The following is a 55,708-nucleotide window of genomic DNA, read 5'->3' on the forward strand; positions in this document are numbered from 1 at the left end:
GGGGATGCGCGATGGACAAGGCAGACTTGCCTCGGAGCTGGGCGCGGAATGGCGGTCGGGCACGTTGTCGTCGATCTCCAAAGCGACGGACCGCTTGCGCCATCGGTAGAGCGCCTTTCGAAGCGACAGAAGTGTCACGGGCAAATCAGCGTTGATCAGGGATTCAACGATCTTGGCGTGGGGGACTCCCTGTCTGACGAGTCGGTCTATCAACGGAAGTAGCGCGCGAAACCGCGCGCGCTGGTCGGTGGCATTCAACGCGTTTAGCTGCTGAACGATCTCGCCTTTGTTGGCCGCCGGGGCGTGATTCTGTTGCATGGAGAGGCGTTTCCCAGGTTCGGTGAGTTGCGCGGACGCCGGGTTACCGCTCGAGGGCGGCCGAAATTTTCTCCGCACCTGCCTTCTGCCACGCGGTGGCTTCGAGCGCGAGGGATTCCACCTCGCGCACCAGGCCAACTTTGCCGCACGGGTAGCTGATGTCCACCTCTCTGCCTACGAATCGAAGCGGATCGGGTACGCTCATCCTGCCTGCGTCGTGCGAGATGGCAGTGCCGTTCGACACGAGCTGATAAACCTTGCTGCCCTGCACATCAAGAATGGCACCCCGATACGTCGCGCCGACTTCAGCCGGTTTCACTTCGGCCGGTGTCGAACCACGCCACAGAGTTTCGCCAATCACGAGCGTCAAATCCTCGCTGGCGCCGTGTCGCTGCAGCTCATCAATGGCCTCCGCTATAGGCATGATGTCGTAGGTGGTTTGTTCGAAGTCGCTCACGTGGTGCCATAGTTGTGTCTTGAGAAGCGCTTGGCCTTGCGTGTCGACCGCCAGTAAGGTGACCTTCTCGACCGCGTTCTCGTCTAGCGGCGACGGGTTTAAGAAGTCTTTCCGAACCACCGGCGTGGGCACGGTTTCTCGCATGACCGGGTGGTCTTCGAGATTTCGGAAGTCATCGAAAACGCCTGCGTCGATATCGCTTACCGACTTTCCGTCCCATAGCCGTAGCTTCGCTTCGGCTTCGCGCTCGAGCGCAGAGAGATGTTGCTCATAGGAATCGGCGGGGTCTACGTCCATCTGATCGGCTGCGTGGCTGACTTCGCCAGGTTGAGGCGTTGAGGGCACGTGAACGAATCGCTCGCCGGTGCTGACGATGGAGATGTCGACCGGCTTGCGTTCGCCGTCGGCGGAAAGAGCTCGCGGGCCGTTCGAAACGGGCGCGCGATCGGGTTGGGCGGAGCGAAACAACGCTTGGAATTTGGCTTTCAGGTCGGAGATTTTCATGAGATTTCCTCGTGAGGTGAAGGTGCGTAGCGCTCCAGGCTGAGCACCGGCGTGCGGTTGAGTTGACGTGAGCGGTGGCGCCCCTCGTGCTGCAGAACCGGGGTTGAAGGAGGGGGAGCCGCGCCCGTGGGCGGGCGCGGGGGAACCGTTGCGGTTCCCCGGGGGGTCGGAAGCGCGGACGCCGCTAGGCGGCCGGCCAGGGGGGCAGCAGCCCCCGCGCTTTTGGGGCCTTCCGATCCCCACCCGGCGGGATGCCCGCCGGGAAGGGGACGGACCTTTTTCTGGGGTATGCAGGCAGCGCAGCCATGGAGGTCAGCAGCGGTGGCGCGGCATTGGAGGCGTTCGGCAGACAGGTCGTGGCGCTAAGGGCGGGGCGAGGCCAGCGGCCCGCAACGCCCTGGGGGGCTGCCTTTCCCCCGCCTGGCGGCGCATCGCGCCGGCGGAGAGGGGGACTGAAGCTATGGGTTCAGGCCGGCGCCGCAGGCGTCGGGGCGGAGGGAGCGCAGCGATCGGAGGGTAGGCGGATCGGCGTTCGCGATGAGCCAGCGCCTCGCGCGCGACTCTCTCTAAAACCTATAAAACCTATATATACCTATTGGGTACCGTTTTCGGTACTGGCAAAAAGCCGTTTTCGGTACTGGCGAAAGCAGAAACTGGGACGGGCAAAAAGTACTTTTCGGGCTAGGCCCAAAATTGGGACTGGTCCCGATACTGGGCCAGGCTGTGGACAATTTCTAATGGGACGGCACGAGCCCAGCGGCCTGGAACACGCGCGCCTTGAAATGGGGAGGTGGCTCGTTCGGGGCCTGTTCCACGCCCAGCTTCTTGCCCGTGGCCACGATGCCGGTCCAACTGTTCTGCCACGCCGCGCCGGCGGCTTCGCCGGGCTCGCGCTCTCGGAAAACCCAAAGCCGCCACGACTCGAACCAATCGGGCGACGTGCCCAGCTCGCCGGGCCTGGATCTCATGTAGGCGCTGAATGTGGCGGCCATGGCGTCGATCTTCTCGTGCGTCCAGAGCGGCCGCTGTTCCTGCGTCCAGCTTCGCCATCGCTCCGGCAGTGTCCAGGTCACCGGGAGCCTGGTGGCACCGGCGCCGGCACCGCGCGCTTCGGGCTGGCGCCTTCGGCCTTTTTTCCGGGAGGCCTTCGCCGCCTTGCCGGTGGCTGCATACGTCGCGGGAGCGGAATTCCGAGAACTGTCGTGGGTGGGGCTGGAGTCGCCTGCTGAGGTCATGACGCCCTCTCTGGGCAACCCCTCGGACATGCCGTCAATACCGGCTCCATCCCGATCGCCCGGCTGCCGTTGGTCCAACGGTGGCGGGTTGTCGACTGGCGGCGCGGCCGCGGGGGCATCGTCTCCCTCGTCCTGCAGGCCCAAGTCTTGCTGCGCCGCCTGAGCCTCGCCGCCGGCGACAGCACCGGTGGCCGCTAGATCGATCAGCGGGACCGCATTCGGGCACAAGCGATAGATGATGCTGCTGCGATTGTCGCCCGCACGCCGCCCGGTGTCCTGTATCGCGCCCAGTTCGCGAAGCCGACCAAGCGCCTCGATGACCGTCTTGCGATTCAGATGCGTGACCTTGGCCAGGTAGTCGATTGATGCGAAAACGGTCCAATGCTCGGCATCGTACCGGACGAGCTGCGCCAAGTTGAGCAACACGAGCTTGGATGAGGATTTCTGGACGTCGGCCATTCTGGCCCATTTGGATGCTTCGACGCTCATGTTCGTCCCTTGCGTTGCTTCGAGGTTTTGCCGGGTAATGGATGGTGCGGGTACAGCTTGCCGATCACGAGTCAGCCTCCAGAGATTCAGCAATGGAACGACGTGCACGCAGGGGCAGGCCGTGTGCTTCGTAGAACTCGCGGCGGGCCATCAGCCACGCTTTGTAGGGCCAGGCACGGCGCTCGCCCCAGGGGTACGCGTCCTTGATGGCCTGGTGGGTTTGTTCGGCGCTGAGGCCTTCGGCGCGGCAGCGGTCGAAGACGCTTTGCATGATCTTGTAGGCCATGCGGGTGCGTGCTTCCTGCGCGCCGCGTTTGCGGTTCGCTCGGGTCATGGAAGTCTCCGGGTGAAATTGGCGTCGGGGCGGTGTGAATGGTCCGCCGACGGCAGCGCAAGCCCGGACTTGGCCGGGCGCGCTGGGATTACGAAACAGAGAGGACAGAGTGCGCGCTGGCCGCCTTCGCTGGCGCGCTCGCTCGGATGGCGCCTCGAGCTCGGCCGGGACTTCAGGCTTGCTGGGCGGGGTGGCCTTGAAAGACGTCTCGAGCCCAATGCGCGAGGAGCATAAAGTCGGCGTCCACCTTTTGGCGTTGGAATCGGGAGTCCGGGCAGTGAAGATGGAAGACGAGCTCGCCGTTGGCATCGAACATTGCGTCGATGGCCCAATAGTGCTGCAGCTCGCACGCCTGCCCATAATCAAGCAGGATCCTACCCGCGAGGCGCGCGGACCGAGCGACATCCGTACGGAACATAACGAAGGGCGTCCGACGCGTCGGCAGGCGCCACAGCCGATGTCCTTCGCAGCTGCTTACTGATGAGACGACGCCGTCGACGTTGAACGCCGCAACCAGTGCACGGACGCGCGGATCGATGACATCGAGCGCTAGCGCTTCGGTGTGTGGCCGCAACGATCCTTTGAAGAGGCGTGCTTGCATCCTCCGGCGAAAGGCGCTGCGCATATGCTCAAGTACGGCTTGCATGGTTTGTATAGGCCGGAAGCCGATGAACTTGCACGTCACCGTCGGCGGCCGTGTTGAAGTGCAGGCGTAGCAAGGCGTCGGTGGCCTGCTTGTAGCGAGAGCGCACACGCGGCGGCATGGAAAGGTATGCCAAGAAAATGGAAATCGCGCCGGTGATGCCGACAATATTCGTCAGCGTTGCGCTGCCCCATGCGCGTGCGTGCCACTCCGCCGATAGCTCCTGCAGCATAGGTACCGCTTCATTGGGAAAGGCCATTGCAAGAAGTGCCAGTAGCCAGAAGAGAACTAGGGCCAGATGAGCAACATCTTCGCAGCGAGGGCGGCCGACCACTTCGAAGAGGACATAAGTTGCTCGACGGCGACACCGCTATTACGGAGAACGCTGCGCTGAATAGCGGCGTAATGCCTGTCGGCCATTGTCCCGACCGATATCCCGTTCACAGTGACCTTCCAGACGATGGGCCGCGGCTGGGTGACGCGTGCCTTCAGACGGCGGTCGTAACTCACCGCCGTGACGTACATCATGGCGGCGACTACCCCGGCAGATATCCCGAAAACAGGCATCTGCATGCCGCTCGCCATACCAATGACGAAAACAAGCAGCAGACAAAACGCAATAACGGTGAACCGGAACGGAAGTGAAAGATCGAGTTCTTTAATCATGGATTTTACTCGGCTGCGAGCGAAGCGCTCGCCAGGTGAAGAAGAGGGTTGAACCAGGAAGCGACGGTGCAAAGCACCTGTGGCTGCGTCCAGGGCGCCACGTGACCTGCAAACGGGCTACTCGCGCCAGCGAGAGCTACTTACACGCATGAGCCGAACGCAAGTTTTAAACTCACAGCCGCTCTTGCCGCTCGATTGCGTAGATCGCGTCCATCAAGCCATCCACAAGCTGGTGCATGTCGGCAGTGGTAAGTGAGGCGGACGCAGTCGGCGCGCCAGGCATGCCACAGCCATCCATGGCTAGAAGTGCGGTTTGGCCTTTGCCGCACTCGTGCTGGAGCCGTAGAACACCCGGCTGCCCCACCGGCGCTCTGAACGGGATTTCGACGTCTATGCGTTTGTTCATAGCACCCGCCCAGGGTTGAAATACACCTGCGTCAGCTTGTAGTCGGCGAAGTACAGCGAGATATCCAGCGTGGAAAACAGGTAGCGCCGAATGGTGTCGAGATCCATCTGATTGCCGGCCGTGGACTGCTTGACGAGGAGCGCGACGCGTTCAAACGAATCGGGCGCACTGTTGGCGTGCGTGGTCGTGACAGATCCAGGGTGGCCAGTATTCAGAGCGTTCAGGTAGTCCCACGCTTCCGGGCCGCGCAGCTCGGACAGGAATATCCGATCGGGCGAGCTGCGCATGGCGGCCTCGATGCACTCTGTCGCCGACATTCGGCCCGCACCTTTGCCGTAGATCATGTGCACGCGATTGGGATGGTTAGGCAGGAAGAGCTCGTGCACGTCTTCGATGGTCAAGAGGCGTTCGAGGGAGGGCACGCAGTCGATGAGGCTGCGCGCGAACGTCGTCTTTCCTGAGCCGGTCTTGCCCGCGACAATGATGTTGCGGCATTGAAGGACTGCGCGTCGCAGAAACTGCAACATATCCCTCGCTGTCAGAAGGTCGAGCAATTCCTTGTCGTTGTCGGTCAGGTTGTCGAGGTGTCCCGTCAGACCACTCACATTGACCCAGTTGGCGAAGGCCCCTTCTGCGGCCAGCTCGTCCAGCGTCTTCACGACACTGCTGTGCTTGCGAATGTTGATCGAGAGTGCGCCGTCGATCACCGCAGGCGGCTGGGCAACCTGAGCGCGCTCCCCGTCCGGCAGCAGCAGCGACATGATTGGCGTGAAGTTGACGTTGTTGTAGCTGGCCATGGCGCTCACCAACGCTTCCAGAAAGCTGAAGGTCAGCTTCGGATCGTGGCGCTCATGCCATCGCCCTTGAGAGCGCGTAAAGATAACGCCAGGCCGGGTGATGGTGATCTCGCGGACAGCGTCGTCGGCCATGTAGCCAGAGATGGGACGCATCATCTGGCGCAACGCTGTGTCGCGCCCGCCCGAGTCGACGGGCGGTGCACCGGAGGAGTCTTTCATAGGGAATCCAATTAATGCGTCTGGCCCGCCGAGACCCGAAGGTCAGGCAGGCCTAACGGAGGATGCGTTGGAAGCTTCGGTCAGCTTCGCAGCATTGGCAGTGCCGGCGACTGCGCTGCTACCGCGGGACGGACCGGAGCGTGTAAACAGAACTGAAGTCCAGGTCGCGAGCGACATAGATCCCCAACCGGCCTCCCTGGTTGCGGTATAGCGTCGGCGGAATGTTGATGGTGTTATCCAGCACCGTGGTAACCGCGTTGGTAGCCGCGTCGCCCGTCGTGTTGAATTGCACTTGCCCGTTGTCGCTGCTGCCACGTGAGGTAGCCCACGTGCCCAGATCGCTGATCAAGCTGACCAGGATGGCACCGCCGAACCGCTCAGCGAAGTGCGTGTCGATGAAGCCGTCCAGGCCTGCCTCACCCAAGGGGCCGGTGCCAGGCGAATCCAGGTGGATGACAACACCCTTGGGCGTTTCCAGCCGCGACCATACGACGCCCACGCGCGGCTGGCCCTGGGCCAGCACGCCTTGCTGATAGCCGATGAACCGGGATCCTTTGTCGATCAGGACCACGCGACCGCTGGTCGAGCGGATATCGTGAGGCGCGTAGCAGCTCAGCATGCCTGCCTGCGCAGTGACGAGCTTGGTTTCCTGGACGCAGTCGATCATCGAGCCCTGCGTGATCAACATGTCTCGGTTGCCGATCAAACCTGCTCGCGATGCCGAGAGCTTCATAGGGGTGAGTTTGCTGGCCATCGGCCCGCTGTCGACTTCGCGTGCTGGCGGAGGGGAAGAGCTGGACTGCCCGGAAGACTGGCCTTCTTGTCCCTTGGTGCCACGAAGGCCGCTGGCCAAGCGCCGCTGGGTGACTGCGTCTACCGTCACGGCCTGTGCAAGGTCAGGCACTGCGCCCTTCTGCTCCGCCTGCATTGGAGCAGGCACTATAGGCGTAGCCAGAGGCGAATCAGGCATCGGAGGTGGCGGCGGAGGAGGTTCGGGTCTGAGCTTCAGGCCGGGAAGCACGTTCTCGATTCTCGCCTGCACGGCGGGCGCGGCCTCCTCTGCAGCGGGCGAGTTAAATGCGCGCCATCCCGTTACGCCGATAGCCATCAGAGCAATCAGGATCATCAGAAACATGAACGCTTTTGCGCCCTGTTGCATCGGCTTGGCCGTGCCGGACAAATCGGGCCGGCCGCGGCCCTGTATCTGTGCCTGGTGCTCCTCGATCTCCGCCACGGCGTCAATGGTTTGACCGGGTCTTTTTCGCCTTTTGAAGAACTTCATGGCGCTGGCTCCTCACGAAGGACGCGTTCGACTTGCGGGGACACAGTCCCGGTGGCCAAGCTGCGTGCGACAGGCGGGCCATCGTTGTGAACGGCCAGAACCTGGTTGCCAATTCGCAAGTGCCACCGTTTGGCGACGCGATGGAGTACCACGGTTTGTTCGTCTTCCATATGGCGGTTCACAATGACCTCCTGGCCGTCGGCGTCGACGAAGTAAATGGCTGGCAGATCCTGGCCAGGCGCGAAACGAAGCCAGGTCTGCGCACCGTCATCCCAGGCGGCACTGGGTGCCAAGCTGATGTCGCCGCTCATCGAGTAAGCCTGCCAGTTGATGGCGACGTCCGCCGTGGCCAGGTCGCGCTGAACGCGCTCACGCTCTTCCTGGGCGGCCGACTTTGCCTGCTCAAGCTCGGGGTAGCGCAGCACCACGCGAAAGACACCACCGCTCTTTCGGGCCTTTTCATACTTCAGGAGGAACGAGTAGTTGCGCTTGGTCGTGATGTAAAGGAGGTTCGTGTCGGCCTGCTCGACGATAGGTTTGAGCAGGAGGTGCTTGCCGATCTGCTGAAAGTCATACGCGGCCGAATCACCGAAAGCATGAGTCACATAGTCCTCATCGTCGTTCAGCTGGATCTGCGTTGCGACACCCAGCGTCGTGTCGACCTGAATGACGTCTGCGGCGTCATAGTCCGTCCAGCGGATGCGTTGATCCTTGGGCGAAGCTGCAGGGCGGTCAAGCGACCAGGCCGGCGCTGCGACCGCGCATAGCGCGGCCGTCAGCACCGCCAAGGCCAAAGGCCTGAAGCGGATGTTCATCGGGCGTGCCCCATCTCGAGGTTGCTCTCGCGTTGGCGGACCTGGTGGTGCGAGTGCTGATGCTCGACGCCCAGCTCGGCCTGCTTACCATGGTCAGCGTCGCGCACCAGGCCGACGCCTCCGACGGCCTTGAACGGATAGCTGATCGCGAGGGCTTCTTCGTTGCCGGTCATCTCGAAGGAACGATTCAGCGTGTTGCGTGCGTGGACGATGAGGTCGCCTGTCTCGTTGTCACGCTGAATCAGGCAGTTGGGAGTCGTCCCAACGATCGGACCTTTGTACTCGCGACCGTCTTCCGGTTGGCGGATTTGTCGGTCCTGTTCCCCGTACAGTTCCACCGGACGGCGCGTTTCGCGGATCCGCTCTTCGAAGTGCTTGCCGATGCGGTCAGCGGCCATCACAGCGGTAGGCAGGCGCAGGTTCGCATCCTTTTGGAGATGGTCCTTGCACAAGCGGGCGGCGCCGTAAAGGTCGCTCTTTGCATAGCGCTCAATGTCGCGCAGCAGGGCAGTGCGCTGTGCGTTGTCCATGCGGCCCACATCTTCGAGGCGGCGGGCGAGTTCGTTGATTTGTGCTTTTTGCATGACGATTACCTCAGCGTTTCGACAGCGGTCGAGTAGGAAATGACTTGAAAGCCCAACGGGTTGTCACGGATCACGCTTTCCGACATGGGCGTATTGACGAACCGATAAGCGAGGGTGGCGATGAACTGCTCAGAATTCGGCGCCCGATTGGGGCCGATCTCGCTTCGGGTAAAGCGAACCGTGGCGGTCTGGTTGGGGCCGGGGGTGATCGAGCGGACGCTGATCGCCAGGCGCGTGTGCTCGCCATACTTTTTGTCCAGGGCTTCCCGGCCCGTTCTCGAGTCATCCTCGAACTTCGAGTGGTACTGCTTCTGCACGTCAGGGGAGCTGAACAACCCGCAGCGGTCGTACATGTTCTGCAGGGTTCGCCAGTCGTAGCCTTCGCAGGAAAGCACGTACTGAGTGACGAAGTAACGGGCGAGCCGGGGGCCGTAGTCTTCCCGTGCATCACCAACCTGAGATACGTTCTCGACCTCGCCGGTCGCGTCATTGACACGCACAACGTAGGGCGGTTGGGGCGTGTAGCTCAGCAGGAGGGCGGTCAGCGCACCGACAGCGAGTGCCGCCAGCACAAAGAAGGCTGTTGCCACTCGCCAAGCTTTGGCCCTGGACACGCTGAATTCCGTAAGAAGGTCTCGGTCCAGGCCACGGTTGCGATCCAGTTCTTGCTGCAGTGAGAGCTTGGGATCTTCAGAGGACATGACCTTCCTCCCTTTGCCCGACGAGGTGGAAGGGCCGCACGTTTCGTACGGACGTGAAAGGGCGAGCCGCGGCGAGCGCGGCCAATATGGCGTGCTTCATCGATTCTCCGAGGAGATGAGGGGATTTAAATCAGAGGAGGCTGGCTAATGCGCAGCTCAAAGAGAAGGGCACAGCGATTGCTGTGCCCTGTGAGAAACCGGCAGTGGCGCCGTTGATATTGCTTTGACCGCGCTAGCGATCCTGACTCATGTTCCGAACCATCGAACGGGTCATTTCATTATGTTGCTGTTGGGAGTGCCTTTTCTGCCAAGGCGCGCGTCCAACATCGCTCGAGCGTTGGGTAGTCGCTGTGCCCGCTATAAATAGCTGCGTCGGCCATTTGAAGCAGAGATACCAAATCGGCCGCAGAATCCACGTCCAGCTCGCGCGTGCCAAGCTCACCCACTGGAAGGCCGAGATCGGTTGTTCGGCTCCCGTCTGAAGGGACGGAGATAGGGGCACATCCTGGCTCACAAGCGGAGCCCTCGAAAGAGGTTTGCCCAGGGGCGTAATCGGGGCCATCAGTTCTCCCACAAATTGTCTTGAAATCGAGATGATGACTTGCAGTAGGTTTGGATCAATGTTAGCCGATCCTACCCAGGAAAGGAACCGAAATACCCCCCCCTTCTCCGCCCGTAATCTTTGCCGCCACGGTGGAGACCTGTTCAAGCATGTATTTGGAACACATCATGAAAAAGACGATGGCTGTGAGCATGGAAAAGATGTTTATCTGATCCGCTGCTGTGAGGTCTAACAGCCCTTGCTGCAGCATGCCGAACATGCCCATGATGAACATGAATACGACCATAAATAGGCCAGCATAGATTGCATAGAACAAGGCTTGACGCAGCCAGGTAGTAAAGAAATCCCGGGTCACATCGAACAGCAGAGCCAGTATGCAGAGTGGCCCCAACACGACGACTAAGCCCATCCCGACTTTTACGGTGATAAGTACTAGCATGCCGATCGCGCTCATTACGGCAGACATGATCGTAATGATGACCGACACGACGACAAATACGAACGCTTGTGCGATCTTTCTGATGCCGCTGGGTGCGCGCTCCTGCAGCCTCGTGCCGATCTCCGCGCCATTGTTTGCGGCATCGTCCATCATCTCTGAAGGAGTCTTGACGGTGCCGGTAAAGAGCTGTGCGACCGACGTGGGTAAGTCCAGCATCACGGTGACGATCCTTTGCTGATAAAAGCCATTGGCACCGGCTATGCCCACAATGAGCACAATGTTGACGACACGTCGCAAAGCGTGGAGTACCGGGGTTTGAATTGCCCCGGAGCAGATTAGCCACCCGTACCAGATCAGTGAGATCGAAAGGCCGACCGAGACAAACGGCAAGATTTTCGCCGTGACGGATGCGACCATTGGCGTGACGACATTTGTCAGCATCGTGGTTACTGACTGATCGATCCAGTTCGCGATGCCACCGAGACTGACAAGGCTAACCCCGGTGGTGGCCATTACCGCGCTCCCGGAAGCGGCGCCCGAATTGCGCTGAGGCTAAAGGAACTATCGGCGAGCTTCTCGGCCTGCTGTTCCATCAGTGCCTGCTCCGCCTCGATCTGTCGGGTCAGCATATCCGCCCGAGTTTGGTCGGCCTGGATGTTGGCCTGCTCAACCAACAGACGAGCCTGAAGGTCGGCAATAGCCTTCGGATCCTGGGTTTGGTTGATCTGCGCCTGGAGCTGGTCCACCTGTTTGACGCGAGCGGTCATGGCTTTCTGGGTCTGCTCCATCATCGCCTGACTGCGGATAGCGAGTTTATCGGCGCGCGCATCGAGGTTCTTCTTGTCTTGCTCGTAGTTCCCGGTCAGACGTTCCTCGCGCTCAATGCGCTCCACGACGTCTGAGATACCGCCCAGCCCGCCGCTGGACGCCCGCAGGATCTCTCGTGCGTCCGCCGGCAGGGCATTGCGGATCGCCGGGTTGTTCAGGATGTCGCCGAGGTTGCGCGTGCCCGTGAGCGATTCGAGTTGGCGTTTCTGACTTTCGAGCTGACTCTTGAGAACCTGGATCTGCTCGGCGTACTTGGCCAACGTCTCCACATGCTTGATTGCGCGGTCGGCGAGGCTGGCGCCGTCAATCACGGGGATTCCGCTCGCGTGGACAGGGGCCAGCGCGTTGCAGAAAAGGACGGCGGCCAGGCATGCGGTGACCCGTGCGCGCCAGGGGCTGCGCAGGCGGGTATTGCCGTTGTGCTTCTGGGTCATTTTTAGCTCCTTGTCGCCTCTTGGGCGCGTTTGAGGTAGTGGGGCAGCCAGATCGCGGGATCGTCGCCATGGGTGGCGACGGCCGCTTCGGCGATTTCGGCCAGGTCTTCAGAACCGGAGAACACCAGCAGTGCTTCAGGGCAAGAAGAAAGGTCCAGCTCGGCGGTGACGGCAGACTCGTTTTGCTTGACGACGAACTGCCGGCTGAATGGCGGCAGTTCCTTGACCATCTTGAAGACGGCCGGGGACAACTTGAAACCCTCGACATATTCCTCGGCGGTTGCTTTGGGGTTCTCGAGGAACATGGCAGTTGCCGACTGCTGAATGAGCGAGCGCCCCACCGGGTTCTCCAAGATCGCCGCCGGTTCCTGGGTTGCGAACACCAGGACGCCGTTCTTCTTGCGAACGGTGCGGCTGGCGTCCTGCATCGATGCTTGGAAGTACGGCACTTTCAGCGGGTGCTGCACCTCGTCAAAGAACAGGGCGATACGTCGGCCGTCCATCATCTGGTCAGTCCGATAAAGCAAATATGTGATCGCCGCGTCCCGGATCGGCCCTTGTTCGAGAAACTCCGTCAGGTCAAAGCCAAAGAGATCTGTGACTGCGAGGTCAAGCTCGTCCTTCGGGTTGTCGAACAGCCAGCCGTTCTCGCTTCCGGCACACCAGCGCTTGAGGCGGTCCTTCAAGCTGAGCTGGCCATCTGGCGCCGGCGCCGAAGGCAAGAACTGCAGCAGGGTAGAAAGGCACCGGTCCCCCAAGTCGATATGGCTGACCAGGTGGTCGATTGCCTCGGCGATCTGCTTTTGCTCGGAACTGCTGGGCGGCTCGTCGCCCCTGGCGCCCAGTTGCCGCGTCATGCTCGCCATGAATGCGACGTTGGAGGCGGTGGGCGGCAGCTGCAGGTAGTTCCAACCGGTTCTGACGCCCAGGCGCAGCGGGAAATACTTACCGCCCATCGCCATGACCGTGACTTGCATGCCGCGATCCTTGTCGAAGACGACGCCCGTGTAATTGAACTTGCGTGCCTGGGTGATCAGATGCCCTAACAGAACGGTCTTGCCAGCGCCTGACTGCCCGATGATGGACGTGTTGCCAAGGCGACGCTTGCCTGTATCGTCCACGTCCTCCAGCGAGGCGTGAAAGTTCAGGTAATAGGGCGTTCCCCCAGTCGTCTTGAGCATCGTGACGGCCGGACCCCAAGGATTGCCCGCGGGCTTTCCGAAGAGGTAGTTGTGCATGGACGCGAAGCTCAGGAAGTTGAGCGAGGTGATGGGCGCCGGGCGAGGGCGCCACTTCCAGTTGCCTGGGAGCTGCGCGGCCCATGCCGCCAGGGAAGCGCGATCACACAGCTTTCCAATGATCTCCTCATCGGCCAGCGCGCCGCTGATGTTTGCAGCCGCGCGAAGGGCGCTTTCGTTGTCCTCTCCGAACACTTGGATCGTTGCGTGATGATCCCCCATGACGAAGCGGCCGGCGGCCAACTCGTCACGCGCCTTGTGCAGATCCGCGATCTGTGACGACGAGTAGTCGCCCGAGTCTTGCAGCCATTTGATCTGGCGCGATAGGGCTTTCAGACCGTCTGCCTTGGACATTGCCCCGAATGACTGCGACAGGACGAACTCATGAGGCTGATTGAGCAGGCAGTTCAGATGGCCAGCTCTGGTGTTGTTGGGGTATTCACGCAATTCCAACATCACATAGCGGCGTGTCCAGTCGGGCCCGCGCATCTCGCCCAGCTCACCGTGCGTGGAGAAGAACTGCCGGCTGGTCGGCAGGTAGTTGTAGAGCCGGGCATTGACCAGCGGCACGGGCTGCATCTTGCCGTTGAGCAAATAGCCCAGGAACTCCGCGGGCTCCGAGAACCGCGACATCCTGCGCGGAGCCTCCTCATCGCCTATGTCTTGCGGCGACTCGCGTTCGACGATGGACAAGAGATCCGGCGAATAGCGCTTGAGCGAGCCGCGAAGCTTGCGGTTGACGTCATCGAGCTGCTCGATGGCCTGGTTCTGCCAGGCGAGCGCCGCGCGCGCGGTGCGCTTCTCAAAGTTCGAGAGCAATCGCAGCGCGGGATCAATCTGCGCCCGCATCAGCACGGTCAAGTACATCTCGTTGATCATCGGCGGCTTGCCTGCAAAGACCTTGCGGTACGCGGCGTCATGATCTCGCGAGAACTGGTCCGGATAGTCACTCTCGGGGTACTCGAAGACCTTGCGCCGGACCAGGTGCGACCAGATCCCGAATCCAGTCGGAAAGCCACGGAAGACGTTGTTCAGCTCCTCGACCCAGCGATAGTGTTCCTCTTCGCTGTAGCCCTGGAATGTACGGCCGTCGATACGCCACACTGAAAGGTACTCCCAGTCGCGGGTTGCGACGATGGTCGGGGTGACGTGGTGGGAATAGGGAACGTATTCGCTAACCGGTGGCTCATGCGCCGGCAGCGTCACGGTGGATTGTTGTTTCATCGGTCGTGAACTCCGCGCCCGCGTGCCCATGGGCGCCGCGGACTGTAGGGCGTGGGTGTGAGCGAAACTGCTCCCCAAAAGCCCTTGTTTTTGGCGAAGATCTTGGTCTTCAACCAAAGCTCCCAGATCCAGAAGGCCCGGTCATCGTTGCGGCTGACAATGGCCATGATCGGATAGAGCGCAGGGAAGAGCAGCCAGCCCCACAGGGTGAAGGACGCCGCCGTGACGGTCAGGAAGACCAGGGCCGCAAACGCCCGCGTCGGAACTCCACCCGGGACGGTGGCGACGCGGGTGGCTCCCTTGAAAAGAGGGAAGCGGTTGGGCGGCACTTCGGACCCCACCGCAACTGGGGCGGCTGCGGCGGGGGCTTTTGCCTTCTGCTTAGGCGAGGTGGCCATGTTTAGAAGAGCAGCTTGATGATGCCGCCAGCGATCGCGCCGGCAAATACCATACCCACCGCCCACTGATAGGCGGTCTCCTTGCGAATCACGTCGAAGGAGTAAAGGATGCCGATGATGCCCGCAGAGATGAGGCCGATGACCGGGATGATCAGCCAAAGCCAGTCTTTCAGAGCTTGCGTGGCACTGGTGGCCTTCTCGAGCTGAGCCATGGCCAGCTCAGGTTGCAGCATGAGGAGCGCTGCCAGGGTGGCATATGCCAGTGCGGTGAGCATGCGCCAGCTCTTGGACGGCGTTTTGATGTGGGAGGAAGAGGAAGCGACAAACATGTGAAACTCCAATGGGTGTGGCCTTCCGGCCGGTCGGCGGGGAGGCGTTTGTTGAGGCTGATGGGAAAATTCCGGTGTTTAGCGGCTAAACACGTTGAGGGGTACGTGGCTACTGCGTAGGCGGACGTGTGGGCAAGGTCGGTACTGGACGCCCGAATACCGCGTCGGTCTGCGGCGTGAAGGCATCGTTGCGCCGGGTGCCGAACGCATCTCTGCGGGGCGCTTGGAATGCGTCTGGCTTGGATGGCTTGGGTGGCGGTGAACTACCTGCCTTGCGTTCGGCGTGGGCGATGGCGCCGGCGTCCTTCACGATTGCCGGTACGGCCAGGCCCGCGCCTGCGATAACCTTGCCGACATAGCCATTGGTGAAACCTGATGTGAGGTTGCCAGTGTTGTAGCAACTGAATGCCGCATACAGCGCATTCTGTCCAGGCCCATGCAGCTTGGCTGCGCGCTGGTAGCAATTCACGAGTACGCGCTGCGCAGAAGCCAGGTTCACGCAAGGGTCAAAGATGGACTCCGGCGTGACACCCAGCCACTTCCAGTTGCGCACGTTGATCTGGCCGTAGCCGACATCGAAGTCGACCCCCTTGGCCATTAGCTCACGCACCGCTTCTACAGCTTCCTCCTTGGACTTGGGGCGGATGCTTCGATGCGGCTTGGCGTTGACGCCAATGGCAAGCGGATTGAACGCAGACTCGTGCCGCACTACCGCGCTCAGCGTACTGATATGCACGTCAGGCGCGCACTGCCGGGCGAGCGTGGGAAAGTCCATCGTCTAATTCCCCCCGCTTCCAGAGCCGTGTAACCACTCCTCGTGCTGCTTGCGCTCGGCGAGTTCCTTTTCGTACTTGGCGAGTTCGCGGTCATAGTCCTTCGCCTCAACCCAGTAGCCGCGCTCTTCGGGCGTTCCAACGTAGCGAGGCAGATCGTCATCAAATGACGTGTACTCGTGCGAGACATAGGCGTTGCAGTAGCCCGGTCGTTTGTTGCTGATGATGGGGTATCCGTCGTCGCTGGTCCCTCGCCAGGCGCCGAGGCCCGCGTTTAGGGAGCCTGCGTCGCATCGCCCTGCGCCATGGGCGAGCGCATCTGCGAGTGATGCCATTTCCTTGGTTTGGTTGGAGGACGGGCACAGCTTCAAAAAGTCATGGCGAGCATCCAGCGTGTCGGACAGCTTTTTCTTCTTGATGCCGTAGAAGTGCGAGAGGGCCGGGTCGCACTGCCCCGGCCGTACTCCGCTGGAAAGGCAAATGAGCGCTTCGCAGGCCAATTTCTTGTCGCCGGTCAGATAATCGAATTGACCGGGGCTTTGCGCCCACGCCGGAGATGACAGTGCCGGGAGAATCGAAGCAATGATAAGCGCCATCAGGCGCCGCAGGATCTGCATGGTTGGGGTCCTCAGATTAGTGGCAGATGTCGTAGCTACCGACGTCGACGATGTTGCGGCCTTCACGCGTCTCGGTAGTCACGATGCAACCGCTCACGGACGTGATGTTGACTACACGAGTGGCTGGAATGCAGTGGCTTCCATCGCCGCCCGTGTAGCCGTCGCAGCTTCCGTACAGCTCGGCGGTACGATTGCTGTTGGACAGTTTGCAGTATCCGAAAAAGCCGCTTTCACCCCTAACTTCGACCGACTCGCCGGGTTCCGCCAGCTTGCCGTACCAGATGGGATCGTTAGAGTTGCCGCTACCGGCGGTGGTGCCCGACGCGAACAAGCAGTTCAAAGTGGCCGAGGGTCGATGAATCGTGACCCCGTAGCGGGTGCCGTAGTACACCAACATGGCGCGCTGAAGGTTCGGCGTAACGATGGTTGAGTGATTGTCCGACCATCCACTTTGGCCGCCGTTGACCCCCGCTATTAGGGCGTCGACTACCCCAGGAAGGCGCGCCGCCACACATGCGTCTTGCCAGGGCCCCCAGCCCTCGTAGGCGACGTCGGCGTGATTGGCCTGCAAGATGTAAGCCGTTCGGTACCGAGTTCGGCTGCCGGTATAGCCCGCGGGGCAAGTGGCAGATTCGGACTGGGACTGAGCCAGGCGGCAACCACCGTAAGTTGTGTGCCAGGCATAGCCTGAGAAGCAGCCGCCAGGAGGAAGCGGCGCGCCTTGGGTGACCTGGACGTTCATGAGCGTAAGGTCCGTCTTGAGCTGGACGTCGGCCTGCTTGCCATTCGGGTCCGCCGCAGCCGCGGCGTGGGTGGACACCAGCAACGCAGTCAGGGCGAGCGCACGCCGGCCCCAGCACTTGAGAGTGTGGAAATTCATGCTTGCCTCAAAGGTGATGAGTGCGTCCATAGTGGACGCACGTGGGGGACTGCCTAGTTCCTGCAGCCCTGGATGACGGCGGCGCGTGCGTTTGCGCCTGCCGGAGAGATAACTACGCGGTCGCCACTCATTGCCACGGTCTGGCCCACCCGAACATAGCTGGAGCCAGAGTTTTGGAAGCGTCCCGCGAACGTCCCGTTCACGGTTACGGAGCCTGCGGCATTGACCGAACCTGATCCTTGAATGGTCCCTCCGACCGAACCGCCAACGTTAACGTCAGTCCCCGTGACAGTGACGTCTAGGGATTGGATCGACGCATACCTCCACGGCGTCTGACCTGCTGGGCAGGTGAGCGCCGGAACTGCTGCATCGGTCGGCAGGTTGCTGTACACCCCAGTAACCACGTGACCGAAGGGCGTAAACCACACCCCGCCCGTGCAAACCGCGAGCATCTTATTGGCCGTTGAAGCGTAAAGACCTTCGATCGTGCATGCGGCGCCTGGGGCGACCGACGTTTTGAGCAGCAAGCCTTTGTTGCTCTGGATCGTCTCTCCCACTGTCAAGGTGTTATGCAGAGTGACGGGGCGGGTTTCACCATGCCGCACGAACTGGCCGAAGGGTGTGGCGTCCAGGCTTGCAGCGATGACTGCATGCCCTGGCTCTGTGCCGAAGTCAAACCAGGCACGCGGAATGTCCATCAGCGGCCCCCGTACATTTGCGGACCCGCGCGCGTCGTGGCCACCGTAGCCGTCAGCGGCCAGAACCACCTTGCTCAGGAGGGCTTGGTCGAAAACGCTACGGTTGGCGGCAGGCGGTGTGCATCCGGCATTCTGTCGGAGGCTGCGCGCTGCGTTGATGGGATGGCAGGCGTAGACGAAGGCGCTGGTACGGCAATCAGCGCCTGGGCAGGCACCCTGTCGGACCAGAATGAACCGCGCTACGTCTCCCAAGCTCGGGTATCGCGGGATGGTCGCCGGCAGCAGCCCTAGCGCCGTGAGATCGGAGAGCCCGCCCCGCGCCACTTGCGCACCTCCCACGCTGGCCCAGGCTAGAGCTGGAGGCGTGGGATACGAGCCTGCGGGCAGTCCGGTGAGGTCTTCGCCGCGCAGCCAGGCCTCGTGCTTTAACTGCAGATCGACCACCGCGCCCCGGATTTGCATCAGGTAACGGCCGGTCGCTTCAGCGGCGCCTTCGTCTGCTTTGCGTCTGACTTCCTTCGCCGCGAATACAGCCAGCAACATGACGAGCAGTAGGGCGACCGTGACCTCGACGAGAGTAAAGCCTGCCTGTGTGCGCGCGCGGGAGGGCAGCGGTGATTGAAATAATTGCATTGGTTCGCCTCCGTTGAGAGCCCGTCGGGGCGTGCCGGTGGCACGTCCCACACGCAGTCCCAGGGAATCAGCGCGTGGCGAAGACGAAGGTGTTGTTGTCGCCATTGACGCAGAGGTTTTGGGCGGTGACGGCGTTGAACGTCCCCGACTCGCTGTTGGCACCCAAGGTTTTTGCGACCGTGCCGTTCACGCTGATCATCTCGGAAATGCCGTTCAAGGTGGAGGCGAGGACAGGGCAGGCGCGATGGTTGACGTTCGTCAGCGTCAGGGAGAACGCGCTTCCTACCGCGCCGCCACCCAGCGCGGCCGGGGCGATAGTGATCGTCCCGTTCGAGCCCACGCCGGTACCGCCGAGGCGGTGTGCAACCGTGTTCCCGGTCACCTTGAAAACGGTTGAGTCCCTCAGCGACGGCGCCAGGTTCTGCGCGTTGTCGATCGCCGAGTAAGGCGTGGCCGAGTCACCTTCGCTCATGATTCGTGCAGTGGACATGAACCGCTGCAGTTCACCAGCCGCCGCAGGGACACGACCTTGAACAAAGAAGCCCTTTACCGAGGGGAATCCCACGATAGCGAGGATGATGACGATAGTGATGACCACGCCCACCTCGGCCAGCGTCCAACCGCCCTGACGGCGAAGGTCCGCAGATTTGGCGCGTTGGATTGCACGCTGGGTTGCGATGTTGTGCTGTTGCATCTGAATTCCGATTGTTCGAATGAGTTTTCACCACGAGCTTTCGTGGCGGCGAGTTGCTACATTGCGTCGATCATCAAGGCGTTGCGCATGTCCATGATCACGCTTTGATGCCAAAAGAAGAGGCCTGCCATGAAGAGGACGGCGCAAATGAGCGCCGCCCATCGCAGCACCTTTGCGCGGTCTTCAACGCGCTTGAGAATGGTGGTCTCCATGCGTGCGCGGGTCATCTGCAAGCCCGCGTCCAGGCCAAGCGTGTTCGTGAGGTCTTCGAGATACCAGTAGATCTCTCGATCCAGCAGGCCAACGTCAAAAATCTCCGCGCCCTTTTTTGCGTCGTCGAGTCGGTTCTGAATGGCCTGAAGCCGACGGCTAAGCCAGCGGGATGCCCCGGGTAACTGCAGCTCTATCGCTTGACGGATCTGCATGACCTTGCCGGCGCGAGGCTTGACGGCGGTTGCCGCCGTGCTCACGACCGCAATCGCTTGAACGTCCCGGTAAAGCCGATACGGTCCCCACTTGTCGAGCCACCGGCGTAGCGCGTTGTCCATATAGGGAAACGAGAGATAGACACCAACGCCGAGGGCACTCGATACCAACCACAGCCGAATACCTTTGTCCCGAATCCACTGCGCCATGTCGAAGAACGCCTGGGTCGACGGACTAAGCAGCTCAAACCGTATGTCGGGCATGGCGTCCTGCAGCATGGGCGCGGTGAGGTAGGGGACCGCGATCATCACCATGGCCCAGACCAGCAGCAGCATTAGGGCAGCCACCGCCAACGTTCCGACGAGGATTGACCTAAGCTTGGCCGTCACGCGCACGACGGCGGCCATGTCGCGCAGCCCTCCTGCGAAGACTGCTTGCCCTTGGGTTTGCAGCGAAACGAATTCCGCTACCTCTCGCGGTGGGAGCGTCCGGTGAAGCGTCCTGCCAAGCTCGCCCGTCTCCACAATTCGGTGCGCCCAGTAAGCCGACAGGACGCCACGGGCGCTTTTGCCATAGCGCTGGGCGTCTGCCTCAAGAATGCTGAGGAACGTCCGGCGCCCCTGAGTGTCCTCCGTCATGTCCGCCAAGTATTCGTACCAGTCCGCACGGGCACGCGCGAACTTGCTGGCGGCCTGGCCCACCCGCGTGAAGTAGAAGGGAATCTTCATCCCTTTTTCCTTTGGCGCAGAAGTGTTGCGTACGCCGTGAAGTGAGGCTCAATGTCCCGGGGGTCGATCATTCCCTGGCTCATCTTGTAGACGGCGCATTCCATGGTCGACTTTCCTTCCATATCAGGGTCGTCGTAACGGGCGGTGCGCTGGCTGGCGAAGATCGCTCTCAGGCGGATCTCGTCCCCGTTTGCGATGGCTCGAAGTGCATCGGGATCACTAGAGGGCTCGAAAAGTTCTGCTACTGCAGTACGACTTGCGTACCCGAAGAGTTCAGGGATCCCCTTCTTGCGGCAGTGTTCGCACCCGTCCGGGTTACGGATCTTGAGCGGATCGCTGCCGAAGTCGTATAGGGCTTCGATGTCCGCCAAGTACCGTTGCCATGTATCGCGATCTCGATTGATTCCCATCCGATCCTGGGCGCCGTCAAGGAGTGCCACGGCGGGAAGTGCGCAGCTGCACAGCTTTGGCATCAAAGCCTGGTGAACGAGCAGCTTCAAAACGCCAGGGGTTCCCAGCGTGCTGCGCGGTATTCCGATTTCGCTGGAGGCAAAGCGCTGCGGAATGGCAAGCGCACCTCCCACGTGCGTCGTGCAATATAGGTTGCTGCCCGAGAGCACGATGTCCTGAAATGCAGCGCCCGTGAGTACATCGCGAATCTCACCGAGAAAGACGTCACTGGCGGCTGCCCGCTTGAGCGCCATGAGCTTCGATTTCATCGTGTCGCGGTCGGAGCCATCCAATGAGCGCGAAACGCTGGCTTGGAGCACTGCCTCCATGATGAGTTCCACCGGATCCTCGATCGACATCCGCTTGCGGGTCTTCGGCAAGCGCACGATGAGTTGGGCGATGCTCACCGTTTTCCCGGAGCCGGGGATACCGCCCATGACGATGGCGCCGCCCATGCTGCGCATCGCCCGCTCGAACTGGGCGATCTGCGAGGGGAGGTATCCAAGGGCTGACATGTCCACCGTTTGCACCTTGGAGTCCACGTCCAGCAGGCGCAGTGTGATGGACGGCCCCTTGTCCGCAATGAATGAACCCCAGCGAAGCATGTAGCTGCGCTCGTCCACCACCTCGTACAGCCGGCCCTGTTGCTCGTTGGCCATGTCAAGGAATAGGCCGTTCCCGCCGCTGACATCCAGCCATGCAACGCTGGCCATGTCGAGGAGCTGCTGCGTGGGCATCGCCAGATGTTCAGGCGTGGTGTACTGGCCGTCGATGGTGGCGCTGATGCGCGATTTCGCGGCCGTAGTGTCGATGTTCAGATGCAGATCGCTCGCATCGTTGCGAACCGCCCAGGACACAATGTCGTAGAACCCCTGGCGAACCGCCGACTTCTCCTTTTGGCCACGGATCCGGGAGCTTCGCTGCATCACGTCTTCGGCCTGCATCCGCTCTCTGACAAGGGTCAGCAGAATGACCGGGTTGATCGTATATATGTGGACCGGGCCTTTGGCGGCGTCGATGGCGCGCTGTTTGACGGCGCGAAAGATGTCCGTGTCGACTTCGCGCGGTTTGACGAACACGACATAGCGCGGTCCCTCGAGCTCGGCGACGCATGCGGTGACCGCCGATGTCGAGCCGCACCAATCGACCTTGAGCGTCCTGAACGCCGGCTGCATTTGCGTAATGTCTTCGAACGAATCGAGGTGCGGGTAGTCGTCACCGGTGGGCACTGCAGGCATCGATGCATGCATATCCAGCACCGGCATTTCCTCTTGTTCGCGCAGGCTGACATGCAACGTTCGCTTGAGCCGCCGCACCCACTGAAGGAAGCTTGAAATCATGGTGTTCCCCGATTAAGGCAATAGGTGACTACGTCCTGAGACTGGTCAACGAAGCTGGCGCAGGGTTGCGAAACGGCCTGCAGGCGCAGTCCGAGGTCGACGCCGGCAACCGGCTCGGCGTGGCCGCTGCGAAAATGCGCCCGACGGCCCGCCTGGTCGACCATCACCGTCAGCTGCTTGCCGACACCTGTGATGGCGAGAAGCCGAGGCGGGGCAACAACTGGCGTTGCGTTTGGATCGGGTTTGGCGGCCTGCGCGGCAGGCGGGCCAGAAGCGGCAAGGTGCGCGCTTTCGCCTATTCCGGGCTGCGCCTTGCGCTTTTCCTCATCGAGTGCGCGTTGGGCATCGAGCTCCAACAGTTCTTGCACCATCCGAGGAACTGGCTGGCTTAGATTGACGGCATCGACGCCAAAGACGGGAATCTGCGCCGCCACCGATAGCGGCACGGCAATTGCAGCTGCTGCGCAGACGACTATTGCGACGAATCGTTGTCGCTGTCTGCGTTCAGGGCGATTCAACATAGATGGTTCCTTTGAGCGTTGTGTCGAAGGCGCTCGTCGTGAGCCCTGGTGTGGTATCTGGCGAAAAGCGCACGTGCAACTGCGTGACTTCGGTGGCGCGCGGAAGCGCCAAGCCGTACAGGGAGCGCAGCGGCGCGTTGATGACGAGCGCGCGCGTTGCCGGAAGCTTGATCTCCTTGGGCCGGATCACGGGTTGTTCCAACCCGTTGGCAAGCTTGATGTTCGGTACCGAGATCGGCACTTGTCCTGGCGCAGACAGAGAAATGTCCTGCAGCGCTGGGCGCAGTGCCTGCCAGGATGGCTCCCAAACCTGCCGCATCGCGTTTGCGTCGGGGAGTTCCGCCAGCAGCAACGGCTGAGCCGCCAGCCCCGCAGGGACGGTCCAGGAGGCGTTCGCGCTCTCCAGATCGACATGCTCAATCTTCCAGGTGGGAGGTAAGGCCGCGTGCAGGGTGCGATTATCCGCAAGTCGCGTGCGCTCGTACTTCGCTACGCAGCTGCGAACCTTGGGTTGGCAGTCAACCTCGACGAGCTTCCACCGACCGGGCGCGGTCGGCACGGACTCCACTTGTTGCAGCAGCGGAGTGAGCCCCGGCTCGCCAAGTGTTCGCGCGGTCTTTGCCCACGCAGCGATTGCCTTTTTCCACAGCGTTGCTGGGTCAACTTCGGGCTGCGCGGCCAGCATCTCCTGTGCAATTCGTGCTTGCCGCTCCTCCCAGTAGCTCATGCCGATGTCCCAGGCCTCGTACACCAGAAATAGCCCCAGGATGGTCCACCAGAAGGGCGAGACCATCGCGAGACTGAAGCCCGCTCGGCGCAGGGTCGACTGCTGGTTGGTGTGCGCGGCAAGCTGTTGCAAGGAGAAAGGCCGCGACTGCGTGCGGTGGTCCCCGTGCACCTGCGCCTCGCCGTAGCGGGCCAGCGCCTCATCGAGCGCACGCTGTGCCGCCTGCAGATCTGCGAAGACCGCGTCTCCGCCTGCCTGGACCACACCAGCAACGACGACGGCAATCCATACGGATTTGTCGGGCAGGTTGAGCGTCACGATGTGGGTGCCGTGACGGTGCATCTGTGCAAACGCGGAGGCCGCCGAGAATAGGCTGGCGCGCGTCTTTGCGCGACGCTCCTTCCCTTTGGCGATGAGGAGTCCGACGGAAGGGCTGCGGGCATCGCTGTGGACAAAGTGCGTGGCCTTCACCTTGCGTGCCAGCCGCAGCGCTTCTTTCTGCGGATCCTCTCCGAGGACCGTCTGCCATCGGACGCCGAAGACAAGCTGATTCGATGTGCCGGGGATGGCGACGAGCCGATAGCTCAGCCGCCGCGGGGCTTTCTCTCGTCGTGCCACGTCAGAATCCTTCTTCGGGAATGGCCGTGACCAGCACGACCGTGAGCATCTGCTTCTCTTGCGAAGCGTCGGAGCCGCCGGCGAGCATCGGAGCCTTGTCATCCAGGCGCCGCCTGGTAGAGGTGTCGGCCGATTGTTGGTAGCCGCCGATCACGACCTGCTCGCCGGGGCGCACCATCACCTGCTGCACTCGTCCCTGGCCACCGATGTCAGTCTGCTGGACAAATGACTGATCACCACGCGCACCGACCGGCTCCTTTTTCATCTCGATGAGCCGGGTGTCGTCGTAGGCAATGGTCAAGAGCACTTGGCCGTCGTCCTGCGCGTCCGGCACAACCGTAAGGAAAGTGCCGACCGTCTTGTTGTCTTGCGTGACCGTGACGGTGGGGGCTGAGGTGTCCGACGTGCTTTGCGTTTGCTGCAGGTCCTTGATGTAGTCGAAGGAGCGGCGGGTGTCGTACTTGCCTGGGCGGCGGTTTTGCATCAGGAGCGGGATGCTCTTGTGGTCGATGATCGAACCCAATTGCGATAGCGCTGACAGTGCAAGGTTGGTTCCTGCGAACGGGCCGCTGCCCACTGTGGCTCCTACGCTGCCAGCGGCCTTGGCCGCGTCCAGCATTGGAGCGACACCAATTGCTGACGCGGTGTTCTGGCGCCCGAGGCTGTTGAACAGGATGCTCCAGTCCACACTCCCCTGGTTGATCCGATCGCTCTGCACCGTGATTTCTTCGAAGACCAGGCGCACGCGACGAGTCATCTGCCGATTCTCGGCGTCCAGGAATTCGCCGATCCGGTCCTGAGCTTCCTTGGTGTCCGTTACCACGATCGTGTTTGACGCGCCGTCCGCCGCCTTGATCACGCCGGCGCGGCTGAGGAACTGGCTGACCTTGCTGACGACCGCCGCCAGCTCGCGGGCTTCGTCTTTCGCACCAGCGGTGGTTCTGTCTGCAAGCATCGAATTGGTCGACTTGATATCGCGCTGCAGGTTTTCCTCGGCCGCCTGAGTGGGCGTGCGGACCACATAGCTCTTGGTCTCTGTCCGGTAGAAGCGCAGCGCACCGATCTTGTCGTCGTAGCGCCAGTACACGCCCAGGCGCAGTGCGATTGCGTCCAGCACGGAGGCGAGCGGGGCCTGGCCAGCTGGCAGGGGCGCCATCTTTGTGCGCGCTACGCCCGTCGGCAGCGCGGGACCCGCAACACGATCCACTGCCGCGCCGGGGATGAGAGCCGGGACGAGCGTGTCTGCCGTGCTGGCGCTCAGGCTAAGCGGGTTTACCGTGCCGAGATCGCCTGCCAGGCGCGGCAAAAAGTATTCGGCGGGGAGCAGGGCGTCGGCAGTGACCTGCGTCAGGATGCCGGTGGCGATCTGGATCCGGTCGGCCAACGTCTTGAGATCGGCGGAGTTGTTTTCAAAGAGCAGCGTCGTATTGACGTTAGCCCGGAGCGCCGGCGGCAGGGTGACTTCGCGGGCCAACGGCTGCGGTCGGCCGGCGATCCAGGGGAGCTCCACGACTTGACCCTTTGCCCGGTCGATGTCTCCGGCTTTGAGCTTGAAATGGTCCAGCGCGATGGCGCCGTCGGCTTGACGGAGGGCGGCGCGGGATTCGACTCGGTCGGTGGCCTGCAGGGCCGAGCAGCCAGCAAGCGCTGCCAGCATGACCGCCGTCAGTACGGTGCGGTAAGCAATCATTGGATTTCCTGTTCAACGCCACGGCTAGGATTGCGTGGCGGGGGATCGGTTGCAGCTGCGGGTGAAGGGCACCATGCGAAGCACGCGGTTGCCATAGAAGCAGGGGCGGATCGGCGATTCACTCATGGCGACCGCCTGCGATAGCGCCTGGGTGGCCTCTTGGAACGAGTCCGCCTCAAACTCGGCGGGAGCCTGTATCGGAATGTCGAAATTCAGTTCCCACTGATCGGGCCCGAAGGTCCAGCTGGCATCGGCTGCCCAGCGCACGAGCGCTTGGCGGACCGTGCCGTCTTGCGGACTGACCCGCCAAGTCTGTTTAGGCGGCTCCACGACTTGCGGTTCAGCAACGGGCTCGGTCGGAGCAACTTCGACCGTCACGACGGTGCCAGCGGTCGGAGTGACTTGTTGCGGGCTTGCGTTCACGTCAGTAGTAGGCGCCGTGGTTTCATTTGCCGCTACCGGCGTCGGCGTCGACGCAGAGCTGCTGGCGCCAGGCGTTGCATCAGTCGTGACCGGCAGAGGCGCGGTGGCGGCGGGTGCAGTGCTTTCGAGCTTGGGCGGCGCTTCCGGTACGGGGATGGGGGGAATGTCTGCCGAAGCCAGGGCGGTCGGCGATTTACCCGGTAGAACAGTGCGCGGATCCGCCTGGTTGATGAGGATGCGTCCAGAGTCCGGAGGTGTCGGAGGGGCGGGCGGGACAAATCCGCAGGCCGAAAGAAGGCAGGCCGCCGAGACGACGGCCGCCAAGAGGGGTGCTTGCATTGGGGATCCTAAAGAGTTACTTGAAGGTCTGGGGCGTCACGCCCTGCCGTTCAAGTTCATGGTGAACGGCGCGCAGCTCGGCCGGGGAGCTCTGTCGCCTGGTGAGCAGCAACAGTTCGAGGAGGATGGGGAGCAGCGAACCGTCGGACTGTCCGCTCGGGGCGTTATCCAGCAGCGTGAGGCGCAGCTGCGAAACATGTTCGGCGACCTGGTCGTCGACTTCGAGCCGATCCCGCAGGTACGCGGAAAGCGTCATGCCGCGATCCGCAGCTGCTTGCGCGTACCGCCGGCGGGCGTCATCGGATAGCCGGAATGTGATCGGGCGCTCAAGCAGGGAGCGCATGAAGCCTCGCCTCCTCCACCACGATGTGGCCCATGGCCTCAGCAAATGCCTGCTTGAAGGCGTCCCGCCGGATTCTGCGTTCGAGGGGCGAATCGGCTTTGCCTTTGCAATGCTCGATAAATTGCTGGTCGCGGTACTGAGCCGGAGTCATCTCCGGAGCCGTTTCGAACCAAGTGCGAGCTGCTTGGCGTGCGTCGCGCGCCGTGGATGGAAATTCAAATGCGGCGCCGGATGGGTAGGCCGCGGACGACTGAACCATATAGATCCTCTGCGAATGACGTGCGCACCTCGGCCTGCCGCCGTGGGCGACATACGCGGGCTGCGGGTTTAGCTGACTATCCAGCGTGACTGGGGATGTGCCGCGAAGGAGCGGCTAGGGCTGCTGGCGCATGTGTCGGCGCGCCAGAGAGGTGAAAGTCCTGCTAGGTTCGCGCGGCAGCGGGCCTTGACCAAATCTTGACCGCAATCATTAAAAAAGACCGCAAAACCCTGCGAATCACTGATTGAATGTCCAGTGGCTAAAGGGGGGCTATCGTTGCAAGTCTTTGATTGAAAAGACATTCTGACTTGCAGGGATTTGCAGATCGGCGGACTTTTAATCCGTTGGTCGCGAGTTCGAGTCTCGCACAACCCACCACCCCAATTCGCGCAAGCATCAAGTCGAACGCCGCTATTTCGTTAGCGGCGTTTTTCGTTGGTGCCTAATATTGATTGGTGCCAAATATTTGTGTCAAATACAAAACGCCGCTATCGGAATAGCGGCGTTTTGCTTTGCCTGGCGTTCGTGTACGTCTTAGTACCGCCAGGTCATATGGACCGAACCGGCGTTTTCCCGGTTGCCGCCGCCGAACTGGCCGGTGTAGTTCAGGCCGATGGTTGCGTTGCGCGTGAGCGCGGTTTCGACGCCGAGCTCGGCCAGCGCGGCATCGCGCGCGATGGGAGCGCCGGCCACGGTGAAGGCCTGGCCGCCATCGAAGGACATGGTGCTTTCGGGCTGCACGTCGCCAAAGGCGTGGCGCCAGCCCAAAGTGGCCTGCACGCGTCCTTCGGTCTGGCCAATCGTGAAGTTCATCAGCCCGCGCAAGCCCAGCGTGGAGGTGGTTTGCTTGTTGCTGTCGCTCTGCCCGTTCAAGGCGGCCGATCCGCCGGACTCCGAGAAGCTGCGGTTGCGCGTATCGCTCCAGGACAGCCCGGCGAAGGGCTCGATGCTGACGCGCTCGGACATCGGCAGGGCGTAGCCGAGTTCGGCGAACAACTGGGTGGTGCTTGCGCCATAGTCGGCAGTCAGCGTCTGGGACACGCCGGAGACGCTGGCGCGGCGTTCGGTGGAGATGTCGTGCCAGGTGTAGGCCGTGCCGGCCATCACGTTCAGCTTGCCGGGGCCGACCTCGAACACCTTGCCGCCGAACACCGCCGCGCTGTAGCCGGCAATGTCGGCCTGCGACGAACGGTCGTCCACGCGAATCTTGCTGTCGGTGAAGCCCAGGGCGCCACCCAGGCGCCAGCCGCCGCCCAAGGCGTGGTCGACGCCGGCGAAGACGCCGCCGGTGTTTTGGCGCACTTGCGCGGAATCGCCGTTGCCCTTCCAAGTCTGCCAGTTGCCGATGACTTCGGCCCAGGCGGGCTGCGCATTGGAGGAAGGCAGGGCGGACGCCGACGGGGTGCCGCCAAGTTGCGCGGTCGGCGCGCCTGCCCGCATGCCCGCGCCCAGGTTGGCGCGGAGGTAGGCGAGGGGCACCGCGCGTACCGAATTGTTGAGACCGGTCAGGGTGGAGGTGACACTGGCGTGCGCTTCTCCGGACAGGCTGTTGAAGGCGGCGGCCGTGGCGCCTTCGGGCAGCGTCAGGATGTATTCGTGCAGCGGGTTGCCGGCGGGCAGGCTGTCCAGGGCGTTGGCCACGGCGCGCTGGTTGCCGGTTTGCGCCGCGTCGGCGAAGGCGATCGGGCGAGTCGGCGTTTCAGGAACGCTGGGGGTGACCGGCGTGACCGGCGTGACGGGGGTGACCGGGGTAACCGGAGTCACCGGGGTCTCCGGGGTTTCCGGGGTGACGGGCACCTGCTTGCGGCCAAGCTGCATCACGACGTTCTGGCCGTCATAACGCAGGGCTGGATCCAGAAAGGCGTAGTTGGACGAGACGCTGTTGAACTGCCCGTTGACCGTGCCCGCGCTGAGGATGGCGTATTCGCGGCGGGTCTGGAACCCGCCGTCCGGCCCGACATGCACCGCCGAACCCGCCAGGTTTGCCGTGCCGCTGACAACGACACGGCTGCTTGCCGACGATTGGGAATCGGCCGTCACCTGATAGACCGAACCTGGCGAGAACGTCAGGTCGCCCGCGACGTTCAGGGTGGTGCCGGCCGCGCCAGGGGCCAGCGTGGCGCCGTTTTGCAGCGTGGTCGTGCCGACCGTTCCCGAGCCGCGCAGGGATGCGCCGCTGGCGACATTCAGGGTGCCGCCCAGGGCGCCGTTGACCGTCAGGGCGCCGCCCAGCAGATTGGTTTGACCGCTGAAGGCACTGGAATCGCCGGTCAAGGTGGTCGATCCGGCCAGCATGTCGATGGTGCCCTTGCCCGGCGACAGAGAACTGATGCCGGGGGCGAAGACGTAGTTCGAACTGGAGTGGTTGAAGACCAGCTTGCCGGTCCCGTCGCCAAAGCGCACGCCAAGCGCGGCCTGCACGACGCCCGGCGCGGTAGCGGCGTCGCTGGCGGCGGCGCCAATATTCAAGGTGCCCACCGATCCCGCCGCATCGGCGATTCGGACGCGGTTGGCGGTTTCAAGGGTGGCGCCGTTGGACAAGGTGGCGGCGCCCGAGCCTTGATAGCCAACGAGGAAGGCGCTGGAGGTCCTGAGCCGGGTCTGCGGGCCGTCCGCGACGAGGGTGCCTTCGCTGCCTGCGCTGAAGCCGGCGACCACCTGGTAGGCATCGATCATCGCGCCGTCCGTCGCGGCCAAATGGCCCCTCGAACCCGCATACATGCCCAGCGCAATGTAGCTGGTCAGCGAGGAGAGCTGGCTGCCGGCGCCGGAAACCAGCAGTTTGCCGTCGCCGCCCGCGTACATGCCCACATAGGTCTGGGCGCCGGAAGTGGCCGTGGCCCCGCCCTTGATGTCCAGCGTGCCAGTGCTGCGCGAGCCGATCGACATGCTTCTGACTGTCTGCATCGACGAGCCAGCGCCCGTGATTTCGATCGTGCCCGTCGACCCCGCCGAGTTGGCCACCAGCAGGCCGGTAAGTTGAACCGTTCCCTTGTCGGAGATCGTGACGACGCCGGTGCCGTTGTCACCTGCGGTGATTTGCCCGGCGTTCAGGGAGCTGCCCAGGCCAGAAATATTCAGGGTGCCGAGAGAGCCGGTGTGCGAACCCAGCGTGACGGCCGTCGATGCGATGGCTTTGGCGCCGCGGGTCACGTTCAGCGTGCCCGTGCCATAGAAGCCGACGCTGAAGGCCTCTGCGGTCCACTGAGAGCCCGCGCCGTTGATGGTGGCCGTGCCGGACTGAAGTTCGGACGTGCCGGGCGTGAAACCATTCGTGGAGTTGCCGATGATGGCCGAACCGCTGGTCAAACGGCTGCCATGTTCCACGTTGAGCGAGGGACCGCCAATCGCGCCAAGAAAGATGACGCCCGCCTGGTTGCTGCCGCTGGAGATAACCGGCGCGTACGGCGTAACGCTATTGATGAACAGATAGCCGGTCGAGCCCGGAAGCGATGCCGACGACCAGTTTTGCACGTCTTGCCAGTCTGCGCTCTGCGTGCCGTTCCAGGTGATGTTCTGCGCAATTGCAGGCGCGGCGCCCAAGGCCAGCATGCCGGACCCGGACAGGCCAAGCGCTTGCAAGGCAATGACAATCGCCCTTTTTTTCAGTTTTTGTTGAGGCATTTCGCGTTTCAGAAGTGAATTTAGCTGAGGCGGAATGGCGCAAATCCTGAAAAAGCCATGGCGCACGTGAAGGGAAAGCGGGGATGCGAGGGATGCTGCGGCCTCGATGCTTGGGAAGCCTGCGCGTTGGGGCGCGCGCAATCGATCTTACGATTTGCTGAAAAAGCCAAAGCCCAAAAAAACACCGGTGTTGATGGCTATTTTTCTTATTATGATGCGACCCCAATTTCTATCCCGAGGGCGTAGTCTTCCGTTTTCCAGGCTCATCGCGTATAACTTCCGAACGATATGTGCAGCGCAACATGGCGCATGTCGCAGTCACACCGATCGCAAGCTCACCCCCAGCCTCCCGCAAGGAGTTCCGCCGTGGCCCGATCCAAAGCGTCAGCGACTGCCCGCGATCCCGTCTTGATCGATCTTGCGCTGCAGGGGGGAGGCGCGCACGGCGCCTTCACCTGGGGCGTGCTGGACCGGCTGCTGGAAGAATCGTGGCTCGGCATCGACGGCATCTCCGGCACCTCGGCCGGCGCCATGAACGCCGCCGTGCTGGTGCTGGGACATGCGCGCGGGGGCGCGCAGGGCGCCCGCGCCGCGCTCGAGGACTTCTGGCGCCGCGTGTCCGACGCCGCCCGCTTCAGTCCCTTTCGCCGCAGCCCGCTCGACATCCTGATGGGCTCGTGGTCGCTGGACAATTCCCCCATGTTCATTGCCTTCGACATGGCGTCGCGGGTGTTCTCTCCCTATGACCTCAGCGCGTCCGGGGCCAATCCCCTTGCCGCCATCCTGCGGGAGGTCATCGATTTCGACGAACTGGCGCGCGCGCCCATCCATCTGTTCGTCACCGCGACGAACGCGCGCACGGGTCGGGGCCGAGTGTTCAAGAATGCCGAGGTCAATGCCGACGTGCTGCTGGCGTCGGCCTGCCTGCCCACCCTGTTCCGCGCCGTGATGATCGACGGCGATCCCTATTGGGACGGCGGCTACAGCGGCAATCCGACCATCACGCCGCTGGTGCGGGACTGCCAGTCGCACGACACGATCCTGGTGCAGATCAATCCGGTGGAGCGGGCCGGGTTGCCCAGCAGCGCCCGCGAGATCATGAACCGCCTGAACGAAGTCACCTTCAACGCATCGCTCCTGAAGGAGCTGCGGATGATCGCGCTGCTGCGCCAGGTGGCCGACCCCGGCAATGGCGAGGGCAGGATGTGGGCGCAGATGCGAATACACCGGATCTCGTCCGAGCTCATGGTGGAGCTGGGGTACTCGTCCAAGCTCAACGCCGAATGGCCGTTCCTGTGCATGCTGCGCGACGAGGGCAGAAAGGCGGCCGAGCGTTTCCTGGCCGAACACGGCGACGACCTGGGCAAACGGTCGTCATTGGATATCGACGAATTGCTGGGCGAGGTCTGATCATGGGACTGTTCGGTATTCTGCTGGCGCTGGTCCTGCTGATCGGGCTGGCCTATCGCGGCTGGAGCATCCTGCTGCTGGCGCCGGCCGCGGCCATGGTGACGGCTGCCGCGGCGGGGGAACCGTTGCTGGCCCATTGGACGCAGACCTTCATGGGCGGCGCGGCCGGGTTCGTCGCCCAGTTCTTTCCCTTGTTCCTTCTGGGGGCGCTGTTCGGCAAGCTCATGGCCGACAGCGGCTCGGTCACGGCGATTGCCGACGCCATGACGCGCAAGCTGGGTGCTCGGCGCGCCATCCTGGCCGTGGTGCTGGCCGGCGCCATCGTGACGTACGGCGGCGTCAGCCTGTTCGTGGCGTTTTTCGTGCTGGCGCCCATGGCGCATGCGCTGTTCCGGTCGGCCGGCATTCCGGTACGCCTGATGCCGGCGGCCATCCTGCTTGGCACGTCAACCTTCACGATGTCCGCGTTGCCGGGCACGCCAGCCGTGCAGAACGCCATTCCCATGCCGTTTTTTGCGACCACGCCGTTCGCCGCGCCGGGGCTGGGCATCGTTGCCAGCGCAATCATGCTGGGCTTCGGGCTGTGGTGGCTGAGCCGCGCGGAAGCCGCCGCGCGGCGGGCGGGTGAAGGCTACGTCGCGCCCGCGGGCATGGCCAGCGACGTGGCCGACGACGTGCTGGTGCGCGAGCGCGCCACCGTCGCGCGCGAGTTCGACCCGGCCGAAATGCAACATGGCCAGCGCAGCCCGGACGCGCCCTCGGCGCTGGTGGCGGCGACGCCGCTGGTCGTGGTGATCCTGGTCAACCTGCTCATGACGCTGATCGTCCTGCCGCGCATGGACACCGCGTGGCTTGCCGAGGCGCGCTGGGGCGGCACCAGCCTGGCCGCGGTGGGCGGCGTCTGGTCGGTGATCACCGCGTTGCTGGCCGCGATCGTGGTGCTGGTGGTGTTGAACTTCCGGCGCCTGCCGTCGCTGCGCGACACGATGGACGCCGGCGTGAACGCGTCCGCGCTGCCGCTCCTGAGCGTCGCGAGCCTGGTGGGATTCGGCGCGGTGGTCGCCTCGCTGCCCTCGTTTGCGGCGGTGCGCGACTGGGTGCTGTCGATCGAAGGCGGGCCGCTGGTGTCGCTGGCCGTGGCCACCAACGTGCTGGCCGCTTTGACCGGATCGGCGTCGGGCGGCCTGACCATCGCCCTGCAATCGCTGGCCGGTACCTACATGGAGCTGGCGCAGACCCTGGGCATCGATCCGGCGCTGATGCACCGCGTGTCGGTGATCGGCGCGGGCACGCTGGACAGCTTGCCGCACAACGGCGCCGTGGTGACCTTGCTGGCGGTATGCGGGTCGAACCACCGGGATGGCTACATGAATATCGTCGTGGTGGGCATCGTGGGGCCCATCATCGGGCTGGCGGCGGTCATCGCGCTGGGCAGCGCGGTGGGATCGTTCTGACGCGACGCCCGTCAGGACAGCGTGCGCGCGGGCAGCGCCGCCGACAGGTCGTTCAGGCTCAGGCCGCAACACCGCGCCCGCTCGGCCAGCGTTTCGCTCTGCGCCAGCGCGCGGCTGCTTTCCTCCAGCAGCACGTCCAGCTGCTCTTGCGGCGTGGCGGCCATCGCCCATGCCCGGTCCGCAAAGCGCACGGCAAACTGGTCCACGCACGATTTGCAGATGGCCGCGCCGTTCTGCTCGAGCAGCGGCGCGCCCTGCGCGAGCGTCGATTGGCAAAACTGACAGGCGAGGGCGTGGTTCATGCGTCGGGCGGCCGGGACGAGAGTTGGCAAAAACGGCCACCGAAACGACGGGGCCTGTCATTGAACAACGGCCGCGCACGCCCAGTCTTAAATCGCGGGGCTTGCCGTCTTAATCGACATTGAAGCCGCTCGGCCCCGCGTGCCCAAGCAGTTCCCGGGCGCACTGGACCGCTTCTCCCGGTGTCGCGACCGCCAGGAACGGCAGGCCGAAGGCGCGAGCCATCTTTTCGCCGCGCTTGCGCAGCTTGTCCAGCGCCTGGGCATCGCGTTCGACGGCGATGAACGCCCGGCATCGCGCCCGCAGGCGCGGCATGTTGGCGGTCTGCCATTCGATCATGGCCCTGCGGTCCTCGTGCGCGGCTTCATGGCGCGTGTCGGGCACCACCATGACAAAGGTGCGCGGGTTCTCCACCAGCAGCTCCATTTCCCGGATCCACGTGGCCGAATAGCCCAGCGGCGCGCCGCCGTGCCGGGCCGTCACGATGGGAAACTGCGACAGGTCGTGAAAGAAGAATTGGTCGTGGTTCATTCGAAGGCTCCGTGGGGCAGGACAGGGTCGTCCTTGGCGCAGCCGCAGCTGCCGTAAAGCACGAGACTGTAGGAATCCAGTTCAAAGCCGCAGCGCCGCGCGATCTTCCTGACCCGCTGCGCCGTGGCGGGATCGCTGGACTCCCGGATCTGGCCGCACCGCGTGCAGACCAGGTGGTCGTGATGCCCCTTGTCGTTCAGTTCGAACACGTTGGTGTGCGAATCGAGCTGGGTGCGTTTGAGCAGGCCGGCGTGCTCCAGTTGCGTGATCACCCGGTACACCGTGGCCAGGCCGATATTGCTGTGGTCCGAGATGAGGCGGCGGTAGATGTCCGCGGCGCTCATGTGCTCGTCGGCATGGCGGTAGAAGATGTCCAGGATCTTCAGACGCGGAAAGGTGGCTTTGATGCCGGCGTCGCGCAGCCGTGTGTGGTCCATGAAATGTCTCCATTCAGAGGGCGGATATCCCAATGATGAGAATGATGTACATTTTCAAATGGACCCGCTAACGGGAACCCGTCAACCTGTACCTCAAACCTGCCAACCATGCGTGAAGCGGCTGCCTCTCTCCCTCTGCCCGACGTCCTGCTGACGCCGTACAGCCTGCGCCGGCGCCGGGAATCCAAGGGCATTTCGGTGCCCTCGCACGTCCACGTCGAGGGCATGCTGGTGCTGGTGCACGAGGGACTTGTCATGGTGCAGTCGGGCGATCGCGTGTTGACGGTGCTGCCGGGCAGCCTGGGCTGGATTCCGCCCGGCGTGCGTCATGGCGCGCGCTGGTTTGGCGAGGCGCGCGGCTCGTTCCTGCACGTGCACCCCGACGGGTGCGCGCGCTTGCCGCCGCATTGCCGGGCGTGGCCGTCCTCGCGGCTGATCGAGGCGCTGGTCGAGCGCTTCATCGAAGGCACGTCGCGGGAGACCCCGGCGGCCTATCAGGCGCAACTCTTTGACGTGCTGCTGGAAGAGCTGCGGCAGCGCAGCGCCGAGGCGACCGTGCCGCTGCCGATGCCGGCCGACCCGCGCCTGCAGGATCTGGCCAACACGCTGCTGGATACGCCGGACGACACGGCCGGCATCGACGAGTGGGCGCAGCGGTTGAACATGTCTTCGCGCACCCTGATGCGGCGCTTTCGCCAGGAAACCGGCGTGACGTTGGGGCAGTGGCGTCAGCAGGCCAGGCTGCTGCGGGCGCTGGAGATGCTGTTTCGCGGCGGATCCGTCACGCAGGCGGCGTTGTCGGTGGGCTACGAAAGCACCAGCGCATTCATCGGCAGCTTTCGCACGGCCTTCGGCATGACGCCCACGCGCTATCTGGCGGGGCGCGCCTAGGAAATGACCGCGAAGGGTTCGCCGCGGCGCGCGTCAGGCGGCCGCGGGCTGGTCCGGATGCAGCGGACCCTGCGGGTCGTTCTCGGCGTCGGGACGGGGCGGCACGGGTGCCAGACCCAATCCCAGGCGCAGGCGCTGGCAATCCGGATTGGGCGATCCGTCCGGCATCCAGATGTCGAAGTCGCGGCACGGCGTGGGCCGGTTTTCGTAGATGTCGCAGTGAATGCCGGGCTTGCCGAGCTCTCCGCGCAGCGAGATGCAGCGCCCGCCGCCCATCTCAGTGCCCTTCATGCAGGCGCGCAGGGGGCTCATCTGGGTGACGAGTTCCAGCGGCACCTGGCCGCCGTTTTCGCCGGCCAGTTCACCGACGTAAAAGGACACGCGAAAGTGCGCGCAACATGCGCCGCAGTCCAGGCAGGGATTGGCGGACGGGTCGTCGCCAGCCAGCACGGCAGGCGACACGAAGGTAACGAGCGAAGTCAGTGGCAGGGACATGGGGCAAGGTCCGAAATGGCCTGTCCGGCTCCCCGTCTTGGCGCATGCCGGGCCTGCGATGCGCCGGCCCGCCGCGCTGATCCGACGGTGCGCGCGGCACAGGCCGGCGCCGAATCAAGGCCGGAAATATTATCTGGATTTGCGTTGCGGCCGCTACGACTTTTTTCAGGGACGTTGCTGGAGTAGCATCGGTAGCCCGTCAGCCGTAAGGAGCGATCTCTTGTCCGCCAAAACCGATTTCCCAGATGGCCTTGCCCGTTGCGGCTGGGTGGACACGTCCGCCGAATACATGGCCTATCACGACACCGAATGGGGCCGCCCCGAAGGCGACGATCGCGCGCTGTTCGAACAGCTTTGCCTGGAAGGTTTCCAGTCCGGGCTCAGCTGGCGCACCATCCTGAACAAGCGCGAGGCCTTCCGCCGCGGCTTCGCCAACTTCGACCCGGCCAGGCTCGCCGCCTTTGGCGAACACGAAGTCCAGGCGCTCTTGGCCGATCCGGGCATCGTGCGCCATCGCGGCAAGATCGAAGCCATGATCAACAACGCGGCCCGCGCGCTGGAAATGATCGACCGCGAAGGGTCCCTGGCCGCGTATTTCTGGCGCTTCGAAGCGCCGCCCTCCAAGGTGTCCACCTACGGCGCTTCGACCTCCGAACAGTCCGAAGCGCTGTCCAAGTCGCTCAAGAAACTGGGCTGGAAATTCGTGGGGCCGACCACGGTGTATGCCTTCATGCAGTCCGTGGGCATGGTCAACGACCACAGCCCCGGCTGCCATTGCCATCCGCTCGTCGAAAAGAAGCGCAAGGCGTTTGTTCGGCCGGGTGGCCGGTCAGCCTAGGGCGCGGTCTGCACCGGCGCCTGCGTGGGCAAGCTGTAACGCCCCTCGCGGTAAGCCCAGCTTGGCCACAGCGCGTGCGCCAGCGCCTCGGTCGCCAGTTCGGCGTTCAGCGGCGCGGGCGCGTAGTCCTCGGGCGCCGTGTAGCGGTACTGCACCGGGGGCTTGTTGGGCGCCAGCACCAGCAGGTCGTCTCCCTTCAGATACCCATAGGTGCTGTCGTACTGCATGATGGCGCGTCCGGGCGTGCTGCGCGTCAGGTCGTGGCCGATCATCGGGTGCTCGGTATCCACGCCAATCAGCGACAGCAGGGTGGGCGGCAGGTCGATCTGGCTGATGATGCGGTCGTCGCGCCGCGCCTCGATGCCGGCGCCCAGGATCACGGCAGGAATGTGGAAGTGGCGTACCGGCACCAGGCTGGCGCCGAACACGCGCGAGTCATGGTCCGCCGCCACCAGGAAGACCGTGTTTTCCCAATACGGAGACGCCTTGGCGCGTTCGAAGAACCGGCCCAGCGCCCAGTCGGCGTAGCGCACCGTGTTCTCGACGGTGGCAGGGTTGCCGTCGGTTTCGATGCGGCCCGCCGGGTACTCCCAAGGCGTATGGTTGGACACGCTGAACGCCAGCGTGAAGGTCGGCTGGTCGCCATCTTCGCGCAGCAGGCGGTCAAGCTGGTTGAACATGTCCTCGTCCGACGCGCCCCACGTGCCGACGAACGCGGGGTCGACAAAATCAGGCCGGTCGACGATCTGCTTGAAGCCGTTGCCCAGGAAGAAGCCCTTCATGTTGTCGAAGTGCGACTCGCCGCCATAGATGAAGCGCGAGTGATAACCGTGCCGCCCCAGCAGGTCGGCCAGCGAAAAGAACCCGCGCTGCGAGCGCGGCAGTTTCAGCACCGCTTGCGCGGGGGTGGGCAGGAACCCGGTGGTGACGGCTTCCAGTCCGCGCACCGAGCGCGTGCCGGTGGCGTAAGCGCGCGTAAACGTCCAAGCCTCGCGCGCCAGCGCGTCCAGCTCCGGCGTCAGGTTGGCGCCGCCCAAGGCCGCGCTGTACTGCGCGCCCAGGCTTTCTTCAAGGATGATGACCAGATTGAGCGGGCGATGCGTCTTGCGCGTGGCCGGCTGGCGATGCAGGCTGGGGTAATCGGGATTCGGCGGGGGAAACGGCAGCCCGGACTTCGCCAGCACCAGGGCGTGCATCTCGTCGTCGTCCATGCCGCCATATACGGCGGAGGCCGACTTCTCGTTCTTCATGCTGTAGACCGCATAGAACACGTTGTACAGCGAGTTCAACGCCAGGGTGTTGAGCATGCCGTCGGAGCTGTAGGCCACCGAGGACGGGTTGATGGGACGGTGGCCCAGCGTGCCGCGGATGGCCAGGATCACCACTGCCAGGATCGCCACGCTGGCTAGTGGCATCTGCCACCACGTCAGCGGCGCATCCGGACGCGCGTGGCCCAGCAACGCCCATGCGGCCCAGCCAATCAGCGCCAGCGCGCCCAGCCCGCCCAGCAGGGCGCCCTTGTAGCCGCGCCACAGCATGCCAGAGACTTCGCGCGGGTGCTTCAGGTATTCGACGAACAGGCGGTTGGGACGGGAGTCGTATTCGATGATGAAGGGCGGCGTCGCCACTTCCAGGAACGCCAGCAGGACGAACGCCACGATGTACCAGACAGCGGTGATGTCCGCCGCCACGGAAAAGTGGCCGAACAGCGGCGACAGCACGGCCGGCAGCGCCGCCAGCACCGCGATCTGATGCGCATCGATGCGCAGTCCCCGCAGCAGCAAAGGCGCCAGGCCGCCGGCGTTGCGCACGCGCTGCCACTGCCAAAGCGCCAGCGCCAGGCGGCTGAGCGTCAGCAGCGCGAAGGCCGCCAACACGAATATCAAAGTCGAGTGCCGCATCGGGCCTCCAGGTTGTCCTGCACTTGCGCCCGGTCAGGGCGGATTTGGTCATTTGGCATTGGAACCGCGCCGGCGTCAAAAATTCGGCAACCGGGCCGGATCCGGTTACTACCGCCCAGCCGCAGTCGTCTCTCTTTGTAACGGCGTACCCCTTGCACGGGCACGCCGCTTGCTGCGCAGCGGTGCGGACGTTCGCGCCGTTGGCATGCCTGCATGGCGAGTTCGCCCGGAAAAATCCGCACACATTATGGCGTCGTTCCGCCCGACCGTCGCTGCAGGCCGCGATACCCTGGGGTAGTGATCCGGCCAGCGCAGTTCGGCCGGGCAGCAAAGCCAAGGATAGTAACCATGACGCGAACAAGAAAAATAGCGATCGGGATTGTAGGGGGCATTGCCCTGCTGGTGGCGGTAATGGTGATCGTGATCGCCACGTTCGACTGGAACCGCGCCAAGCCCATGATCAACGAACGGGCCACGGCGGCCATGGGCCGCCCGTTTGCCATCAACGGCGACCTGAGCGTGCGATGGCAGCGCGAGGCGGGAGAGGGCGGCTGGCGCAGCTGGGTGCCGTGGCCGCGTGTGGTCGCCAACGACATCACCATCGCCAATACCGAATGGGGCAAGGCGCCGCACTTCGCCACCCTCAAGCGCGCGGAGTTCAGCCTGTCCCCCTTGCCGCTGCTGGCCCAGCACGTCGTCATCCGTCATATCCAGTTGACCGAGCCCGCGGCTGACCTGGAAAGGCTGGAAGACGGCCGCGCCAATTGGGTCTTCACGCTGCCGGAGTCCGGCGAGCCGTCGCCGTGGGTGCTGGACATCAATGAGATCGGCTTTGACAAGGGGCGCGTCGGCTATGCCGACGAAATGCTGAAGGCCGACCTGACCGTGCTGGTCGATCCGCTGGGCAAACCCGTGCCATTCGCGGACGTGGCCGGTAAATCCTTCGTGCCCGAAGACGGCTCGGCCGTCGCGCCGCGCGACTACGTGTTCGGATGGAAGGTCGACGGCAAATACAAGGGACTGTCCACCAAGGGCGAGGGCAAGGTCGGCGGCATGCTGGCCTTGCAGGATCCCAAGCAGCCGTTCCCCTTGCAGGCCGACGTGGCCATCGGCGGCACGCGCGCCTCGGTCGCGGGCACGCTGACCGATCCCGTGCATCTGGGCGCGCTGGACCTGCACCTGAAATTGTCCGGCTCGTCCATGGCGCAGCTGTATCCATTGACGGGTGTCACGCTGCCGGACACGCCGCCCTACAGCACCGACGGCCACTTGGTGGCCAAACTGCAGAACCCCGGCGGGGCGGTGTTCGACTACAAGAATTTCAACGGCAAGGTCGGCGACAGCGATCTGCATGGCGACATCAGGTTCGCGCTGGGCGCGCCCCGTCCCAAGCTGACGGGCAAGCTCTCGTCCAAGCTGCTGCAAATGGCCGACCTGGGTCCGCTGATCGGCGTGCCGTCCGGCGGCGGTCCGAAGGCCGACACGGACAAATCCAAGGACGCGCCCGCCAAGCCCAAGGGCGGCAAGGTGCTGCCCACGCAGGAGTTCCGCACCGACCGCTGGCGCGACATGGATGCGGATGTGTCGCTGGACGCGGCGCGCATTGTCCACGACAGCAAACTGCCGCTGTCCGATCTCTCGGTCCACGTCATCCTGCAGGACGGTAAGCTCACGCTTGATCCGCTGCGCTTCGGCATGGCCGGCGGGACGATGAACGCGACGGCACGACTGGACGGCTCGAAAGCGCCACTTACCGGCCGCATCGACATGCACGCGCGCCGGTTGCAGCTCAAGCAGCTGTTTCCGTCTGCCGAAGCCATGCAGAAAACGCTGGGCGAGCTCAACGGCGATCTGGCGATCAGCGGCACCGGCAACTCCGTGGCGGCGCTGCTGGGCACGGCGACGGGCGACGTCAAGATGCTGGTCAACGACGGCGTCATCAGCCGCAGCCTGATGGAGCTGGCGGGACTGAACGTCGCCAACTATGTGGTCTCCAAGCTGTTCGGCGACGATGAAGTGAAGATCAACTGCGGCGCGGCCGACCTGGAGCTGAAGCGGGGCGTGATGACGCCGCGCGTCTTTGTGTTCGACACCGACAACGCGTTGATCACCATCACCGGCTCGGCCAGCTTCAAGGACGAAACCCTGGATCTGGATATCGACCCGGACAGCAAGGGCTTTCGCATCTTCTCCTTGCGCTCGCCGTTGTATGTGCGCGGGACGTTCGGTTCGCCCGACGTGGGCGTGCACGTCGCGCCGCTGGCGGCGCGCGGGGCGGGCATGGTGGCGTTGGGCGTGCTGCTGACGCCGGCGGCCGGGCTGCTGGCGCTGATCGCGCCCAGCGCGAATGACGACAATGCTTGCGGGCCGTTGCTGGAGCAGATGCGCAAGCCGCCCAAGGCGCCTGCGCCGGCCAAGAAGTAAATAGGCAAGAAGGCCGGCACATTGCCGGCCTTCTCACTGTCATCGGCGTGCGACGCTAACGCTCAGGGCATCGTCCGGAATCCCTCCGGCGCGGTGTCGTCGGCCGCACAGACCCTGTCGCGGCCGTGATTCTTGGCGTAATAGAGCGCCTGGTCCGCGCGCTCGAACACGGCTTCCAGTGTCGCGCCCTGGTCCGGGTAATGCGCCACGCCCACCGAGATCGTGATGGAAGCGGGCAGGGGCGAGCCTTCCGTGATGGCCAGGCGCGCGCGCAGGCGCTGCGCGATCGCGATGGCCGCCGCCATGCTGGCGCCCGGCAGCAGCATGACGAACTCCTCGCCGCCCGGCCGCGTCAGCACGTCGCCGCTGCGCGAACCCTCGCGCATGACGCCGGCCAATGCCTGCAAGGCCTGATCGCCCGCCGCGTGGCCGTAGCGATCATTGATGCGCTTGAAGTGGTCGACATCGATCGCCACGATGGCCACCGGCGTCCCCTCGGCGCCCAACAGCGCCAGCGCCTCGTCCATGCCGCGGCGGTTCAGAAGGCCCGTCAGCGTGTCGGTCGTGCTCTCTTGGCGCAGGTCGCTGAGCTTGTGGTGCATCGACGCCAGACCCGTCAGCAGCGCGCGCCGCAACTGCGCGGCCTCGAAATACCATGAACGCACGGCGCGGATCCGGTCCGCGGAATCCGGGTCCTGCATGCGCTTGGCAATGCTTGCCATCTGCCCCAACGGGCGCGCGATCCAGCGCGACAGCAGCCAAATCAGGGCGACCGATAAGAGCAGCAGCGGCAGCGTGTTGCGGACCGTGGCCATCAGCAGGTCCGCCATCGGGCGCAGCGTGCTGTCCACCGGGCGCTGCGCGATGATGCTCCAGCCGGTGCTGGGAACCGGCGCAAAACCGGCCAGCATGTCGCGGCCATCGCTGTCGATGAAGCGCTGTTCACCCGTCTCGCCACGCCGGGCGGCCGCGAAGGTGTCGTTGTCGGGGGCGGGCTTGCCCAGCCGCGCGCGGTCCGGGTGGTAAATCAGCGTGCCCTTGCGGTCGATGACGTAGAGAAACGAATCGTCGCGGTAGAAATGCTCGTCCAGCAAGCGGTCCAGCACGTTGTCTTCGTGCAGGTAGAGCGACCCCGCGATGAATCCGAGGTAGCGGTAGTCGCGCGAAAAAATCGGCTGGGTGTAGAGGATCTGCCAGCGGCCGTTGCTGGCCTGAAAGGGTTCGCTGATCGTGGGGTGGCGGGTGGCGAGCGCCTGCTTGACCGCATCGCTGACCAGTTGGTGGCCCAGCAATTGCGGATACGACGGCGACACGGCCAGCACCTTGCCTTGCGGCGACGCCACGAAACTTGAGTTGAAGTGGCCCATCTGCTGTTCCAGCCGCCGCGTCTCCGCCGCCATGCGCTCGGGGTGGCTTTCCATGTCGGCCAATTCGTCGGCGCTGTAGGAAAGGTAGCGATGAATGTCGTTCAGCAGCGCATTGGTGGTCAGCGCCAGCTTGGCCGCATAGATGCGATTCGTGTCCATCGCATTGCGCAAGAGCAGGTCGCGCTGCACCAGATAGCTGGCGTGCAGGCCGCCCGCAAGCACCACAAGGACCGACAGCAGGCTGATCCACAGGATGAGACGCCGCAGGTCGACACGAAACATGACGGCATCCGTCAGCTGCGGGCGCGGCCCGGAGGCTCGCCGGAAGGCGGCGAGGCGTTGCAGGCAAGCGCGTCCCAGGCGCGCATCGCCTGCCGGGCCACCGCCTGCAATGTCTTGCGGCTGGCGCCGTCGCGGGCCTGGATCGACATGCCATGCAGCACCGTCGTGTAGAACGCGGCCAATCCCTTCAAGTCAGTCCCGCCGGGCAATTCACCCTGCGCTGCGCCCGCGGTCAGGCGGGCAAGGATGCGGCTTTGCATCTCGCGCCGGTTGTCCCCCAGAAAATGCCCCACGCTGGCCTGGTTGTCGCAACCGGCCGGCGCGCCCAGCACGATCATGCAGCCGGGAGGCAGGCCCGGCGCCGTGAAGCGCTCGGCCGAGGCAAGCAGCATGGCCTCGATGGCGTCACGCGCGGTCGGCGCCGCCAGCAGCGCGCGCCGCGCCGAACCGCCTTCCGTGTCGCGGTACAGCTGGACGGCTTCCCGGAAAAGGCCTTCCTTGGAACCGAAGGCGCCATAGAGACTGGGCGAGTTGATGCCCATCGCCTCCGTCAGATCGGACAGCGATGCCCCTTCATATCCCTTCGACCAGAAGACTTCCATGGCCTTTTGCAAGGCTTGGTCCCGGTCGAAGTTGCGCGGGCGCCCTCGTTCAGCCATGCCGGGGATTTTACCCGTGCCGACTATTTTGTGTTGATCGATAAAAAATTCATTGACCAGCCATCACGCGCCCGGCGATGATATTTGTACCGATCACTACAAAACGAGGTTTGACCATGCAGAACTTGAACGGCAAAGTGGCGTTCGTCACCGGCGGCAGCCGCGGCATCGGCGCCGCCATCGTGCGCCGGCTTGCGGCCCACGGCGCGGACGTGGCCTTCACGTACGTCAGCGCATCGTCGGCCGCGCCCGCAGAGGCGCTGGTCCAGGAACTGAAGGCGCAGGGCCGCCGTGCCGCAGCGATCCAGGCCGATTCCGCAGACGCCGCCGCGGTCAGGCGCGCCGTGGAAACCGCCCTCCGCGAACTCGGACCGGTGGATGTGCTGGTCAACAACGCCGGCATCTTCCTGTCCGGGCACATCGCGGACAACACGTTGGACGACTACGAGCGGACGATGGACGTCAACGTGCGCGCGCCTTTCGTCGCCATCCAGGCGGTTCAGGCCGCCATGCCCGATGGCGGACGCATCATCAACATCGGCAGTTGCCTGGCAGCCCGCGCCGGCCGGGCAGGCGTCGCGTTGTACGCGGCCAGCAAATCCGCGCTGGTCGGCCTGACGCAAGGCCTGGCCCGCGACCTGGGTCCGCGCGGCATCACCGCAAATGTCGTGCACCCCGGTCCCATCGACACCGACATGAACCCGGCCGACGGCGACCGCGCCGCCGACATGGTGGCGGTGCTGTCCTTGCCCCACTACGGCCAAGCGCGCGATATCGCCGGGATGGTCGCATTCTTGGCAGGACCCGAGGGCCGCTACGTCACGGGCGCGAGCCTCGCGGTGGACGGCGGCTACGCGGCTTGATCCTGTTCGTCGAAACTTTTTCGCCACCCGACTTGCACAAATAAAAAAAGCCCCATATAATTTTTCTTCTTCGCAGCACACACATAACGAAACGCTACGGCGCACAGCGCGGCAGCAGATCAAAGTGAGTGAATCGCAGGGCTGTTAGCTCAGTTGGTAGAGCAGCGGACTCTTAATCCGTAGGTCGAGTGTTCGAGCCACTCACAGCCCACCAGAATTCTTTGGCAGTACATCAAAAAGCCCACCGGTTTCGGTGGGCTTTTTGCATTGCTTCGCAATTACTGGCCTGGTGCGCGCAACCCTCACGCCAATATCCGCAGCGCCGTCTCGATCCCAAATGCCTGCGCAAACTGCTGCGCCGGCAAGGGTTTGCCGAACAGATACCCCTGACCCTCTTCGCAATGCTCGGCCAGCAGCCGTTCGCGTTGCGCATCCGTTTCGATGCCTTCGGCGATGGTGTTCAGGTCAAAACTGCGCGCCACGTCCACGATGGCGCGGATCACGGTGGCGTCGCGGTTCGAGTCCAGCATGCCGCTGACAAACGAGCGGTCGATCTTGATGCGCGTGATGGGATGGGTCTTCAACAGGCTCAGCGACGCATACCCCGTGCCGAAGTCGTCGAACGAGATGCCCACGCCTTGCGCGCGCAGGCGCTGCAGCATTTCCAGCACTGCGGCGTCGTGGTTCAGCACGATGTTTTCGGTGATTTCCAGTTCCAGCGCCTCGGGAGGCAGGCCGTGCCGGTCGAGCGTCTGCGCGACCTCGGCCGCCAGGTCTCCTTCGCGGAACTGCGCGCCGAAAAGGTTCACGGCGATGCGAAAGTCGTGCAAGCCGCTGCGGCGCCAGAATGCGGCTTGGCCGCACGCTTCGTTCAACACCCATGAGCCGACGGTGGCCGCCAGCGGTCCGCTCTCCAAGGAGGGAAGAAAGACTGCCGGCGCCAGCAGGCCCAGTTGGGGATGACGCCATCGCAACAGCGCTTCGGCGCCGGTCAGCGCACCGGTGGCCAGGTTGATCTGCGGTTGATAGAAGAGCAGGAATTCGCCTTTGGCGACCGCGCGGTGAAGCTCCATGCCATACAGGCGGCGTGCGACGGCTTCCAGGCGCAGGTTGGGGGCGAAGACGGAGACGCGGCCGCGGCCGACTGCCTTGGCCTTGACCAGGGCGAGATCGGCGTTGCCGACGAGCTCGAGCGCTTCGTGGGCGTGCAGCGGCGCAATGGCCACGCCGCAGCTTGCGGTAAGCCGAAGCTCCTGCCCGCCGATGTGGAAGGGTTCGGCAATCCGCGCGAGGGTCAGTTGCGCCAATTCCGTCGCCTGCGTCAGATCGCCGGCGTCTTGTTGCAGGATGGCGAATTCGTCGCTTCCCAGGCGGGCGACGGTGTCGCAGGGATCCGCCGTCGCCTCCAGGCGCGCCGCAAGTTCTCGCAGGATTGCGTCGCCGATCGCGTGGCCCAGGGTGTCGTTGATGTCCTTGAAGCCATCCAGGTCCAGCATCAGGATGGCGGCGGGAGACGGGCGCGCCAGGACTTCTTCCACGCGCCGATAGAAGACGCCGCGGTTGGCCAGGCCGGTCAGCGGATCGAAGCCGGTGAATTTGCGTGCGTCCTCGTCATGCCGCATGGGCGCGGGGTCCGCACCGGCACGCAGTGCGGCCAGATGCGTCTGCCGCTCGACCGAGGCCAGATCGCTTATTTTTCGGGCGCGTTCGGCGTTGACCTCGACACGCCGAAGCTCCAGGCGGTCGGAGGCCATTCGGGCCAGTTCGCGCAGCCGGTCCTTGTCTTCCTCGCTGAAGTCGGAGTGCGGTTCCGTGTCGATGACGCACAGCGCGCCCAGCGGATGGCCTTCGGGGGAATTTAATGGCACACCGGCATAGAACCGGATGCTTGCCGCCCCGCAGACGAGGGGGTTGTCGTGAAAGCGATCGTCCAGCCGGGCATCCGGCACGACCATGACGTCGTCCTGCAAGACTGCGTGGGCACAAAAGGAGACGTCGCGGCGCATGTCCGTCTCTTCGAAGCCCGTGCTGGCCGCAAAGAAGACGTGATCGCTGCCGATCATGTTGATGGCCGACACCGGCATGTTGAACATGCGCGACGCAATGCGAACCACCGGATCAAGACTGGGGAGCGCGCGCCGCGCATCCAGCCCATATTCCGACAGGGCGCGCAGTCTTTCGGTCTCGCTTGGCAAAGGTGGGGGGCATTTCATCTACAGCCTCCTTTTATTTCTCCTTGTCCTGCGACGTTCTGGAGTTCCCGGCGTTGCTTGGCCGAACCGCGCAACGTAACACCGTCCTGGCCGGTGGCCTGTTTGGGCGCGCGGGAGGCGCCGAAGAACCAGTATCGAAGTGTGACGCGATCATCAAAGATTGACCAACACACCTGTAACTGAATATTCCGTTTTCGAATTTAGCGCAGCTTTCTTCCGTTTGCCAGCGCGCGGCGGCACGCGATTGCGCGATCACTAGGAACTCCATGGTCGCGCGCGCGAGCCCGCGCGGTACGCGCAAAACGCGTCAAAACCATTACCCGCCAGTCGAAAACAATCATTTTTTTGCGTGGAAGGTTTTCAGCTTGCATTCATCGTTGCGTCATGCGCGGCACACAGAATGCGGGCCTCGAACAGCTTCCACGGGAAAAAGGAAATGAAGTTCTGGAGTCGGAATGCGCTCGCCTGCGCCGTCATGAGTGCGATGACGCTGATTGCGGGGTGCGGCGGCGACAATGGCAGCGATGACGAAACGCCGCCGGTCATCGAGGAGCCGCCCGCGCAGGCCCGGCCGCTGGAACTGACGATCCTTCACATCAACGACCACCATTCCACGCTGGACGGCAAGGACAAGACGCTGACCTTGAAGAATGCGGCCGGGGTCGATACCGACGTGACCGTGTCGGCCGCGGGCATGCCGCGCGTGAAAGCCGCCATCGACCAGCTGGCCGCGAATTCGCCGAACGTGCTGAAGCTGCATGCGGGCGATGCGCAGACCGGAACGCTGTATTTCAACCGCGCCGGCGCGCCGGGCGAGGCCGATGTCGCGCTGATGAACACGGTCTGCTTCGATGCCATGGCGGTGGGCAACCATGAATTCGACAAGGGCGACGACGGGCTGAAGCGCTTTGTGGACTTCTTGCATGCCGGCGCGTGCCAGACGCCCGTCCTGAGTGCGAACGTCGCGTTTGGCGCCAGTTCGCCGCTGCACGGCACCGATCTGATCAAGCCTGCCATCGTCGTCGAGCGTGACGCCCAGAAGATCGGCATCGTCGGCCTGACCATCGCCAGCAAGACCAAAGAATCGTCGAGCCCCAATGCGGACACGACGTTCACCGACGAAGCCGTGGCCGCGCAGGGGCAGATCGACGCGCTGCGCGCCGATGGCGTCAACAAGATCATCCTGCTCAGCCACATCGGCTACGGCTATGACAAGGAAGTGATTGCCAAGCTGAGCGGTGTGGACGTGGTGGTGGGCGGCGATTCGCATACGCTGCTGGGTCCCGACTCGATGAAGACGATGGCCGTGGGCACGCCGGGCGGCGCCTATCCGACCCGTCTGGCCGACAAGGACGGCAAACCCGTCTGCCTGGTGCAGGCATGGGAATACTCGCAAGTCGTGGGCGAACTGAAGGTCAGCTTCGACGCCAACGGCGACGTGACGAACTGCGCCGGCACGCCCCACGTGTTGATCGACACCGACTACCGCGTCAAGTCGGGCAGCGCCCTGGTTGCAGCCTCCGATGCCGATCGCGCCGCCTTCAAGGCCGAGGTTGCGGCCAGCGGTTTCCTGCGTGAGCAGACGCCGGACGCCGCGGCGTTGTCGGTGCTGCAACCCTTCAAGGACAAGATCGACGTCTTCAGCAAGACCAACGTTGCGCAGGTGCCGCTGGAGCTGTGCTTTCGCCGCATTCCGGGCCCCACGCCTGCCAGCAATACAGCCAGTCCGGCTTGCGAAAGCGAAGGCAACGTCGCCCTGCGCGGCGGAGACATCCAGCAGCTGGTGGCGCAAGCGTATCTTGACGTGGCCAACGCCGAATACGGCGGCGCCGACATGACCCTGCAAAGCGGCGGCGGTGTGCGGCGCGCCCTGAATGGCACCGTGACGGCGGCCGACGTGATCGCCGTCGTGCCGTTCGGCAACATGCTGTGGCGCCTGGACCTGACCGCCAATGAGGTCCGGTCCATGGTCGAGGACGGCCTGGACGCCACGTACAAGCCGGGCGGCAAGGACGGTCCTTATCCCTACGCGGCAGGCCTGCGCTGGGACGTGACGGCCTCCAACGCGAAGGGCAGCCGCGCCAGCAACTTTCAGTACCTGGATCAGGCAACCGGCACGTGGCTGCCGCTGGACAATGCGCGCACCTATCGCCTCTTCGTGCTGAGCTTCAATGCGACGGGCGGCGATGGTTACGCCACGCTGGCCAACGTGCCGTCCGAGCGCCGTTCCGACATCGGTGTGCTGGACGCCGACGTGTTCCAGGCCTACATCGACATGCAGACCAAGGACGCGGGCACCAGACTGCCGATCCTGAACCGCATCGACAACGACCGCTACAGCACGCATAACTGGCAGCCGTGATCGTGGGCCGCGCGCCAGGGGGTCGGCCCGGCGCGCGGCCGTCTAGAAAACGTCGATCATTTGGCAGCGTTGGCGAACACCACACTCAGCGAATGCGCCGACGTTACCCGTAGCCGCACATCGCTGGCCGGACGCGTCGCCCATCCTGCTGCGCGGACCAGCCCGGACAGCAGGCCGAAGGCCGGCGCGGCCACGTTCAGCAGGTCGTCCACGCCTGGCGGCGGATTGAGCGGCGCCTGAATGACCTCGCTGCTCAGGCCGCTTTCGCTCAACAGGGCCTGAAGGCGCGCAAGCGTCGGATTCAGGGCGTCGACGTTTTCCAGATGGAAGTCCTGCCGGTTGCTGCAGAGTCCGGCAAGCTGTTCGGCGCTGGTTCTATCTAGAAAGTAAGTGCGTGCCACGGTCATGGGAGCCTCCGCTGATAGCGGCATCATATCGCTCGGCGCAACGGGAATCGGGGGCGTACAAAATGTTGCCCGACGCCCCGCAGCCCCTTGCTAGCATGATCCTCGCCGGAATGAACCGGTATCTGGATGGACAGTGGAGGTTGCCATGAACTCAAGAACAATCAACCGGATCGCCGTGCTTGCGACCGCGGGCGTGCTGCTGGCCGGTTGCGCGACGCAACAGCAAACGAATACCGCTGTCGGAACGGGCGCGGGCGCGGCGTTGGGCGCGGGCATTGGCGCGCTGATCGGGCACGGCAAGGGCGCGGCGATCGGCGCGGGCATCGGTGCGGTGGCGGGCGGCCTGGTGGGCTACAACTGGAAGGTGGTCAAGGAGGACGTGCAGAGTTCCGGCGCCTCATCGCTGGGCATCGACGTCGTGGAAATGCCCGACGGCAGCCTGAAGGTCAATATTCCCAGCGGCGTGTCGTTCGATACGGACAAGACGCAGCTCAAGCCGGCGTTGCTGCCGGTGCTCGATAGCGTGGCGCGTTCGCTGAACCAGCATCCCGAGCTGCGGGCCAAGGTGGTCGGCCATACCGACAGCACGGGTTCGCTTGCGCACAACCAGACGCTGTCGGTGAACCGCGCCAAGAGCGTGACCGACTACCTGGCCAAGCAGGGTGTGGCGGGCACGCGTCTGTCCGTGGAAGGCCGCGGTCCGAACGATCCGATCGGCGACAATGCGACGGCCGAAGGGCGCGCGCTGAACCGGCGCGTGGAGATCTACCTGTACGCGGTCCGGCAGTAAGCGCGGGCGCGTTCCTTGCTGTCAGGCGGCTGGCGCGATGCGCGGCCGCCTTTTCTTTCCGGAGTCTGTCATGAGCGATTTTCCTCCCGCCTGCATCGGTACCGATACCGCGGTTGCCGCGCTCACCGGCTGGCAGGCCGTGGCCATGCGCGATGCCATCGAAAAGCGCTATCGCTTTCCCAACTTCAACGCCGCGTTCGGCTTCATGGCGCGGGTGGCGATGTTCGCGGAAAAGCTGAACCATCATCCCGAGTGGATTAACGTCTACAACCGCGTGGACGTGACGCTGACCACGCATGACGCGGGCGGTGTGACCGAGCTGGACGTGCGGATGGCGCAGTTCATGGATGAGGCGGCCGAACACGCGGGCGCGACGGCGCCCAAAGCGCAGCCCTGACCTCGGCGGCCGGCCAAGCGGCCCGCTGCTCAGTCCGCCGTGTCGCCGGCCTCGGTTTGCAGGTGGCCGATCAGGCGGTCGAGCATGTCGCCGAATTGCTGCTGTTCATCGGCGGTCAGGCAGCCGAAGATTTCGTCGTTGCGGCGCGCAATGAGGTCGACGATGCGGCGGTACTGCGTCAGGCCGTCGGCAGTCGGCGTCAGCACCACGCCGCGTCCGTCGGATGCGGAGACCGTCTTTTCGACAAGCCCGCGATCCACCAGCGCCTGCGCCGAGCGGCTGGCCTGGCCCTTGTTCAGATTGGCGGCGCGCGCCAGGTCGTTGACCGACAGCGGCGCAAACCGGCCAATGGCGGCGAGGCACCGCGCCTCGCCCAGCGGAATGTCGCAGTCCTTGAGATAGGCACGATTCGTGTCGCGGTCCGTGATCTTGTTGAGCACGTGAAGGCGATAGGTGAGGAATCGTTCCAGGGCGGGCGTTTTCACGTCGGACGGGCGGGATCGGCGCCCGCGCAGGATGAGGCCGGATAGTTTGCCACAGCGCCGTCATCCAGGCTGGCGGCTTCGGCCTGCGCCAGCAGCGACAGGGCTACTTCGGCCGACGGCAGGCGGCTGAGCAGCGACAAGCCGAGTATCGACAGAAATAGCGGCGCGCGCGATTCGCCGACGCGCGTGAGCGTCTGCGCCATGCGGGTGTAGACCTGGTCCAGGGCTTCGGGATTCATGCGTGGCCTTTCGAGGTGGCGGTGGAAGTGAGCGAGGGGTAGTAGGGCGCCAACGCGGCGCGCAGGTCGGCGGCGGCAGGCGCAATCCAGCGTCCCAGCACGTAGCCGTCGGGGCGCAGCAGGTAGACGGCGCCGGCCTGGTGGCCGTAACGCGAGGCGAGCTGGCCGTGCGGGTCGGCCAGTCCGCCCGGGCCGGCGCGCAACACCTGCAGTGGACGCGGGGCATCCTGCGTGGCCGCGGCCAGCGCATCCAGCGCGGCCGACACGGCCGGGTCAGGCGAAATGGCCAGCGCCACGAAGCCCGCGCCGAAATGGGCGGTCAGGTATTGCGGCACGTCGCCATCCTGCAGCAGCACGTCGGGCGCCGGTTGGCCCGGCGCGGCGGCCGGGCCGGCCTCGGGGGCGCGGTCCTCGCGGTTCAAGGGCGAGGTGTCGTACGAGATGGGCGCGGACTGGCGCGGATTGATGAGCGAGCGCACGCCGTCGTCCACCAGCGCGAGGCGCAGCGCGGCCTCGCGCATGAGCCGGAAGCCGAAGTCCGGCGGCGCCATGAATTCCGTGCTCTTGGCGCCGTAGGCCAGGTTCTGGCGCGTGGCATGCACGCGCTCGATGCTGTAGCTGTCCAGCAGGGCGTCGGGCGACTGGCCCTTCAGCACCCAGGCAAGTTTCCAGGCCAGGTTGCCGGCGTCGTCCAACCCGGAATTCAGGCCGCGCACGCCGAAGATCGGCACGAGGTGGCCCGCGTCGCCCGCGAACAGCACGCGGCCGTGGCGGTAGCGATCCAGCGTCAGGCATTTGGCGTTGTAGATCGAGATCCAGAGCGGCTTCCAGGGCGCGGTCTCGCCGATCATGTCCAGGTGGCTCTGCACGCGCGGCAGCACGTTTTCCGGCTTGACGGCTTCGTCGGGGTCTTCGTCGTCACGGATCTGGTAGTCGACGCGCCACACGTTGCCGGGCTGGCGATGCATCAGCAGCGTGGATCCCGGATTGGAAGGCGGATCGAACCACGCAAGGCGTTCGACGGGCCGTTGCGATTCCTGTTCGATGTCGACGATGACGTAGCGCCCCTCGTACTGCATGCCTTCCAGCTTCAAGCCCATCGCGTCGCGCACGGTGCTGCGGCCGCCGTCGCAGGCGACGACCCAATCGGCGCGCACCGTCTGGCGGGCGCCGTCCGCCTCCACCTCGACCGATACGCCGTCCGGACCGGGCTGCACGGCGGTGACGCGTGCCGACCAGGCAAGCGTGGCGAGGCCGGGATGGCGCCGCATGGCCTGGTGCGCGAATTCCTCTACGTAGTACTGCTGGATGTTCACCATCGGGGCATACCGCTGCAGGGGATCGTGCGGCATCTGAAAGTGCAGGACTTCGCGGTCGCGGTAGTAGCTTCGCCCGCCCGTCCAGGCCAGACCCGTGTCGATCAGCGGCCGGTCGGCGCCGATCCAGCCCAGGATCTCTTGCGACCGGCGCGACATGCAGATGGCGCGGCTGCCGCTGCAATAGCCTTCATCGGCCTCGACGGTGAGGGAGGCGATGCCGTACTCGGCGAGCAGGGCGGCCAGGGTCAGACCGACCGGACCGCCGCCGGCGATCAGGACGGGAACGTGCGATGGGAGCGTCATGCTGTCTCCAGAATTTGGTTGTTTGCGCAACTATATGCCCAGTATGTTGCGCACGCAACCAATTTTTGAAGGCGATAAAAAACCCGCCGAGGGGCGGGTTTGGGGGCCGGTTCAGGCCGGTTGGCGGCCATCAGTGGCGTGTGTCAGTTGCGTACGTTGTAGATCCGCATCGCCTGCTGCTTCTGGTTGGCGTCAAGCACGCGCAGCACCACGACCTTGGCGGTGAAACCGTCGGGCAGCTTGAGCTGGCCCAACGCGTAGTCGTAGCGGTCGACCGTCAGCGCGGGGCCTTCCGGCGTCACGGTGGCGGAGCGGCCGTTGGGGTAGGAGCCTTCGATGGCGAAGGTCAGCGTGCCCTTGAACGGCGCGCCCGTGCGTTCTTCGCGCATCACCAGCACCTGGTAGTCGAGCAGGCCGGGGGCGCGCTTGAAGGTGGCCGAACGGATGCCGAGGTTGCCGCCGCGGGGGTCGGGCGGCATGGCGTCCTGGAACAGCACCAGTTCCTTGTTCAGGGTTTCGATCTTGGCGCGGCTTTCCGCCAGGTCGGTGGTCAGCTTTTCGTGACCGGCCTTGTTGGCGTCGCGCTGCTGGGTAGCTTCTTCAAGCTGGGTTTGCAGGCGCTGGCGCTCCATGTTGGAGGCGCTGAGCTCGCTGTGCAGCTGTTCGGATTGTTCGACGGTCAGGCGTTGCGGACCGTAGTTGGTTTGCAGGAAGAGCACGCCGCCCGCGCCAAGCGCAATGCCAACCAGCAGCAGAACGAGCCAGCGCGGCATGCGGCGCGTGCGTTGTCCCGGTTGGTATACGGAGGGCTTGAACGTGGCCCGTTGCGATCTTCCAAACATCCCCATTCCTAGAAAACTTCCTGTGTATGTGCTCGTGGGCAGGCGCGCGCGCATGCCAAAGCGTCAGAGAATACCCCGTTAGCCGGGGGCGTTGCGTGCGCGGACAAGCCTCGTTGCGCACCTTGATATTGTGAAATATGTGAGCGTCACGCGGCCGCGCTGGCCAGTTCCGCGTCCAGGTCGGCGAGCCGTTGCGGGGTGCCGACGTCGGTCCAGCGGCCGGCATGCCGCGCGCCGCGCACCTGGTTTTGGCCCATCGCCTGCCGCAGCAGCGGCGCCAGCGGCGCGGCCTGGCCGCGCGGGACGTCCGCGAACAACGAAGGATGGTAGACGCCGACGCCTGCAAAGGTCAAACGGGGCTCGCCCTGCGCCAGTACGCGCCCCTCGGCCGTCAGGACGAAGTCGCCGGCAGGATGGTGCGCGGGGTTGTCCACCAGAAGGAGCCATGCGCCGCCCTGCGTCACGAGGCCGGCGGCGTCGTGCGCGGCGGCCGGGTTCCAGTCGCACCAGATGTCGCCATTGACGACAAGGAACGGGTCGTCGCCCAGTAGGGGGAGCGCCTGGGCGATGCCGCCCGCGGTCTCCAGCGCGGTGGCTTCGGCCGAATAGCTGATGCGCACGCCGTGCGCGGCGCCGTCGCCCAACGCGCGTTCGATTTCGTGGCCGAGCCAGGCGTGATTGATGACGACGTCGCGGATGCCGGCCGCGGCCAGGCGCGCCAGATGCCAGACGATCAGCGGCTTGCCGCCGACCGGCAGCATGGGCTTGGGCAGGCGGTCGGTCAGCGGGCGCATGCGTTCGCCGCGGCCCGCGGCAAGAATCATGGCGCGCATCAGAACGTGTATCCGACGCTGACCTGGCGGTCGTCCAGGCGGTCAAGCAGGCGCAACAGCGGCGTGAAGACGCCATAGCGCTGCGCCACCTGGCGGACGTAGCCGTTCACGCGGGGAATGTGCGCCAGGTAGTGGGCCTTGCCATCGCGATGGTTCAGGCGCGCAAAGACGCCCAGGATCCGCAGGTTGCGCTGCAGGCCCATCCATTCATAGGCGCGGTGGAATTCGGCGAAATCGGCGTCTACCGGCAGGCCGGCCGCACGCGCCATTTCCCAGTAGCGGATCGCCCAGTCGAGTTGCTGCGGTTCTTCCCAGGTGGTGCGGGCATCGGTTACCAGCGACGCCAGGTCGTAGGTGATGGGACCGGCCAGCGCATCCTGGAAGTCGATGACGCCCGGGTTGGGGCCGTATTGCGGCTGGTCGCAGACCATGAGGTTGGGCGAATGGAAATCGCGGTGCACCAGCACCTGCGGCTGCCCGGCGTTGCTGGCCGACAGCAGGGCGAAGATCTTTTCCATCGCATTGGCCGTCTTGTCGTCCAGCGTCACGCCGTGGTGCTTTTGCACGTACCACTCGGGGAACAGCTTGAGCTCGTCGGCCAGCCGCGTGCCGTCGTAGACACCCAGCCCGGCGGTCGAGGCCTGTTGCAGCTTGACCAGGGCGGCCAGCGCCTCGCGGTACAGCGTCTGCAACTGGGCGTCGTCCAGGCCGTCCTGGATGCGCTGGTAATAGGTTTGTTCGCCCAGATCGGACAGCAGCAGCAGGCCCTGGTCCAGGTCCTGCGCCAGCACGGCCGGCACGTTCAGCCCGGCGTCCGCCAGCAGCTTGTCCACATGCAGGAACGGGCGGCAGTCCTCGTGCTGGGGCGGGGCGTCCATGACAATCAGGGTCCGCGATCCCGCGTCCAGCCGGAAGTACCGGCGAAAGCTTGCGTCAGCCGACGCGGGGCGCAGCGTCTCCACGGCCAGGTTCAGGGCAGGG

55 protein-coding genes and 1 tRNA gene (2 of these 56 cut by a window edge) are annotated in these 55,708 nt (G+C 64.1%); 10 read left to right on the forward strand and 46 right to left on the reverse strand.

Annotation, left to right across the window (positions count from 1 at the left end; genetic code table 11):
* From LN047_RS04170 to LN047_RS04320, 31 genes are all read right to left on the reverse strand, one after another.
* Window positions 1–318, reverse strand: partial view of a hypothetical protein gene (locus LN047_RS04170; RefSeq protein WP_175157251.1) — the 5' portion only. Its footprint begins 111 nt before the window's first position; the window shows 318 of its 429 coding nt (coding positions 1–318); its start codon is at window positions 316–318; its stop codon lies beyond the left edge, outside the window.
* 43 nt (window positions 319–361) lie between these two features.
* Entirely contained in the window at window positions 362–1,279 is a 918-nt protein-coding gene (locus LN047_RS04175) for a hypothetical protein (protein ID WP_152383444.1), read from the reverse strand.
* A 734-nt stretch (window positions 1,280–2,013) separates the two neighbouring features.
* On the reverse strand, window positions 2,014–3,003 hold the full coding sequence (locus LN047_RS04180) for a helix-turn-helix domain-containing protein (protein ID WP_175157250.1): 990 nt from the start codon (window positions 3,001–3,003) through the stop codon (window positions 2,014–2,016).
* A 64-nt stretch (window positions 3,004–3,067) separates the two neighbouring features.
* Window positions 3,068–3,337 (reverse strand): hypothetical protein, encoded by a 270-nt coding sequence (locus tag LN047_RS04185; protein WP_152383446.1) that lies wholly within the window; start codon window positions 3,335–3,337, stop codon window positions 3,068–3,070.
* 172 nt (window positions 3,338–3,509) lie between these two features.
* A complete protein-coding gene (locus LN047_RS04190; RefSeq protein ID WP_152383447.1) occupies window positions 3,510–3,983 on the reverse strand; it encodes a hypothetical protein in 474 nt (157 codons plus the stop codon).
* On the reverse strand, window positions 3,967–4,239 hold the full coding sequence (locus tag LN047_RS04195; protein WP_175157249.1) for a hypothetical protein: 273 nt from the start codon (window positions 4,237–4,239) through the stop codon (window positions 3,967–3,969). Before LN047_RS04195 ends, LN047_RS04190 begins: the two co-directional genes overlap by 17 nt.
* 29 nt (window positions 4,240–4,268) lie before the next feature.
* Window positions 4,269–4,646 (reverse strand): hypothetical protein, encoded by a 378-nt coding sequence (locus LN047_RS04200; protein WP_175157248.1) that lies wholly within the window; start codon window positions 4,644–4,646, stop codon window positions 4,269–4,271.
* A gap of 402 nt (window positions 4,647–5,048) precedes the next feature.
* On the reverse strand, window positions 5,049–6,068 hold the full coding sequence (gene virB11, locus LN047_RS04205) for a P-type DNA transfer ATPase VirB11 (RefSeq protein ID WP_152383449.1): 1,020 nt from the start codon (window positions 6,066–6,068) through the stop codon (window positions 5,049–5,051).
* 118 nt (window positions 6,069–6,186) lie between these two features.
* Window positions 6,187–7,350: a type IV secretion system protein VirB10 gene (virB10, locus tag LN047_RS04210; RefSeq protein ID WP_152383450.1), complete on the reverse strand. Its 1,164-nt coding sequence runs from the start codon at window positions 7,348–7,350 to the stop codon at window positions 6,187–6,189.
* A complete protein-coding gene (locus tag LN047_RS04215; protein WP_152383451.1) occupies window positions 7,347–8,165 on the reverse strand; it encodes a TrbG/VirB9 family P-type conjugative transfer protein in 819 nt (272 codons plus the stop codon). The genes virB10 and LN047_RS04215 overlap by 4 nt, the downstream gene beginning before the upstream one ends.
* On the reverse strand, window positions 8,162–8,749 hold the full coding sequence (locus LN047_RS04220) for a hypothetical protein (RefSeq protein WP_175157494.1): 588 nt from the start codon (window positions 8,747–8,749) through the stop codon (window positions 8,162–8,164). Before LN047_RS04220 ends, LN047_RS04215 begins: the two co-directional genes overlap by 4 nt.
* A gap of 5 nt (window positions 8,750–8,754) precedes the next feature.
* Entirely contained in the window at window positions 8,755–9,450 is a 696-nt protein-coding gene (locus LN047_RS04225; RefSeq protein WP_152383453.1) for a virB8 family protein, read from the reverse strand.
* A 623-nt stretch (window positions 9,451–10,073) separates the two neighbouring features.
* A complete protein-coding gene (locus tag LN047_RS04230; RefSeq protein ID WP_175157495.1) occupies window positions 10,074–10,964 on the reverse strand; it encodes a type IV secretion system protein in 891 nt (296 codons plus the stop codon).
* Window positions 10,964–11,713: a P-type DNA transfer protein VirB5 gene (gene virB5 / locus LN047_RS04235; protein WP_152383455.1), complete on the reverse strand. Its 750-nt coding sequence runs from the start codon at window positions 11,711–11,713 to the stop codon at window positions 10,964–10,966. Before virB5 ends, LN047_RS04230 begins: the two co-directional genes overlap by 1 nt.
* Before the next feature lie 2 nt (window positions 11,714–11,715).
* Window positions 11,716–14,175: a VirB4 family type IV secretion/conjugal transfer ATPase gene (locus LN047_RS04240; RefSeq protein ID WP_286895896.1), complete on the reverse strand. Its 2,460-nt coding sequence runs from the start codon at window positions 14,173–14,175 to the stop codon at window positions 11,716–11,718.
* Window positions 14,172–14,573, reverse strand: coding sequence for a type IV secretion system protein VirB3 (locus LN047_RS04245; protein ID WP_082900587.1), 402 nt, complete (start codon window positions 14,571–14,573; stop codon window positions 14,172–14,174). Before LN047_RS04245 ends, LN047_RS04240 begins: the two co-directional genes overlap by 4 nt.
* A gap of 2 nt (window positions 14,574–14,575) precedes the next feature.
* A complete protein-coding gene (locus LN047_RS04250; RefSeq protein ID WP_152383457.1) occupies window positions 14,576–14,902 on the reverse strand; it encodes a TrbC/VirB2 family protein in 327 nt (108 codons plus the stop codon).
* Window positions 14,903–15,011: 109 nt separating this feature from the next.
* Window positions 15,012–15,677, reverse strand: a complete 666-nt coding sequence (locus LN047_RS04255; RefSeq protein ID WP_152383458.1) for a lytic transglycosylase domain-containing protein — start codon at window positions 15,675–15,677, stop codon at window positions 15,012–15,014.
* Between the two features lie 3 nt (window positions 15,678–15,680).
* Entirely contained in the window at window positions 15,681–16,292 is a 612-nt protein-coding gene (locus LN047_RS04260) for a TrbM/KikA/MpfK family conjugal transfer protein (RefSeq protein WP_227741356.1), read from the reverse strand.
* Window positions 16,293–16,308: 16 nt separating this feature from the next.
* Window positions 16,309–17,202, reverse strand: coding sequence for a hypothetical protein (locus LN047_RS04265; protein WP_286895889.1), 894 nt, complete (start codon window positions 17,200–17,202; stop codon window positions 16,309–16,311).
* Between the two features lie 23 nt (window positions 17,203–17,225).
* On the reverse strand, window positions 17,226–18,503 hold the full coding sequence (locus tag LN047_RS04270; protein WP_373981183.1) for a prepilin-type N-terminal cleavage/methylation domain-containing protein: 1,278 nt from the start codon (window positions 18,501–18,503) through the stop codon (window positions 17,226–17,228).
* A 67-nt stretch (window positions 18,504–18,570) separates the two neighbouring features.
* Window positions 18,571–19,197, reverse strand: coding sequence for a type 4 pilus major pilin (locus LN047_RS04275; RefSeq protein WP_152383461.1), 627 nt, complete (start codon window positions 19,195–19,197; stop codon window positions 18,571–18,573).
* A gap of 56 nt (window positions 19,198–19,253) precedes the next feature.
* Window positions 19,254–20,351, reverse strand: coding sequence for a hypothetical protein (locus LN047_RS04280; protein WP_152383462.1), 1,098 nt, complete (start codon window positions 20,349–20,351; stop codon window positions 19,254–19,256).
* Window positions 20,348–22,141, reverse strand: coding sequence for an ATPase, T2SS/T4P/T4SS family (locus LN047_RS04285; RefSeq protein ID WP_175157419.1), 1,794 nt, complete (start codon window positions 22,139–22,141; stop codon window positions 20,348–20,350). Before LN047_RS04285 ends, LN047_RS04280 begins: the two co-directional genes overlap by 4 nt.
* Window positions 22,138–22,662: a hypothetical protein gene (locus tag LN047_RS04290; protein ID WP_152383464.1), complete on the reverse strand. Its 525-nt coding sequence runs from the start codon at window positions 22,660–22,662 to the stop codon at window positions 22,138–22,140. The genes LN047_RS04285 and LN047_RS04290 overlap by 4 nt, the downstream gene beginning before the upstream one ends.
* Window positions 22,646–24,007, reverse strand: coding sequence for a hypothetical protein (locus LN047_RS04295; protein ID WP_175157420.1), 1,362 nt, complete (start codon window positions 24,005–24,007; stop codon window positions 22,646–22,648). Before LN047_RS04295 ends, LN047_RS04290 begins: the two co-directional genes overlap by 17 nt.
* 1 nt (window position 24,008) lies before the next feature.
* Complete coding sequence (locus LN047_RS04300; RefSeq protein WP_152383466.1) at window positions 24,009–25,697, reverse strand: type II secretion system protein GspD; 1,689 nt, start codon at window positions 25,695–25,697, stop codon at window positions 24,009–24,011.
* A gap of 24 nt (window positions 25,698–25,721) precedes the next feature.
* Window positions 25,722–26,459: a TcpQ domain-containing protein gene (locus LN047_RS04305; protein ID WP_152383467.1), complete on the reverse strand. Its 738-nt coding sequence runs from the start codon at window positions 26,457–26,459 to the stop codon at window positions 25,722–25,724.
* Window positions 26,460–26,475: 16 nt separating this feature from the next.
* Entirely contained in the window at window positions 26,476–26,802 is a 327-nt protein-coding gene (locus LN047_RS04310) for a hypothetical protein (RefSeq protein ID WP_152383468.1), read from the reverse strand.
* Window positions 26,786–27,061 (reverse strand): hypothetical protein, encoded by a 276-nt coding sequence (locus tag LN047_RS04315; RefSeq protein WP_152383469.1) that lies wholly within the window; start codon window positions 27,059–27,061, stop codon window positions 26,786–26,788. The genes LN047_RS04310 and LN047_RS04315 overlap by 17 nt, the downstream gene beginning before the upstream one ends.
* Before the next feature lie 534 nt (window positions 27,062–27,595).
* Complete coding sequence (locus LN047_RS04320; protein WP_373981184.1) at window positions 27,596–30,685, reverse strand: autotransporter domain-containing protein; 3,090 nt, start codon at window positions 30,683–30,685, stop codon at window positions 27,596–27,598.
* A gap of 423 nt (window positions 30,686–31,108) precedes the next feature.
* On the opposite strand from LN047_RS04320, the gene LN047_RS04325 reads away from it, so the two are divergent.
* Window positions 31,109–32,095 carry a patatin-like phospholipase family protein gene (locus LN047_RS04325; protein ID WP_373982106.1) on the forward strand — a complete coding sequence of 329 codons (987 nt, stop codon included), beginning with the start codon at window positions 31,109–31,111 and terminating at the stop codon, window positions 32,093–32,095.
* A gap of 2 nt (window positions 32,096–32,097) precedes the next feature.
* Window positions 32,098–33,549: a GntP family permease gene (locus tag LN047_RS04330; RefSeq protein WP_062841662.1), complete on the forward strand. Its 1,452-nt coding sequence runs from the start codon at window positions 32,098–32,100 to the stop codon at window positions 33,547–33,549.
* A gap of 11 nt (window positions 33,550–33,560) precedes the next feature.
* Here LN047_RS04330 and LN047_RS04335 read toward each other — a convergent pair whose 3' ends face one another.
* The 3 genes from LN047_RS04335 to LN047_RS04345 form a co-directional block, all read right to left on the reverse strand.
* Window positions 33,561–33,851 (reverse strand): ClpX C4-type zinc finger protein, encoded by a 291-nt coding sequence (locus LN047_RS04335; RefSeq protein ID WP_056320842.1) that lies wholly within the window; start codon window positions 33,849–33,851, stop codon window positions 33,561–33,563.
* 109 nt (window positions 33,852–33,960) lie between these two features.
* Entirely contained in the window at window positions 33,961–34,380 is a 420-nt protein-coding gene (locus tag LN047_RS04340; RefSeq protein WP_152383473.1) for a hypothetical protein, read from the reverse strand.
* A complete protein-coding gene (locus tag LN047_RS04345) occupies window positions 34,377–34,817 on the reverse strand; it encodes a transcriptional repressor (protein WP_373981185.1) in 441 nt (146 codons plus the stop codon). Before LN047_RS04345 ends, LN047_RS04340 begins: the two co-directional genes overlap by 4 nt.
* A gap of 108 nt (window positions 34,818–34,925) precedes the next feature.
* Here LN047_RS04345 and LN047_RS04350 point away from each other — a divergent pair, with 108 nt between their 5' ends.
* Complete coding sequence (locus LN047_RS04350) at window positions 34,926–35,708, forward strand: helix-turn-helix domain-containing protein (protein ID WP_373981186.1); 783 nt, start codon at window positions 34,926–34,928, stop codon at window positions 35,706–35,708.
* 33 nt (window positions 35,709–35,741) lie between these two features.
* On the opposite strand, the gene LN047_RS04355 is transcribed toward LN047_RS04350, so the two are convergent.
* Window positions 35,742–36,203, reverse strand: coding sequence for a YkgJ family cysteine cluster protein (locus LN047_RS04355; protein ID WP_373981187.1), 462 nt, complete (start codon window positions 36,201–36,203; stop codon window positions 35,742–35,744).
* A gap of 220 nt (window positions 36,204–36,423) precedes the next feature.
* On the opposite strand from LN047_RS04355, the gene LN047_RS04360 reads away from it, so the two are divergent.
* Window positions 36,424–37,041 carry a DNA-3-methyladenine glycosylase I gene (locus tag LN047_RS04360; RefSeq protein WP_373981188.1) on the forward strand — a complete coding sequence of 206 codons (618 nt, stop codon included), beginning with the start codon at window positions 36,424–36,426 and terminating at the stop codon, window positions 37,039–37,041.
* Here the strand turns inward: LN047_RS04360 and LN047_RS04365 are convergent.
* Window positions 37,038–38,942: an LTA synthase family protein gene (locus LN047_RS04365; RefSeq protein WP_223574305.1), complete on the reverse strand. Its 1,905-nt coding sequence runs from the start codon at window positions 38,940–38,942 to the stop codon at window positions 37,038–37,040. The genes LN047_RS04360 and LN047_RS04365 overlap by 4 nt on opposite strands.
* A 348-nt stretch (window positions 38,943–39,290) precedes the next feature.
* On the opposite strand from LN047_RS04365, the gene LN047_RS04370 reads away from it, so the two are divergent.
* The gene (locus tag LN047_RS04370) at window positions 39,291–41,366 is read left to right on the forward strand and encodes an AsmA family protein (RefSeq protein ID WP_373981189.1); all 2,076 of its coding nucleotides are present in this window, start codon (window positions 39,291–39,293) and stop codon (window positions 41,364–41,366) included.
* A gap of 62 nt (window positions 41,367–41,428) precedes the next feature.
* On the opposite strand, the gene LN047_RS04375 is transcribed toward LN047_RS04370, so the two are convergent.
* On the reverse strand, window positions 41,429–43,015 hold the full coding sequence (locus LN047_RS04375) for a diguanylate cyclase (protein ID WP_373981190.1): 1,587 nt from the start codon (window positions 43,013–43,015) through the stop codon (window positions 41,429–41,431).
* Between the two features lie 11 nt (window positions 43,016–43,026).
* Window positions 43,027–43,674: a TetR/AcrR family transcriptional regulator gene (locus LN047_RS04380; RefSeq protein WP_373981191.1), complete on the reverse strand. Its 648-nt coding sequence runs from the start codon at window positions 43,672–43,674 to the stop codon at window positions 43,027–43,029.
* Window positions 43,675–43,790: 116 nt separating this feature from the next.
* Here LN047_RS04380 and LN047_RS04385 point away from each other — a divergent pair, with 116 nt between their 5' ends.
* Both LN047_RS04385 and LN047_RS04390 read left to right on the forward strand, forming a co-directional pair.
* Window positions 43,791–44,537: an SDR family NAD(P)-dependent oxidoreductase gene (locus LN047_RS04385; RefSeq protein WP_373981192.1), complete on the forward strand. Its 747-nt coding sequence runs from the start codon at window positions 43,791–43,793 to the stop codon at window positions 44,535–44,537.
* Window positions 44,538–44,675: 138 nt separating this feature from the next.
* Window positions 44,676–44,751, forward strand: a tRNA-Lys gene (locus LN047_RS04390).
* An 88-nt stretch (window positions 44,752–44,839) separates the two neighbouring features.
* On the opposite strand, the gene LN047_RS04395 is transcribed toward LN047_RS04390, so the two are convergent.
* On the reverse strand, window positions 44,840–46,750 hold the full coding sequence (locus tag LN047_RS04395) for a putative bifunctional diguanylate cyclase/phosphodiesterase (RefSeq protein WP_373981193.1): 1,911 nt from the start codon (window positions 46,748–46,750) through the stop codon (window positions 44,840–44,842).
* Window positions 46,751–47,186: 436 nt separating this feature from the next.
* Here LN047_RS04395 and LN047_RS04400 point away from each other — a divergent pair, with 436 nt between their 5' ends.
* Window positions 47,187–49,112, forward strand: a complete 1,926-nt coding sequence (locus tag LN047_RS04400; RefSeq protein WP_373981194.1) for a bifunctional UDP-sugar hydrolase/5'-nucleotidase — start codon at window positions 47,187–47,189, stop codon at window positions 49,110–49,112.
* A 56-nt stretch (window positions 49,113–49,168) separates the two neighbouring features.
* Here the strand turns inward: LN047_RS04400 and LN047_RS04405 are convergent, their stop codons facing one another.
* Window positions 49,169–49,519: a hypothetical protein gene (locus tag LN047_RS04405; protein ID WP_373981195.1), complete on the reverse strand. Its 351-nt coding sequence runs from the start codon at window positions 49,517–49,519 to the stop codon at window positions 49,169–49,171.
* A 145-nt stretch (window positions 49,520–49,664) separates the two neighbouring features.
* Here LN047_RS04405 and LN047_RS04410 point away from each other — a divergent pair, with 145 nt between their 5' ends.
* Both LN047_RS04410 and LN047_RS04415 read left to right on the forward strand, forming a co-directional pair.
* Window positions 49,665–50,309 (forward strand): OmpA family protein, encoded by a 645-nt coding sequence (locus tag LN047_RS04410; protein ID WP_056320876.1) that lies wholly within the window; start codon window positions 49,665–49,667, stop codon window positions 50,307–50,309.
* 70 nt (window positions 50,310–50,379) lie between these two features.
* Window positions 50,380–50,706, forward strand: a complete 327-nt coding sequence (locus LN047_RS04415) for a 4a-hydroxytetrahydrobiopterin dehydratase (protein WP_373981196.1) — start codon at window positions 50,380–50,382, stop codon at window positions 50,704–50,706.
* Window positions 50,707–50,735: 29 nt separating this feature from the next.
* Here the strand turns inward: LN047_RS04415 and LN047_RS04420 are convergent, their stop codons facing one another.
* The 6 genes from LN047_RS04420 to LN047_RS04445 form a co-directional block, all read right to left on the reverse strand.
* The gene (locus LN047_RS04420) at window positions 50,736–51,191 is read right to left on the reverse strand and encodes a MarR family winged helix-turn-helix transcriptional regulator (protein ID WP_280002918.1); all 456 of its coding nucleotides are present in this window, start codon (window positions 51,189–51,191) and stop codon (window positions 50,736–50,738) included.
* Window positions 51,188–51,430, reverse strand: coding sequence for a hypothetical protein (locus LN047_RS04425; protein WP_373981197.1), 243 nt, complete (start codon window positions 51,428–51,430; stop codon window positions 51,188–51,190). The genes LN047_RS04420 and LN047_RS04425 overlap by 4 nt, the downstream gene beginning before the upstream one ends.
* On the reverse strand, window positions 51,427–53,052 hold the full coding sequence (locus tag LN047_RS04430; RefSeq protein ID WP_373981198.1) for an FAD-dependent monooxygenase: 1,626 nt from the start codon (window positions 53,050–53,052) through the stop codon (window positions 51,427–51,429). The genes LN047_RS04425 and LN047_RS04430 overlap by 4 nt, the downstream gene beginning before the upstream one ends.
* Before the next feature lie 143 nt (window positions 53,053–53,195).
* The gene (locus tag LN047_RS04435; RefSeq protein ID WP_056320887.1) at window positions 53,196–53,894 is read right to left on the reverse strand and encodes a DUF6776 family protein; all 699 of its coding nucleotides are present in this window, start codon (window positions 53,892–53,894) and stop codon (window positions 53,196–53,198) included.
* A 146-nt stretch (window positions 53,895–54,040) separates the two neighbouring features.
* Window positions 54,041–54,727 carry an N-acetylmuramate alpha-1-phosphate uridylyltransferase MurU gene (murU, locus tag LN047_RS04440; RefSeq protein ID WP_373981199.1) on the reverse strand — a complete coding sequence of 229 codons (687 nt, stop codon included), beginning with the start codon at window positions 54,725–54,727 and terminating at the stop codon, window positions 54,041–54,043.
* A protein-coding gene (locus LN047_RS04445) for a phosphotransferase (protein WP_179690986.1) crosses the window boundary here: on the reverse strand, window positions 54,727–55,708 show its 3' portion. The gene runs 59 nt beyond the window's last position; 982 of the gene's 1,041 nt are visible here — the last part of the coding sequence; its start codon lies off the right edge, out of view — the gene reads right to left on this strand; its stop codon occupies window positions 54,727–54,729. The genes murU and LN047_RS04445 overlap by 1 nt, the downstream gene beginning before the upstream one ends.

Origin of the sequence: Achromobacter sp. JD417, assembly GCF_041879325.1 — a bacterium.
GTDB lineage: Bacteria > Pseudomonadota > Gammaproteobacteria > Burkholderiales > Burkholderiaceae_B > Achromobacter > Achromobacter mucicolens.

Coding starts and splice junctions, on each gene's coding strand:
- LN047_RS04410 (WP_056320876.1), top strand. CDS start 49,665: ATGAACTCAAGAACAATCAACCGGATCGCCGTGCTTGCGACCGCGGGC.
- LN047_RS04275 (WP_152383461.1), bottom strand. CDS start 19,197: ATGCAACAGCACAACATCGCAACCCAGCGTGCAATCCAACGCGCCAAA.
- LN047_RS04395 (WP_373981193.1), bottom strand. CDS start 46,750: ATGAAATGCCCCCCACCTTTGCCAAGCGAGACCGAAAGACTGCGCGCC.
- LN047_RS04385 (WP_373981192.1), top strand. CDS start 43,791: ATGCAGAACTTGAACGGCAAAGTGGCGTTCGTCACCGGCGGCAGCCGC.
- LN047_RS04380 (WP_373981191.1), bottom strand. CDS start 43,674: ATGGCTGAACGAGGGCGCCCGCGCAACTTCGACCGGGACCAAGCCTTG.
- LN047_RS04375 (WP_373981190.1), bottom strand. CDS start 43,015: ATGTTTCGTGTCGACCTGCGGCGTCTCATCCTGTGGATCAGCCTGCTG.
- LN047_RS04330 (WP_062841662.1), top strand. CDS start 32,098: ATGGGACTGTTCGGTATTCTGCTGGCGCTGGTCCTGCTGATCGGGCTG.
- LN047_RS04245 (WP_082900587.1), bottom strand. CDS start 14,573: ATGGCCACCTCGCCTAAGCAGAAGGCAAAAGCCCCCGCCGCAGCCGCC.
- LN047_RS04310 (WP_152383468.1), bottom strand. CDS start 26,802: ATGCGCTCCCTGCTTGAGCGCCCGATCACATTCCGGCTATCCGATGAC.
- LN047_RS04255 (WP_152383458.1), bottom strand. CDS start 15,677: ATGGACTTTCCCACGCTCGCCCGGCAGTGCGCGCCTGACGTGCATATC.
- LN047_RS04180 (WP_175157250.1), bottom strand. CDS start 3,003: ATGAGCGTCGAAGCATCCAAATGGGCCAGAATGGCCGACGTCCAGAAA.
- LN047_RS04400 (WP_373981194.1), top strand. CDS start 47,187: ATGAAGTTCTGGAGTCGGAATGCGCTCGCCTGCGCCGTCATGAGTGCG.
- LN047_RS04285 (WP_175157419.1), bottom strand. CDS start 22,141: ATGATTTCAAGCTTCCTTCAGTGGGTGCGGCGGCTCAAGCGAACGTTG.
- LN047_RS04220 (WP_175157494.1), bottom strand. CDS start 8,749: ATGCAAAAAGCACAAATCAACGAACTCGCCCGCCGCCTCGAAGATGTG.
- LN047_RS04335 (WP_056320842.1), bottom strand. CDS start 33,851: ATGAACCACGCCCTCGCCTGTCAGTTTTGCCAATCGACGCTCGCGCAG.
- LN047_RS04225 (WP_152383453.1), bottom strand. CDS start 9,450: ATGTCCTCTGAAGATCCCAAGCTCTCACTGCAGCAAGAACTGGATCGC.
- LN047_RS04230 (WP_175157495.1), bottom strand. CDS start 10,964: ATGGCCACCACCGGGGTTAGCCTTGTCAGTCTCGGTGGCATCGCGAAC.
- LN047_RS04435 (WP_056320887.1), bottom strand. CDS start 53,894: ATGTTTGGAAGATCGCAACGGGCCACGTTCAAGCCCTCCGTATACCAA.
- LN047_RS04200 (WP_175157248.1), bottom strand. CDS start 4,646: ATGATTAAAGAACTCGATCTTTCACTTCCGTTCCGGTTCACCGTTATT.
- LN047_RS04190 (WP_152383447.1), bottom strand. CDS start 3,983: ATGCAAGCCGTACTTGAGCATATGCGCAGCGCCTTTCGCCGGAGGATG.
- LN047_RS04370 (WP_373981189.1), top strand. CDS start 39,291: ATGACGCGAACAAGAAAAATAGCGATCGGGATTGTAGGGGGCATTGCC.
- LN047_RS04365 (WP_223574305.1), bottom strand. CDS start 38,942: ATGCGGCACTCGACTTTGATATTCGTGTTGGCGGCCTTCGCGCTGCTG.
- LN047_RS04355 (WP_373981187.1), bottom strand. CDS start 36,203: ATGTCCCTGCCACTGACTTCGCTCGTTACCTTCGTGTCGCCTGCCGTG.
- LN047_RS04240 (WP_286895896.1), bottom strand. CDS start 14,175: ATGAAACAACAATCCACCGTGACGCTGCCGGCGCATGAGCCACCGGTT.
- LN047_RS04320 (WP_373981184.1), bottom strand. CDS start 30,685: ATGCCTCAACAAAAACTGAAAAAAAGGGCGATTGTCATTGCCTTGCAA.
- LN047_RS04175 (WP_152383444.1), bottom strand. CDS start 1,279: ATGAAAATCTCCGACCTGAAAGCCAAATTCCAAGCGTTGTTTCGCTCC.
- LN047_RS04305 (WP_152383467.1), bottom strand. CDS start 26,459: ATGCAAGCACCCCTCTTGGCGGCCGTCGTCTCGGCGGCCTGCCTTCTT.
- LN047_RS04265 (WP_286895889.1), bottom strand. CDS start 17,202: ATGGACGCACTCATCACCTTTGAGGCAAGCATGAATTTCCACACTCTC.
- murU (WP_373981199.1), bottom strand. CDS start 54,727: ATGCGCGCCATGATTCTTGCCGCGGGCCGCGGCGAACGCATGCGCCCG.
- LN047_RS04270 (WP_373981183.1), bottom strand. CDS start 18,503: ATGCAATTATTTCAATCACCGCTGCCCTCCCGCGCGCGCACACAGGCA.
- LN047_RS04260 (WP_227741356.1), bottom strand. CDS start 16,292: ATGCAGATCCTGCGGCGCCTGATGGCGCTTATCATTGCTTCGATTCTC.
- LN047_RS04405 (WP_373981195.1), bottom strand. CDS start 49,519: ATGACCGTGGCACGCACTTACTTTCTAGATAGAACCAGCGCCGAACAG.
- LN047_RS04415 (WP_373981196.1), top strand. CDS start 50,380: ATGAGCGATTTTCCTCCCGCCTGCATCGGTACCGATACCGCGGTTGCC.
- virB5 (WP_152383455.1), bottom strand. CDS start 11,713: ATGACCCAGAAGCACAACGGCAATACCCGCCTGCGCAGCCCCTGGCGC.
- LN047_RS04300 (WP_152383466.1), bottom strand. CDS start 25,697: ATGATTGCTTACCGCACCGTACTGACGGCGGTCATGCTGGCAGCGCTT.
- LN047_RS04345 (WP_373981185.1), bottom strand. CDS start 34,817: ATGGACCACACACGGCTGCGCGACGCCGGCATCAAAGCCACCTTTCCG.
- LN047_RS04280 (WP_152383462.1), bottom strand. CDS start 20,351: ATGAAGATTCCCTTCTACTTCACGCGGGTGGGCCAGGCCGCCAGCAAG.
- LN047_RS04185 (WP_152383446.1), bottom strand. CDS start 3,337: ATGACCCGAGCGAACCGCAAACGCGGCGCGCAGGAAGCACGCACCCGC.
- LN047_RS04290 (WP_152383464.1), bottom strand. CDS start 22,662: ATGTTGAATCGCCCTGAACGCAGACAGCGACAACGATTCGTCGCAATA.
- LN047_RS04425 (WP_373981197.1), bottom strand. CDS start 51,430: ATGAATCCCGAAGCCCTGGACCAGGTCTACACCCGCATGGCGCAGACG.
- LN047_RS04195 (WP_175157249.1), bottom strand. CDS start 4,239: ATGGCCTTTCCCAATGAAGCGGTACCTATGCTGCAGGAGCTATCGGCG.
- LN047_RS04215 (WP_152383451.1), bottom strand. CDS start 8,165: ATGAACATCCGCTTCAGGCCTTTGGCCTTGGCGGTGCTGACGGCCGCG.
- LN047_RS04350 (WP_373981186.1), top strand. CDS start 34,926: ATGCGTGAAGCGGCTGCCTCTCTCCCTCTGCCCGACGTCCTGCTGACG.
- LN047_RS04250 (WP_152383457.1), bottom strand. CDS start 14,902: ATGTTTGTCGCTTCCTCTTCCTCCCACATCAAAACGCCGTCCAAGAGC.
- LN047_RS04430 (WP_373981198.1), bottom strand. CDS start 53,052: ATGACGCTCCCATCGCACGTTCCCGTCCTGATCGCCGGCGGCGGTCCG.
- LN047_RS04315 (WP_152383469.1), bottom strand. CDS start 27,061: ATGGTTCAGTCGTCCGCGGCCTACCCATCCGGCGCCGCATTTGAATTT.
- virB11 (WP_152383449.1), bottom strand. CDS start 6,068: ATGAAAGACTCCTCCGGTGCACCGCCCGTCGACTCGGGCGGGCGCGAC.
- virB10 (WP_152383450.1), bottom strand. CDS start 7,350: ATGAAGTTCTTCAAAAGGCGAAAAAGACCCGGTCAAACCATTGACGCC.
- LN047_RS04340 (WP_152383473.1), bottom strand. CDS start 34,380: ATGAACCACGACCAATTCTTCTTTCACGACCTGTCGCAGTTTCCCATC.